Raw genomic sequence first — 47,311 nt, 5'->3', positions numbered from 1 at the left:
GGGCTCCACGGGCGTGATGGCGCCGGTCGGATCCGGCGCGGTCTCAAGCCCGTGTTGGATGCCCTGGACGCCCTGCGCATGGGCCGCGGCCAGCTGCGTCTGCCAGTCCTTCACGCCCGGGAGCGCGGGGACGGAAGGCGCGGGCCGTTCCCCGGGAAGGCCCGTGTCGGCCGTGGCCTCCGTCTGGATGGGAGGAGGCTTCGCGGCCGTGACGCCGGCTCCCGCGGGACGGATGGCGATGCGCACGTCACTCTGGCCCGACAGCGTGGACCTCACCGTGTCGATGCGCGCGGCGTCGTCCATGCCACCGGGAGCCGCTCCAGCAGGAACGGCGGCGGGCTCAGGAGTCTGATCCGGCGTGGCCGCTTCACCGCCCGCGACGGGCGCATCGAGGGTTGTCCCATCGGGCGAGGGGGACGTGCTGCCCCCGAGTCCCGCCGCTTCGGACGTGTGCTCCTCCGTGGGCGGAGAGAGGTCGGAAGCACGGGCCTCGGCGAGGCGCGCGGCGGTGTCTCCGAGCTGATCCGCGGAGCCCGGCGGCAGGACGGCCATGCGCGCCGCTTCACGCTGCCGGGCATCCTCCTCCTGCTGCGCGAGCGTCGCGGGCTGGGACGCACCCGCCGCCTGCGCGAGCCCGGTGTTCACCTGCGGTGACAGCCCGTGGATGCCCAGCTCCGCCGCGACGGAGCCGGGCGCGGAGAGCAGCGAGACCTCGGGCGGGTGCACGGGGCACGGCTCGAAGAGGTACGAGCGGGGACCGCCCACCGTCCGCCACGCCGGGTCACTCCAACGGCGCTCCAGGTCGCGCGCCGCATCGCGAAGCACGGACCCATGGAGGGCAGGAGGCGCACCCCTCAGCGACGCGAGCCGGGACGCCAGCTCGCGAGCCGGATTCGACGAGGACGGGCCCCGGGGCACGACGCCGGGCGCACGGGGAAGGGCCGAAGAGGACGAGGGAGTGCGTCCGGAGCTCTTCCGGAGCATGGCCTTGGCGGAGGCCTTCGAGCCCTGGTCACGGATGCGCACGGTCCCCCCCGCACCATCAGTGAAGGGGACGCTAGGTCATCTCCACATCCAGGACCAGGGAGGCGCGGATGGGATGTCCATGACTGCTCCAGAAGCGATGGAGCAGGTCGAAGTCGTAACTCTCCTGGACGCGAGGTGTGAGCTTGCGGCCATCCAGCTCGTGCGGAAGTCCACGCGAAAGAATCCCATGCAGGACACCCAGCAGCTCGTGTTCCTCCTCCGCGCGGTGTGACCACGCGGAGACGATGATCCCCAACCGCAGGGCACCATGCTGCGTGACGGCGAGCCGGTAGAGCGCGAGCGACACGGCGGGCCGCTTCCCCGCCAGTGCCTCCCGGGTAGGGGAGCCGTGGAGGATGTGGACCTCCTTGAGGAAGTGTTGCCGGAGCTGCGAGTCCAGTGCCTCCTGGAACACCTCCGCCACGCGGCGCAGGCGCGTGCCCGAGTCGGAGGGGGCATCCGCCTCCGGGCGCCGGGAGAGCCGGCCCAGCTCATACAGCTCCAAGGCGACGGCGCGCTCCAGGTGCTCCTGGGACAGGGGAGCACCGGCTTGTTCGGCGAGGAAGATGGCCTTGAGCGCGGCGTTGCGGATGTCGCCGCCCGCCAGCCGGTGGCGCTGCGCCAGGCCCACCAGGTCGAGCGTCCCCGTGCGAGGCACGCCCTCCGGAAGCATCAGCTCCCAGATGCGGCGGCGCTCATCGACCTCGGGGAAGGGGAACTCGATGCGCGCGTGGAAGCGGCGCAGGAACGCTTCGTCGATGGCGGTCTGCAGGTTGGTGGCGAGGATGATCAACCCGTCGTGCCGCTCGATGCGCTGGAGGAGGAAGCCGACCTCCAGGTTGGCGAAGCGGTCATTCGCGTTGCTGACCTCCGTGCGCGCGGAGAACAGCGAGTCCGCCTCGTCGAAGAACAGCACGGCGCCCGCGCGCTCGCCGTGGGACAGCACCTCGTCGATGTTCTTCTCCGTCTCGCCCACGTACTTGCTGACGAGCCGCGACAGGTCGACGACGTACAGCGGCCGGCCCACCGCATGGGCGATGACCTCCGCGGCCAATGTCTTGCCGGTGCCGGAGCGTCCGGAGAACAGGGCCACTGGCCCAGTGTGCAGCCGGAAGCGGCGCGACAGGCCCCGCTCCTCGGCGACGCGGTCGCGCTGCGCCACGTAGAACAGCAGGCGTTCCAGGGCCGCGCGGGTGGTGTCCCGCACCACGAGGTCCGCGAACGTGCGTGACGTCTCCAGCCGGTAGCCATGGCGCAGCGGCACCTGGACGAACCGCGACGCCGCGGCACGAAGCGACTCCACGTCACCGTCCGGAGCCGAGTCGAACGCGCGGCGGATCTCCTGGACGCCGCCCCGGAACCCCGACGCCAGCCGCCCCGCGTCCGCCTCCGACAAGGACAGCCCCCGGGAGCGAGCCTCCTCCATCCAGAGGGCCCGCCGCTGGACGAAGCCCGGCGCGGGGGCCAGGTGGTGCGGCACGGCGACAGGCTGCGCGGAGTCCGCGAGCACCAACGCCCGGCCACCGAACCGCTGGCACAACCCGGACAGCGTCTCCGTGACGGAGAGCGCGAGCCCCGGCTCACCGCCGGACAGGTCCACGGCCAGCATCGCGCCGCGCACGGACGCCAGTCGCCACAGCGCCCGCGCCATGGACACCGGCTCCGGAGCCCCCGCCCACCGGGCGACGAGCAGCGGCACACGGGCCTCGGAGGCAAGCTCCAGCGCCACGCGAAGCCGTTCTCCCTCGCCATGCACGACAGCGAATGCGCGCTCGGAAGAGGGCAGCGCCTCCGTCCCATGCCATTCCAGGGCAATGTCCCCCAGCACGGAGGGACGGGGCAGCTCCAGAAGCGCTTCGCGGACCTCCGGAGCCAGGTCCACGGGCCGGAGCATGGGAGGAAAGGCGCCGGCGCCCGTCTGCACCAGGCCGCCGCCCACGAGCAGCCCGCTGTCGGTCAGCGACGCCAGCAAGCGCCGCGAGCGGGCCGGCGTGCGGCCCAGGACGGTGAAGAGCAACCGCTCCACGTTCCAGCCCTGCGCGGCCTCATCCTGGAGCACGGCGAACAGGCGCCCATAGCGCGGCTCCAGCCACGTCGCGAGCAGGACCAGCAGCGCCTCCTCCTCCACGCAGTCCAGGCCCAGCGAGGCCCGCAGCCGGGCGAAGGGAAGGGGAGGCGAAGCGCCCAGCAGCGGCGTCTCAGGAAGCACCGTGCTGAAGGCCAGCTCCGAAGTGGAGGGGCGCACGGTGCTGCGCACCGCATCCCAGCCCCCCTCCTGCTCTCCCCGGAGCTTCGCCGCGCGGGCCTCCTCCAGGTCACACACCTGGACGAGCAGCGCATCCAGACGCCTCAGCGTCTCCCCCCACAACGGATCCATGGGCGCCTCCAGCCGGCCAGCATACGGAAGGGCGCAAGGCCCAGGCCACGGACGGGCCTGGAGGGCAGGTGCCACTGCGTTGGTATTCCGCCAATGGATTGGAGGAAGTGCTGACCGGGTGGCGGGCCGGTGGTAGAGACCGGCACATGACTCAGAGCGGTACTGAAGGGGTGTCGGCCCTGGACTTCCGGGAGGCGATGTCCCGGTGGGCGAGCGGGGTGGCGGTGGTCTCCGTCCGGGACTCGGACGGGATCGCGGCGACGACGGTCAGCTCCTTCAGTTCGCTCTCCCTCTCACCTCCGCTGATCGTCCTGGCGCTGCAGCAGACCTCCCGCACGCTCCAGCGGGTGGAGGCCGCCCGCCGCTTCAGTGTGAGCGTGCTGTCCACCACCCAACGCGACGTGTCGGTCCGCTGCGCGAAGGGGGAGGCCGAGGGCCGGGTGTTCGACGAAGGCGCCTTCGTGCAGGACAGCCTGGTGGGTCTGGCGTGCACTCTGTTGGATGTGCACCGTTACGGCGATCACCTGTTGCTGGTGGGCCGGGTGGAGCGCATCCAGCGGGGAGTGGACGGCGAACCGTTGCTCTACTGGAACCGGGCGTATCGCGCGCTGACGGCGCATCCGGAACCAGGGCCCGCCCCGAAGTAGCGAACGAGTAGACGAACCTCACTGTACCTAGAAAGGACGCACCCGATGCCCTTCACCCTGCCCGAGCTTCCCTACAAGAAGGACGCGCTGGCTCCGCACATGAGCGCGGAGACGCTGGAGTTCCACCACGACAAGCACCACGCGGCCTACGTCAACAAGCTCAACGAGCTGACCGCGGGCAAGCCCGAGGCCGCCAAGTCGCTGGTGGAAGTCATCCTCAGCAGCGACGGCGCCGTGTTCAACAACGCGGCCCAGGTGTGGAACCACACCTTCTTCTGGAACTGCATGAAGCCGGCCGGCGGTGGCAAGCCGACGGGTGACATCGCGGCCGCCATCGACCGCGACTTCGGCTCCTACGACGAGTTCAAGCGGCAGTTCTCCGACGCCGCCATGACGCAGTTCGGCTCCGGCTGGGCCTGGCTGGTGCTGGACAACGGCAAGCTGTCCGTCATGAAGACGCCCAACGCGGACCTGCCGATGAAGCACGGCAAGAAGGCCCTGCTCACCATCGACGTCTGGGAGCACGCCTACTACATCGACTACCGCAACCTGCGCGCCAAGTTCATCGAGACCTTCCTCGGCAGCCTCGTGAACTGGGACTTCGTGAACGAGAACCTGAAGAACCCCTGAGCTGACGCAGTGAAGTGACGGGAACCGCGCGGCCCGGCTCGGCACGGTCCGGAGCGGCGCGGTTCTCCCGCGGGCAAAGCGCTATCGTGTCAGGCCATGACGCGAGCGCCGCTGGATGCTCAGGCCCTGCTTTCACTTGCAGTGACTCTTGCCCAGAAGGCAGGAGGACCCCACGCCGTCACGGCGGACTCCCTTGAAGCCGCGCTCAAGAGCGCGCCGGGAGTGGCGCTGACGGAGCTTCCCATCAGCCTGACCACCGGACTCCACGACCTGGAGCCTTTGCCACGGCTGGTGCTGTGCCTTCACCTGCTTCAATCCGCAGATGGTCAATCCCTTGAAGGCCCCTGGCTTTTCGTCCTGGGTGACCTCGCGGTGCGCGCGTTCCACGAGCTCGGGCGCCCGGAATTGTTCGCGCTGCGGTTGAGTCTTATCGACCGGCTGCTCGCCGCCGGGCCCTCACCCCAGCATGCCGCGGAGCTGCACTTCCAGCGTGGGAACACCCGTCTGTCGCTCTCTGACGGAGAACCCGCACTGCTGGAGTCCGCGCTCCAGGATCTGGAAGCCGCTTCGGAAGCGGCCCGGGCCTGTGGGCTGACACTTGGCGAGATCCAAGCAGAATGCCTCCGGGCTCAGGCGGAATGGCGGCCACTTCCAGGCCGGACTCCGCCTTCGCTGGACGCGCTGGCGCGAGGACTGACGCGACTCCATTCGCTCCTGGAGCGTGTCCGTTCCGAGCCTGGGATTGAAGCCGGGATCGCGGACCTGCACGAAGCCTTGGGAGACCTGGAGAACCGACGCAGCATTGCCGGCGGGAGTGGAGCCCGTGAAAGGGCCGTCCACCACATGCGCCAGGCCGCGGAGCTGACGGCGGACATTCCCACCCAGGCCTACCGCTGGGCGACACTGGCGCAGTTGCTTCTCTCCACAGGCGCTTCCGAGGAAGGGGCCACCGTGGTGCATCAGGCGGAGGAGTCCCTGCGGCGGATGCCAGCGGGAACAAGCGACCTCCAGGTGGTGCAGGTCCACGCCATCCTTGGGAATGCGTTGCGGCTTCACGGCAAGGCAGCCCAGGCCCTCACGCACCTGGAGTTCGCATTGCGGCTCCTGGCGCCAAGGAAGCCAGGCATCAATCGGAATGTGCTGCGTCTTCAAACAGCGCAAGCCCTCTCCGACGTGGGACGATGGGGAGACGCCCGGCATCAGTTGGAGCTCGTCTTCGAGGATGCCCTCGCGCTGGAGGACGCGTTGTCCGTCCGTGATTCCACCCGGACGCTCGTCAAGCTCGACCGCGACGAGGGAAGATGGGACGCCGCGCGAGAGCGTTTGCGCGCAGCCGAAGCACGATTGCCGGCAGGGCCCTCCCGGACTCTGCTGACATTGATGCGCCTCGATCCTGCCTTCACGCCAGGAGGGCCCTCCGAAGAATTCATCACATTCATTCGCCAGTATCTCGCCGGCCAGCACCCGACGGATGGCCATTCCAACGCACAGCTCGAACGGTCCATTGCCTTCCACATTCCGGCGCTGCCTTCGGACGTTCGCCGTCAGTTGCTGGCGGCGGGTCCTCGCCTCCTACCCGATCCGGGCGTTCGTGCCGTCCTGCTGGAAGCGGAGGGGCAGCGAGAGGCCGCACGGGACCTTCTTCGCGCCGTACTGGCCAGTCAGGAGGCCCCAACGGTGCGTCGGGACGCGGCGGCGCTACTCATCGCGTTCCTGACCGCGGATGCCCATGAGGAACGGTTGCGTGTCTGTCAGGAACTCGAGACGCTGCTCGAAAGCCCGGATGGGAGTTCGCCCTCCGTCCGTGCGAATCTTGCCCGTGCACTGAGAAGGAGCGCGCGGGGGGACTCGGGGCTGCTGGAGCGCGCCTGGCGCCACACTGAACAGGCTGCGGCTGTCCTGAAGAAGGGATCGGCGGAGGACCTCTTCAACACGCGGACGCGCTGCGGAATCCGCATGGACCAACTCACCCTCCACGCGGGGGTGTCTTCTCCTGCGGCGTGGACGTTGGCGGAATGGTTCCTGGACTCGCGAGGGCTGCCAGAAGCGGAGGTCGCTGACAATCGCCGTCATGCTGCATGGCGGATTCTTGCGCCAGGACCGTTGACCCATCCGGACGGCGTCGCGCTCGCTGAACGGTTGCTGGGGACAAGTCCTTTGGGTGACGAGGCGAAGGGGCTGGAGTCGAGGCTTCAGTGGATTCGTGCCTGCCTGGCAACGCCGGAGACACCGCCGCCACGACCCACGACCGTTCCCGCTGCTTATCATGGGCAATTCGACTTGGAGCCCGCGTGGATCGTGACGCTCGCGCAAGGTGACGTGTCACGGTGGGAGCGGGTGCTGGGACCTGAAGACCTGGAGCATGCCATCAAGGTGATTCAAGTCAGGCCAGACAGGGCGGGCGTCGTCCTGGACCGGATCCTCGTGTTGGATGGAGAAAGCAAACACCTGGAGAAACTGGCGGATCTCGTGAGTCTGTTGCCACGCGAGGCGCCACTGGCCGCCCTTCGCGAGAAGGTGGATCGCCTCGCGGCGGATACCCCCTCTGCCGGGCTGCTTCAACTCAGGGTCGCGCTCCACAAAGGAGGAGATCCCGAAGCCTACGCCCAGGCGGTGGCGGCGCTTCAATCCGTCGCCCGAAGCGCTGATGCGCGGGTTGACGCGCAGCTGAACAAAGGCATTGAGTACATGAGCAAGGGCCGCTTCCGCGAAGCGCGCTCAGTTCTCGAGGAGGCACTGGTCGAGGCACGGCGCTCCCAACTGGATCCGTGGCACCTCAGTCAGGTGCTGGTCCTGCTGGGAAATGCCCTCCGCAAAGGCCCGGCCCCGGAAGTCGACCGGGCCCTGTCGCTCTACGCGGAAGCAGAGGCCCTGGGCATCTCTGATCCACAGCAATCCGCCCGGCGGTGGAAGGTCACCGCGGATGCGCTGCTGGAGCGCGGGAAGAACGAAGATGTGCCCCGGGCGCTGGAACTTCTGGAGCGGGCACTCGCGGTACGTGATTCGGGTTATCTGCGGGTCGAAACCTTGCTGTCGGCGGCGAGGGCCGAGCAGCGACGGTCAGACGGGGACGACCTCCTCCGACACCTCAGGGCCCTGGAACGGCTGGATGAAGCCGAGCGTCACGCAGAAGGCGAGTATCTGAAGATGATCGCTCACGAGCAGGTGGGCGTCCTGGCCCGGATCGTAGGCCTCCGCCCGCAAGATGCCTCGTACAAGGAGCGACTGACCCTGCTGGGGCGACAGCACCCGGAGTTCTTGGAAGACACCGAGCGCGCAAAGCATGGCGTCTCAGGGCTTCTTCCAGATGACGAAATCAATCTCGTGAAAGCCCTGATGTTTCATCCCGCAGGGCGTGCTTACTCCGCTGCGGTTCGGATCCTGCAGCCCATGGACTGGAAGCTGATGGAGGAAATGGCCCGGAGGATGGGGACGAACCCGATCGAGATGCGTCAACGCATGGAGCAACAGCACCAAGCCGAAGACCGATCGCCTCGGGCGATTCGCGCCGAGGCGGATCGGCTCAACGGTGTCCGCGATGAAAAGGAACGACCGGGAAGCGCGGTGGGGCGTGCCCGCTTGCTGTCACATCTGGCGGCATTAGGCCTGGCTCAAGTGGATGAGGTGGTCGGCGCCGCGCTTGACGCAGGCCGCCTCCTTCGACACCTTCCCGAGGAGGCGGTCCGGCTCCAGCTTCAGCTCGAGCTTTGCCATGTCTGGGCCCCTGTGAACCACGCCAGTCATCCCGTGCGGGATTTCCAGCGCGCCGCCGAACTGGCCCGCGCGGTGTTGTCCGCCAGCAGACCGGGCGGTGGACTCGCCCGCCACGCCCTGCAGGTGCTTGCGCGCGCGACGCGCTACCGAACGGATGGAGACATCTCCGCCCACCTTCGTGAGGCCGAGCAACTCTACGAGCAAGCAATCGCCGCGTACGAAGCTGTCGGAATGCGAGATGTCGTCTCGAATCTCCGGGTGAACCTCTCCGAGCTCAGGACCGCACGAGGTGCTGGAGACACCGACGAAGCCCTGCGGGAGGGGGTCGCCGCCGCAAGAGCCAAGGTCCAGTACGCCGGAGGTCCGGAGCAACGGGCCCAGGCCCGGCTGGACCTAGCCGTATCGCTGACTCGATTGGGGACGCGGGATTCATCGTCGAAGGGGCGGGTGCTGCTTCTGGAGGCGCGGTCCGAATTTGAGAAGCTGGATCGCGCACGGCTGACATTGCCTTGGGATCGCCACACTGCGGACAACTACCGGACCATCTGTCTGGCGGACCTGGCGCTTCGCGACGGCCGTCATGAAGAAGCCATCGCATCCTGGCGGCAGCGTTACGACTCGCTGGGGGCGGACACCCCCGAGGATGTGCGGGCCTACACCGCGCACAATCTGGCCGACGTCCTGTTGCACTGGGGAACACGACCCATTGAGTGGATGGAAGGCCTCGACTTGTCAGAGCGGGCCCTGGTGTTCCGGACGTTGGACCGCGATGCCATTCATCATTGGGAGACGTGCGAGAACATCGGGAGGGGGGCATACCGGTTGCTCGTGAGTGCGCTGGAAACAGGCCTCGGTGAACCGGCTTTCATGCGTCGGGTCTGGGAACAGGGGCGAAACCGTCTGCGGGGTGCATTCGACGCCGCGAGGAAGCAGGGCAGCCACGAGCGGCTGTTCCAGTCCGCGGTGTTACTGATGGAACTCGCATTGGTGGCGCCGTCCCTAGCCGCCTTCGAGCGGGCCGCCGCGGATGGCTGGAGCGCACTGGACGAATCACGGCCCTATCTGCTGTTCAAGGAGAACACCGGCGCCGAAGAGGCCCGGCTCGCGGCCGAGCTCGCGGCCGCATTGGCGCAACGGTACGCGGCGCGGTCGGGAGGAGAACGGACAGCTGAGCAGGGCTTCGTGCTCTCCGACGAGCAGGCCGAGTCTGTCCTGGGGTGGGTGGTGAAAGCCACGGGGGCTGCCCAGCGGCGGCTCGCGGCACGCACCTCCCGCCCGGAGAAGTTGCCACCGGCTGTCTGGGTGGAATGGCTCACCGCGAGCCGTTCTGGAGACGAACGCACCATCCGGCGGGCACTGGATGCCGTGCGCTCACACGTCCCTGATTTCTTGCGAGGAGCGCCAGGGCTCCAGGGAACGCGGGAGTGGCTGCGCTCGCATCCGGGCTCGGCCGCGGTCGCCTTGGTGCGCAGCTCAAGAACGCTGCTGGCCACCGTGCTGCTGGATGACGAGCAGCCGAGAGTCTTCATCGCGAACCTGGGGCCTGCCGTGCCCCCCCACGACACGGACGCCGTGGCACGAACGCTCTCCGCGCAAGGCGCTGGTCCGGAGTATGTCGAGCTGCTGGAGTGGGCCAGACGGTCCATCATTCACCCGCTGAGCCGGTTGATGCTCCAGAAGCCCTCGCAGCTCCTCTGGGTTCCTTCCGACGTACTGAGGGGGCTTGCGCCCATGGATCTCTGGCCAGGCATCCCCATCACCTGTGCGGTGCGTCTTGACCTGACGACACGTTCCGCGCCGCCCCGACCCCGGCGCACGCTCCTGGCGGTGGCGGACCCGGGCCCAGGTTCGCCTCGGGCGCTGCCGGGGTCCGTGGAACTGGGGGCTTCCCTGGCCGTCCAGGCCCAGGGGCTGGGCCCACTTCGCGTACGGATGAGCCGGGGCGCAACGTGGGGACGTGCCCTGTCCATTCCCTGCCCGGAGCTGGTGGAGGGACCAGCCTCCGCGGAAGACCTCCTGCGTGAGTTGGCGGAAGTGGATGTAGCGATGATGCTGTGTCACGGAGAGGTGGATGGCCCCGAGGACGCCCGGTTGTTGCTGGTGGAACGCACTGGTGCCGTGGCGCCCCTGACCCTGCAGCGGCTGGCGGAGGATCCCCACCTCGTGGCGGGGGCCACGTTCGTCCTCCTCTCCTGTGAGACGGGACGCGTGGGGCCTTGGCGGCACCGGGCATCAGGCCTGGCAGGCGCGCTGCTGGCAGGCGGAGCCCGGAACGTCATCGCGCCACTCTGGCCCGTATTGCTGGAACCCGCCTGGAAGGTGGGCCTTGGCGTGCTCGAAGCCCTGGCGAAGCAGGGGGACCTGTCGGAGGCGCTTCTGGGACTGAGCTCACCCGAGCAAGGTCCCGCCCTGGGAGGGCGGGTGCTCGCGGCGGACCGGCAGGCCACCCAATCCTGGTCGCTCAGGGCGTTCGCGCGCTGGGTGGGCTGAGCAGGGTTTCCGTCACGAGGACGTCCGACCGTGACTCAATGGCCCACATGAGTCCAACGAGATGCGGCGCGTTCGGCAAGGCCGGAGCTGCGACGGCGACGAGAAGCGCGTGGTCTTCACGCCCGTGAAGTTGCCAACCGTCGAAGCGCCAGTGCTCTGCCTGGCGGCGATAGTCCTCGCCCTCCCGCAGGGGTTCTCCCTCAGGGTGCGCCGCATCCACGATGAACAGCCGGAGGGCCCAATCGGGCGGGCACTGTCCCTCGACGTTCACGTCGAACCTCGTCGGGTCCTGCCCCAGGACAACCTGAGGGTGGACCTCCGCGGTGCGGATATCGAAGGCCTCCATCAATGCAGAGACGCCCTGTTCCGCACGAGCCCGCACCGCGTCCAGTTGCTTGAACCAGCGCTCCAGGCCCGCAGGAAGGGAGTTCGCGGGCACCTTCGAGGCCGCTGACGACACCGTGTCCCAGAATCGGCGCGCGGCCGGTCCTGAGGACTCGCGCCGTTGCCGGGCGACTGGGTCGAAGCCGGCGAGGTTGGGCGACGGCTGGGCAAACAGCCGCGAAACTTCGGAGAGGACACGGTCAATCTCCGATTGGAAGCCGAGGACCTCGCACGCGGTCAGCACGTCCTCAAGGGCCAACAATCGATCCTGAGTCTCCTCCGGGAGGTCGTCTTGCAGTGCCGCTTCCAGCCCGGCGAGCAACGGTTCGACTCGAATCCTCCCAGCCAGCTCTTGCTCGACCCTCTGACGGTGGGCCGCCAGAAGTGCCTCCGCGTTCTGGAGCGGTTCGCGGACGTCAGGCTCCGAGGAAAGAAGCGCCCGCGCATGTCCAATGGCCCATACCAAACGCCATGCATCGTCCGGGGTACCTGGAGGTCTCAGGCAAACTGCTTCGAGTTCACGAAGGACTTCCGTCTTCCACGCGCTTGGAGCGGCCATGTCGACACTCCTGATCCATCGTTGCCGGGCCTCGCGGTGGAAGTCCTCGTCGGTGTTGGACGAGTCCGGGAGCGTCGGGTCTGGACGGAAGGCGGTCAAGACGGACACAGGAGGCTTCAGTCCCACGGAGATCAGCACGCCGCGAGGTGTGCAGCACAGTAGGTGGGAAGGGTCTGTCTTCTGCCTGCCAACCTGGGTCCCTTCGTCTCCAAGCTCGTGCAGATAGGTGGGGCCGTAATGCCGCTCATGGTGGCGCACGAGCAGCGCAAGGCACTCCGGTGCGTCTGTCGGGATCCGGCCCCGAGGGTCTGGCGGAACGGGAGGGCATCCACATGCTTCGGCTTCGCTCCGAAGCTGTTGGACGTCGACTCTCGCCAGCGATTCCCAATGCTCCGTGCGGTTGTAGAAGTGTTGCCAGACCTTGGTGGCGCGCTGTCGTCCTTGAAGGGGGCCAACCCTGGCTCCCCAGGCGCGCAGTGAAACGGGCTTCAGCATGGGCAGCTCCCTCCTAGTATCCACTCCCCTCATTGTACCTTTCTCGCCGCCTTCAGTTGCTCGTTCGTCAACGATGCATTCCGGAGCCCTCCGAGGTGGAGGCATTGCCCAGCCCCTCCACGAAGAACAGCCGTGAGAGCGCCTCGTTGTAGCTGTACGCGTAGGAGCGCCTGTCCGCGGAGATCGCCAGCGTCATCACGGAGATGAGGCCCGGCTTGATGCCCCCGCCGGAACGGTCAGGTGTGGTGTTCGCGCGCCGGTCTTCACGCCACCTGCACGGGGAGCGAAACGCTGCGCACGTAGAGCGCCGGTCCGCTCGCGTCCAAGCCCAGCACCCACTGCTCCGTGAACTGGGACTTCGTGAACGAGAACCTGAAGAACCCCTGAGCTGACGCAGTGAAGTGACGGGAACCGCGCGGCCCGGCTCGGCACGGTCCGGAGCGGCGCGGCTCCTTGAAGCGTTTCGCGAAGGCCTCAGTGCCGCTCGCACCAGACATCGCGGCACGCGTAGAACTGGTCGTCACAAGCGGCGATCTGCGCCTCCGTCGTCGCGGACCGCATGCAGGCGGCGCGCTTGTCGATGCAGTACGGACAGGGGCCCGCCGCCTCTGCCTCCTGGGTGTTGCTGAATCCCGCCGCGAATCCCAGACATGCCGCCATCGCCGCCAGCGCCATCTTGAGCTTCATCACGACCTCCGGTTGGGTTTGGACCGCAATGACAGCCTGTCACTGCCAGTGCGGCCTGGCCAATCCCTCCACCAGAAACAGCCGGGAAAGCGCCTCGTTGTAGCTGTATGCGTAGAACTTTCCGTCCGCGGAGATCGCCAGCGTCATCACGGAGATGAGGCCCGGCTTGATGCCTCCCGCTGGAACGGTCAGGTGCGGCGTTCGCGTGCCGGTCTTCACGTCGACCCGGGACACCTGCACGGGCAGCGAGACGCTGCGCACGTAGAGCGCCGTTCCGCTCGCGTCCCAGCCCACCACCCACTGCCCCGTGAACGAACCCGGGACCGCTCCCAACGCCTCTCCCTCGGGTGAGAACAGACGCAAGACTCCCGCCTCATCCACCGCCGCCAGCCGCGCTCCATCCGGAGAGATGGCCGTGTCGAAGCCAAAGCCCTCTTCCGTGATGGGCCGGGGCGCACCCGCGCCGGGTTCGAAGATCCACAAGCGGGCGCGGCGGCCCTCCTCGTTGGCTCGCAGGAGCAACCGCTTCCCATCCGGGAACCAGCGCGCGGTGAGCACCGTGGCGACGGGCGCGAGCGACAGAGGCTTCGGCTCTCCCGCGCCGGTGGGCAGCAGCAGGAACTGCATCGGCTCGCCGTAGCGCACCGTCAGCACCTGCCTGCCGTCCGGAGACAGCGCCATCGGGATGCCGTCTCCCAGCCGGATGGGCGGAGCGCCATCGGTGGTCCGCAGGTAGGCCCCATAGGTGGGGCCCTCCACCTCTCCACCCTCGGCGAAGACAACCGTCCGGCCGTCGCGGGACAGGTCCGTCATGAACGACGAGTCCGACCACGCCAGGTCCCGCTCCGTCCCCGCGCCCCCGAACGCGAGCCCCGTGCGGATGACTGGGTGGTCCACCAGGACGGCACCGTCCTTGGAGATGTCATGCAGCACCATGCGTCCCGCGATCCGGTCCACGAGGCGCGTCGTGCCGCGCAGGTCGACCGCGAACAACTCCGAGTCCGCGCCCGTGCGGGAGGCGGTGAACCACACCTCGCTTCCGTCCGGAGCCCAGGCCAGCCCCCGGATGCTCGCCCAGCCCGAGGAGAGCTCCCGGGGCGGACCGTCCTTCTCCAGGACCCAGACACCGCCACGGTCGTCCTTCGGATGCTCGTGGAACAGGAAGGCGATCCGTGCGCCGTCCGGGGACACGCGCGCGTGGCTGATCCACCCCTGGGATTCGAAGCGCACCGTGCCGGGGGGCTGCTCCAGCCGGAAGTTCCCGCCCACGCGGCGCACCACCGTCAGGGGCCTGTCCCCGCGCCCCCAGTCCGCCTCCAGCACGCCATCCAGCACGGCCCGGGGCGCACCGCCCGCCAGAGGCATCAAGCCCAACGTCCCGCTGCCATGGTCCGCGTCGAAGAACCGGGGCTCCAGCAACACCGCCAGCTCGCCCCGTGACGACGTCGCGAGCACATCCGCGTGTTGTCCCAGCGGCTGGGACAGTGGGCGTTCGGTGCGAGCGCTGTAGAGCTCCGCGCGTCCTCCCTCCCACGCCGCGCCGTAAATCAACGTGTGGCCATCCGCGGAGAAGCGCGCATTGAGCACATGCCCCTGCCGGAACGTGACGGGCCGGTACGTCGGCACCGCTTGCGCCACCGGAGCCGCGTGCATGCGTCCGAACGCCAGGAGCCCACCGGCCACGGACAGCAGCACGGCCGCCACGGCCACCCACAGGGCAGGGCGTGGGAACGCGATGCGCCGCACGGCAAGAGGCGAGGCCCGCGACGCGATGGACTCCAGCGCGAACGCCAGGTCCTGCGCGGACTGGAACCGGTCCTCCGGAGCCTTCGCCAGACAGCGCGCAATCACCGTCCCCAGCTCTCCCGGCAGCACGGAAGGCGCATCACGGAGCGCGGCGCTCATCCGCTCCACCGGGCTGTCACCGTCAAAGGGCGCACGTCCGCTCACGGCCTCATGGAGCACCGCGCCCAGCGAGAACACATCCGCGCGGGCATCCACGCCCTGACCGCGGATCTGCTCCGGAGCCATGTACCCGGCGGTGCCCACCACCGCGCCGCTCTGGGTGAGCGCGGCGTCCTCGATGCGCTCGGTAAGCCGGGCCAGACCGAAGTCGAGGATCCGCGCGCTGCCGTTCGCACACAGGAAGATGTTCGCGGGCTTGAGGTCGCGGTGGATGACGCCCCGCGCGTGCGCGGCCGCGAGCCCCTGCGCCAGCTGGATGCCCAACCGCAGCGCCTGCTCCGGCGGCAGCGGCCCCCGCATCAGCCGCGCCCGCAGGGTGACCCCCTCCAGCCACTCGGTGACGAGGTACGGCACGTCCTCATGCGTCCCCACGTCGAACAGGGTGAGCAGGTGCGGATGGGACAGCGCTCCCGCCGCGCGTGCCTCCTGCCGGAACCGCGCCAGGCGCTCCGGATCCCGCGCGAACCGGGCCGGGAGCACCTTCAGCGCCACGTCCCGGCCCAGCCGCCCATCCCGGGCCCGGTACACGTCCCCCATCGCGCCACTGCCCGCATGGTCGACGATGACGTAAGGCCCCACCTGCTCCCCAGGCGCGAACGCGCGAGGCGGAGGCGCCGCTTCCGCGAGCCGGCCCTCCGCGTGCCACGTCGCCGCGACGGCCGCGAGCAGCGACCCGCAGGACTCGCAGCGGGACAGGTGGGCCTCCGCGAGGCCGCGCTGCTCGGGCAGCAGGCGGTCCTCCACGAAGGCCAGGATCGTTTCCTCGGAGGGACATCCCGACATGATGGGACGTGATTCTACGAGCGTTCGCGCTCAGGGCAGAAGTGGGGGCACCGCCACCCGGTACGCGCGGAAGGGCAGGGTCGGGGTCCCCGGCGTGCCGAAGAGGAACCCCATCTGGGATTCCAGCACCCACGCACCGCCGTCGGTGATCGCGGCGGCGGTCGGCTCCACGAAGCCGTTGGCGAGCACCTCCTTCGCGCCGGAGCCTTCACCCAGCGTCACCAGGGACGCCCGTCCCACCGTGTTCTCCACGACGAACAGCCGGCCCGAACCCATCCATTCAATCCCATCCGGCGTCTCCAGGGCCGGCGTCACCGGGATGTTCACCGGCGCCGCCGCGCTCCCGTCCGGCTGGATGTCGATGGCGTACAGCGCGCCCGAGTCGCTGTTCACGACGTAGAGCCGGCTCGCACCGTCGTAGGCGATGCCATTGAGGGTGATGAAGCCCGGCTCGGAGGGCTCGTACGCGGCGTCCGAGGACCACGTGGCGAGCGCCGTCCCACCCACCGGCAGCCGGACGACGACGTTCTCGAACGAGTCCGTCACGTACACGTTGCCCGAGGCATCCACGGTGACGTCGTTGCAGAAGCTCTCCTGGCCGGGCATCACATGGCTGGCCTTCAGGGCCCCCGTGGAGAGCGCATATGCGTTCAGGTACGAGGGCTGCGCGGGCAGGAGCAGATCGTCGTAGGTGCAGGCCCAGAGCGTGTCGTGAGCCTCATCCACCTCGAGCCCGTAGACGCCGAAGGAGGGGCGGCCCGGGACGAAGACCTCCGCGCCCAGCGCGCCCGGCTTCACGCGCGCGATGGCACCCGTGCCCAGGCTGCCCGCGTAGAGCGTCCCGTCCTTCGAGGCCGCGATGCCCTCCGGATAGAAGTCCTCGCCGGGCCACTGCACCTCGGTGCGGACGGAGCCGGGGTCCTCCGGGTGGGGCTCGCAGGCGGAGACGGCGGCGGCGAGGGTGACGACAGACAGCCAGGGACGGATGCGCATGAGGCTTTCCTCGGTCGGCCCGGAAGGGGCCTTTCGACGCCCTGACACCGGCCGGAAAATCCTTTGCAGCGAAAGTCCGGCCTGCGGCAACGTGCAGGCACATGGATTGGGGGGACGTCATGACGAAAGCCCTGTCGACCTCGTCGAACAGCCGTCCACGGCAACTCTTGACACGCATCCTGGAGGAGCCGGAGTTGGTCAGCATCGTGCAGGGGTTGGAAGCCCCCGTGCTGTCCAGGCTCATCGACCACATCGGCCTGGAGGACTCCGGGGAGATCGTCGCCCTGGCGACGACCGAACAGCTCAAGAAGATCTTCGACGACGACCTCTGGCGCAGCGCGAAGCCCGGCAAGGACCCGGCCTTCGACGCGGAGCGCTTCAGCCTCTGGCTCCAGGTGATGATGGAGGCCGGGGTGGAGTTCGCCGCGCAGAAGCTGGCGGAGCTGGACGAGGACCTGGTCACCCTGGCCGTCTGCAAGCAGGCGCTGGTCATCAACCTCGACGCGCTGGCGGAGCGGATGTCTGGCAACAGCCGCTCGGACGAGGATGACCTGACGGACAAGGCGCTGGAGAGCTGTCTGTATGAGGAGTTCGCCGAATACCAGATCATCGCCAGGGACCCTCAGGGCTGGGATGCGCTCATCGCGGTCCTGGTGGAGCTGGACAAGAACCACCATGACTTCCTGATGCGGGTGCTGGAACGCTGCTGCTACATCTCCACGGAGTACATCGACGACAACGGCGGCCTGTTCAACGTCCTCGACAGCGAGGAGATGCTGGAGTCGGACGTGGCGGCGGACCGCGAGGACCGGCGCGAGGCGGAGGGCTACGTGGCGCCCTCGGCGGCGGCCAGCTTCCTCGACCTGGCGCGCGTCACGCCCACGGAGGAGCTCATCGCCAACCGCGCCACGGACCCCGTCACCCGGTCCTACTTCAAGTCGCTGGAGCGCGCCGCCAAGGAGGCGGCGGAGAAGGGGCCCACGCAGGCCCTGCCGTCCCAGAAGGTGGAGAAGTTCCTCCAGGAGCTGCGCGAGGCGGAGGTGCTGGAGGAGCCGGCCCAGCACCCACTGCTCGCCGCCGGAGCGCCGCGGGCGGCGCACACCGAACCGCTGTTCAAGCTGGCCGTCCTCGCGGTCCGCGACCGCCAGCCCAAGGCGTACATGGACCGGCTGCGCGAGCTGAGCTACCTGGCCAACGTCCTCATCTCCGGATGCAGCTACGCGGGGCGCACGTTCCGTCCGCTGGAGGCCGCGGACGCGGCGGTGGCGGTCTGCAACCTGGGCATGGAGCGGCTCTTGCGCGACGCCGCCGGCAACCGCCCGGGGGACCCCACCGTGGATGACGCCGCGGAACTGCTGGAGCGCCAGGAGCTGGTGAAGCTGTTCCAGGTGGGATGGAGCCTCCTGCACCGCGACGTCCAGATGTTCACTGCGCGCACCCTCCAGGACGTGCTGACCCGCTTGGCCGAGGGCCAGCGCGACACGGGGAAGTCCAAGGAGCTGACGCGGATGGCCGCCACGCTGAAGGCGGACGTCAACGCGGGCAAGCCCACCCGGTCCCGTGGCCGGCTGGACGGTCTGGGCCACGTGCTGGAGCGCCAGGTCATCGTCGCGGTGAAGGCGCTGCTCAGCGAGTACCCCTTCCTGCCGCGCGCCATCGCGGGCGGCGCCAAGGAGACGGACAAGCGCGACGCGCGGTTCATCTTCACGCAGCAGCAGATCCAGGCGGTGCAGGCGTTCGTCCAGGGCCGCCTGTTCAGCGAGGCGGCCCCTCCCGGAGCAGCCGGGTGAGGCTCAAGTCCAGCTGGCTCACCACCAGCGCGGCGATGCTGTCCACCGACGCGGCGCTCACCCCCAGGCGTTCGCACAGCCGCCGTGTCGTGTCTTGCGCCACCTGCTCCCGCGCGCGGCTGAGCCACCGCGAGACGGTGGACAGGTGCACGCGGTAGAGCGCCGCGATGGCCTCCAGTGACAGCGCCTCCAGGTGGTACAGGCGCATGAGGGTGCGGTCGCGGTCGGAAAGCTCCCCCAGCGAGGAGCGCACGGCCTCCGTGAAGGCCTCGCGGTAGCGCGAGCGCAGGTGCTCTAGCTCCGGTCCCAGCTGCTCACCGAACGCGGCCTCGACGGACTCCCGCGCGGCGGCGTCGGCACGCGTCTCGGAGCGCTTCAGGTTGAGCGCGATGCGCAGCGCCGCCACCCGCACCCAGCCGCCCAGCGCGCCTGCGCCGGTGAACTCCCCAATCTTCGGCTCGGAGCCCACGGTCGCCGTGAACAGCTTCTCGCGCAGCAGCTGCCGCACCTCCGCGACGAACGCGGGTGAGCGGTCCACTCCGGACACGAACGCGCCCACGTCGCGGAGGTACTGGTCGTCGAAGAGCTGGAGCGCGGTGCGGTCGCGCCGCAGGCACCCGAAGGCCAGGTACAGCTCCAGGAGGGCAGGGGAGGCCCCGCCCAGCACCTCCAGGAGCGTGGAGGGGGACGTCAGCCGCTCCGCGATGAAGGCGCAGAAGCCCGGGGCGTCCAGCGTCATGCCGGACCAATGGGCGCGGGCCCGCTCCACCGCCGAGGCGAGCAGGGCCTCCAGCCGCACGGGCTCCGGAAGCGCAGCCGGCGCACAGGCGGAGGCCGCGAGGAAGGCGGAGGCCAGCGGTGTGGGGTCGGAGGACACGGTTTGGAACCTACCATCCGCCTGACCTTGGAGGCCGCGCGCACGTTGCTGATGACCCCCGCTGTTCCACGGGCTTAGATGCCGGCGCGGTTCACTTCCAGAGGACTTCCGCCATGCGCGTCATCAACTTCAATCCCGGCCCCGCCGGCCTTCCCACGGCGCCGCTGGAGCGGGCCCGGGACGAGCTGCTCGACTTCCAGGGGACGGGGATGTCGATCATCGAGCACAGCCACCGGGGCAAGGCGTATGAGGCCGTCCACAACGAGGCCATCTCGCTCCTCAAGGAGCTGCTGTCCGTCCCGGACACGCACGAGATCCTCTTCATCCAGGGCGGCGCCTCGCAGCAGTTCGCGCAGGTGCCCATGAACTTCCTCACGAAGGACACGTCCGCGGACTACCTGGTGACGGGCGGCTGGAGCGAGAAGGCCGTGGAGGAGGCGCGCTACTACGGCACGCCGCGCATCGCCGCGAACACGGTGAACGCGGACAAGCGCTTCACGCGGATCCCCACCCAGGCCGAGCTCCAGCTGGACCCCAAGGCCGCCTACGTCCACATGACGAGCAACAACACGCTCTTCGGGACGCAGTGGCACACGTTCCCGGACGTGGGCCAGGTGCCGCTGGTCGCGGACATGAGCTCCGACATCCTGTGGAAGCCCATCGACGTGAGCCGCTTCGCGCTCATCTACGCGGGCGCCCAGAAGAACATCGGCCCGTCGGGCATCGTCCTGGTGCTGGTGCACAAGGACTTCCTGGCGAAGGGCCGCAAGGACATCCCGAAGGTCTTCCGCTACGCGACCTACGCGGAGAACAACTCGCTCTACAACACGCCGCCCACCTTCAGCATCTACCTCTGCCGCAACGTGCTCGCGTGGATCAAGGACGTGGGAGGGGTGAAGCAGATTGAAGCGTGGAACCGCGAGAAGGGCGAGCTGCTCTACGCCGCCATCGACCGCAACGCGGGCTTCTACCGGGCCCCGGTGGAGAAGGCGTCGCGCTCGTACATGAACGTTGTCTTCCGCCTGCGGGACGAAAAGCTGGAAGAGGCCTTCGTGGCGGAAGGGGCCAAGGCCGGCATGGTGGGCATGAAGGGCCACCGCATCACGGGCGGCATCCGCGTGTCCCTGTACAACGCGGTGACCGTGGAGCACGTGAAGACGCTGGTGTCCTTCATGGACGACTTCGCGAAACGCAACGGGTAGTCACCCCAAGGCTCGCCCCGGGCGCCGCTGAAAGGCTTTGCGCCCGGACCTCGGTTCGAGAAACACTTCACGCCCAGTGAGGGGGACTTCTTGAACCGCAATTTTTGGCTGCTGACGCTGTGCCAGTGCTTCTTCATGCTGAACAACATCACCTTCTCGTTCGTGAACGGGTTGGTGGGCCTGGCGTTGGCGCCCGTCCCCTGGATGGCGACGCTTCCGGTGACGGGGTACGTGGTGGGCAGCGCGCTGGCCACCACGCTCGTCGCGCGCAGCCAGCGCGCCTGGGGGCGCAAGCGCTCGTTCCAGCTGGGGCTCCTGGTGGGCATGGTCGCCTCCGGCCTGTGCGCCTACGCCGCGGCGACGGGCCGCTTCTGGCTGCTCATGCTGTCCACGATGCTGGCCGGCTACTACAACGCCAACGCCGCGCTGTACCGCTTCGTGGCCATGGAGCTCGTCGGCCCCGCCTATAAAGAGCGGTCCATCTCCTGGGTCCTGGCGGGCGGCATCCTGGGCGCGGTGACCGGCCCCAACCTGGCCCGCTACACCAAGGACATGCTGGGCACGCCGTTCACCGGCGCCTACGCGATGCTCGTGGGCTTCGCCCTGCTGGCGCTGGCCATCATGAGCTTCATCTCCTTCCCGGCGCTGCCCCGGCATGATCCCGCCCGCCCGGGCCGCACCATGCGGGAGATCGCCCGCCAGCCGGTGTTCGTCGTGGGCGTGGCCGCGTCCGCGCTGGGCTACGGCGTGATGAACCTGCTCATGTCCGCCACGCCCATCGCCATGACGCAGATGCACCACTCGTTCGACCACGCCGCCCTGGTCATCGAGTGGCACGTGCTGGCCATGTTCACGCCCAGCTTCTTCACCGGCCAGCTGATCAAACGCTTCGGCGTGCTGAAGATCATGTGGGTGGGCCTGGTGGCGAACCTGGCCTGCATCGCCATCGCGCTGTCCGGTGTCGCCTTGATGCAGTTCCTGGGGGCCCTGGTGCTCCTGGGCGTCGGCTGGAACTTCCTCTTCATCGGAGGCACCACGCTCTTCACCGAGTCCTACCGGCCCGAGGAGAAGACCACCGTCCAGTCCTCCATGGACTTCTGCATCTACAGCACCATGGCCGTCACCTCGTTCGCGTCCGGCGCGCTGCTCTCCGCGCGCGGCTGGGAGTTCCTCAACTGGGGCTCGCTCGTGCCCCTGGGCGCGCTGGCCGTCGCACTCGGTTGGTTGGCTTTGCAGCGGCGCGCGGCGTCACTCGCCACGTAACACAGCGCCTGCGTCACCCATTCATGACAAGCCGCGCCGTAGGTGAGCCCTTGACTCACCGTGAAGCGATCGACTAGTTAACACCCCCGGAAAGCGCTGGGAGCGCTGGAAGAGGGGGAAAACTGGAACCTGCATGTGACATTGCCGTCCGGCTTACGCCCCATGTGAACCATGTCATCGGGCGGATTCCGGAGTGGAAGGGTGCCTTCCATTTCTACGAGGGCGGGCGCCCCGTGGTTCGCCGGGCAGCGGACCTCCAATCCGACCTCCGGAAGGCTGTCACCCTGCTGCGGCGTGAGGGTTTACAGCCCGGCGACCGCATCGGAATCGTCGGCGGCAACTGCTACACGTGGATCCTCCTCGACCTGGCCTGTATGGCTTGTGGCCTGGTCTCCGTGGGGTTTGATCCCATCCATCACCGCTGGAGGGAACTCCAGGCGGAGCTGGGGCTCAAGCGGACGTATGAGATTGCGGACGCGGCCACCCCCTGGCAGGTCCTGGGAGAGCCGCCCGCGGACGCGGACCTCACCGAGCCGCTCCTCCCGTACACCTTCGGTCCCGACGACATCATCGGGATGAAGTTCACTTCAGGCTCGACGGGTGAAACCAAGGCCATCGAGCTGAAGCGCAAGAGCGTGGACGACACGCTCACCAACGTGCAGGGCATGTTCCACCACGGCCCGGGTGACAGGTTCCTGCTCTTCCTGCCGCTGTATCTGAACCAGCAGCGGTTCTGGATCTACTCGTCGCTCCTGTTCGACCATGACGCCGTGGTGGTGCCGTACCGGCTGGCGGTGATGGCGCTGCGCCGGGAACGCCCCACGGTCGTCATGGGCGTGCCGGAGTTCTTCACCAGCCTCATCAAGGGGCACGACCCGGCCGTCCCGGAGCAGCGGGAGCGCTTCCGCGAGCTGCTGGGCGGCAACATCCGCTACCTGTGGACGGGCTCCGCTCCCATCAGCCTGGCCGTGCTGCAGGCCTACGCCGCCATGGGCATGCCGCTCTTCCAGGGCTACGGGATGAACGAGACCTGCATCATCTCCAAGAACCACCCGGGGAATGATCGGCTCGGGAGCGTGGGGAAGGTCGTCCCCAGCAAGAGCGTGCGCTTCGACGACGAGGGGCAGATCCTCGTGAAGAGCGCCCACGAGGTGAACGTCCGCTACGCCAACGTCCCGGAGGACGTGAGCGCCCTGACGTTCCGCCCGGACGGGTACGTGGCGACAGGGGACCTGGGCCACCTGGACGCGGACGGCTACCTGTACGTGACGGGCCGCGTGAAGGACATCGTCGTGCTGTCCAGCGGCCGCAAGGTCAGCCCCATCCCGCTGGAGAACCGGCTCCAGGAAGCCGCGTGCGTCGACAAGGCGGTCGTCTTCGGCAGCGGCCAGAGCCACCTCGTGGCGCTCATCTCCGCGGCCGAAGGCACCACGCCCGGAGACGTCGAAGCGGTCGTCGCCAGCGTGAACGCGCGGCTCCCGGAGGACGAGCGGATCCGCAAGTTCCTCCTCGCGCCGGAACCGCTCACCCGTGAGAACGGCCTCCTGACGTCGCAGTTCAAGGTCCGCAGGAACGCTGTCTGGGCCCGGTACGAGCGCGAGCTGCTGGCGCTCTACGGCCACTGAGCGCGCGCCTCACCGTCATCCCCCCCTTCAGACGAACGGTCTCAACCCATGGACATCGTGGTTCAGGAAGTCACCCGTCAGCTCAACCAGGTCGCCGCGGGCGCGACCTTCGGCCAGGACACGGACCTGCGCAACGTGCTGGGCCTGTCGTCGCTGGCCCTGGTCTCCGTGCTCACGCAGCTGTGCGAGGCCTTCAACGTCGACATGCTGACCCTCACCGACGCGGACCTCGCGAAGCTCGACACCGTGGGGGACCTGGTCGGGCTCTTCACCCGGGTGAAGGGGAACCAGGCCTGATGAGCGGCTTCTTCTCCGACCGGAGCGTCGTCCTGGAGGACGAGGGCGTTCTCTTGCGGCCCATCGTCGCGGCGGACGTCGACGCGCTCGCGCGGGTCGCGTTCGATCCCGCCATCTGGAAGTTCTTCGTCACGTCCATCCAGACGCGCGAAGACCTCCAGCGTTTCGTGGAAGAAGCCGTGGAGTCCACCCGGGCCGGCACCGCGCTGGCCTTCACGGTGGTGGACAAGGCGTCGGGCACCGTCGCGGGCAGCACGCGCTTCGGCAACCTGTCCGCGCGCGACCAGCGCGTGGAGGTGGGCTGGACCTGGCTGGGACGCGGCTTCCAGGGCACCGGCGCCAACACCCGCTGCAAGCGCCTGCTGATGGCGTACGCCTTCGAGCAGCAGGGCGTGCAGCGCACCGAGTTCAAGACGGACGTCCTCAACCAGCCGGCGCGCCGCGCGCTGCTGAAGGTCGGCTGCACGGAGGAGGGCGTCCTGCGCTCGCACACGCTCATGCCCGGCGGGCGGCGGCGGGACACCCTCTACTACTCGGTCCTCGCGGCCGAGTGGCCGGACGTGAAGCGGCGCCTGGACGCGCTCGTCACCCGGGGAGGCGGCGGGCCATGTTGACGCCCCTTCGCGAAGTGACCGTGTCGGGGGATGCCCTGACGCGGGGCGCGCAGCACGGCGAGGCGCTGCGCAAGGAGATCCAGGACTTCGTGCGGGACGACTTCGCCCGCGTGAACCGGATCCGCCACGCGCCGCTGCCGGAGTCCCGGCTATGGCGCATCGTGGACGAACACCGCAGCGTGCTGGAGGCGGTCGTGCCGGAGCTGGCGCGGGAGCTCCAGGGGCTCGCGAGGGGCGCGGACATCCGCTACGAGGAAGCGCTGCTGCTCCAGCTGCGCCGCGAGCTGATTGGCGCTCCGGCCGGACCCGCGGGCGGGGACTGCAGCACGCTCGCGCTCCGCGACGCGCGGGGCCGCCGGCTGGCGCAGACGGTGGACCAGGACGGCCTCATCGCGGACCTGGGCATCGTCCTGCGCATCCTCCCGGAGCGCGACGACGCGCCGGAGGTGTTGCTGTTCACCTTCGCGGGGCTCCTGGGCTACCTGGGCCTCAACAGCTTCGGGCTCGGCGTCGCCATCAACCTGCTGACCTCCGACGGGGCCGGGCCCGGCGTGCCGCCCTACCTGCTCGTCCGCGAGGCCCTGACACAGCCGGACGCCGCGTCCGCCGTGAAGCGCCTGGAGGCGCTGCCCCGCGCCAGTGCCCGCGCGCTCACGCTCTTCGACGCGCACGGCGTCACCTGCTGCGAGTTCACCCCCAGCCGCCTGAGGACGTGGACGGCCAGCACCTTCCTGCGCACGAACCACTTCCTCCACGAGGAGCTGGTCGCCGACGACCGGCTCAACATCTTCAGCCGCAACGGCTCACGCCGGCGCCTGGAGTTGCTCAAGGCGGGACTGCCGGCCGCGGTGGATGACGCGTCCACCTTCACGTTGTTCTCGGACCACTCGCTGTTTCCCACCGGGCTGTGCGCGCACGCGGAAGGGGACCTCCGGCGTCCGGACACGGTCGCCGCGGTGGTGATGCGCCCGGACGAAGGCGCCCTGTCCGTCGTCAAGGGCAACCCCTGCCGCGCGGCCCCGCTGACGTTCCGGCTGTCGAGCGCCACCCCAGTCCTGAACGAGGCCGCCTCATGTTGACCCGCTCGCGCGTGGTGAAGGCACCGCCCCATCTGTTCGTCCAGGTGATGCCCACGCCCAACGGCCGGCTCCACCTGGGACACATGTCCGGCCCGTACCTCAAGGCCGACATCCTGGCGCGGCACCTGCGCCTGCAGGGCGTGGAGGCCCACGTCATCTCCGGCGCGGACTCCTACGAGTCCCACGTCGAGCTCAAGGCCGCCCAGACGAACAGCACGGAGCACGCGGTCGCCACGCGGTTCCACGGGTTGATCGTCCAGGAGCTGGAGGCGCTGCGCATCGACAGCGTCTTCACGGATCCGCTGCGGCCGGAGCTGCATGACGAATACGTGGCGTTCAACCGCCGCACCCTCGACGCGCTCGCCCGGCAGGGTGGGGTGGAGACGGTGCGCGAGAAGGTCCGGTACTCGCCGTCGCTCCAGCGCTATGGCGCCGGCTGCTGGATCGCCGGCACCTGTCCACAGTGTGGCGCGGGCTCCGGCAGCTACTTCTGCGAGGCCTGCGGCGGCCACTACAAGCCCGAGGACCTGCGCGACGCTCGCTGCACCTTCGACGCCCAGGACATCCGGGAGGTGGAGGTCGAAAGCCTCTTCCTGCGGCTGCGCCGGCGGAAGGACCTGGACGCGCGCATTGAGCGGATGGGCATCCCGCCCGGCTTCCACCAGATCCTGACGCGCTACCTGGACGCGCAGGGCGAGCGCGTCCGCCTGACCAACCCGGGCCGCTGGGGCATGCCGTACGGGCCGGGGGACGGCGTCATCTTCACGTACACGACCGGGCTGCTGTCCTTCTCGCTGTTCTGCGCGGAGCTCTTCCGGCGGAAGCACGGCCTCGCGAAGCACCCCTTCGCGCCGGACTCCGGCTGCGTGACCGTCGCCACCTTCGGCATCGACAACACGGTCGCGTACCTCGCGGGCGTGCTGGGCGCGGCGGTGGAGTGGGACGACGTCAAGCCGTTCGACTACTTCCTCACCAACCACTTCTACAACCTGGAGGGGCGGAAGTTCTCCACCAGCCGGGACCACCTGGTGTGCGCGAGCGACCTCGTCACCGGCTCCGGCGTGTCCCCGGATGCGATCCGCTACTTCCTGGGCCACGTGAACCCGGAGGCGGGCCCGAAGGACTTCATCGTCTCGGAGTTCGTGGACGTGAACAACCGCGTCCTGGCCGGAGGCCTGGAGGCCCTGCTGTCGCGCGCCTTCGCCCGCGTGCGCACCGGGACCGTGGACGCGCCGTCGGACCACCTGATGCGGGAGCTGGACGGCGTGCTGGAGGCGCAAGCGGCCCACCTGCGCCTCCCCACGACGAACCTGGCCCGCGCGGCCGCGTGCATCGACACCTGGCGGGACGCAGGAGAGCGCCTGGACGCCTCCGGCGCCACGTCCGCGTACTGGTGGCTGAAGGGCTTGAGCCTGCTCGCCGCCCCGTTCATGCCGGACGTGAGCCAGCGCATCTGGACGTTGCTGGGGCACGGCGGCGAGCCCCGGCTGGAGGCCTTCACGGACCGGCCGGTGCTGGCGGCGGCGCCGGTGTGGACGCCCGCGTTCCAGCCGGTCACCTCGGAGGCAGTTGAGCGAAGTGTCCACCGCGAGGCCGCACGCTCGCCGGTTGGAAAGGGGGCACGCGAATGAAGTCACCAGCACGGTACGACGCGATTGGCGTCGGCATTGGACCCTTCAACCTGAGCGCGGCCGCGCTCTGCGAACCGATTTCCACCCTCTCCACGCTGTTCGTGGACCGCAAGGCGGAGTTCTCCTGGCACCCGGGGCTGCTGCTCTCCGGCGCGACCATCCAGACCTCGCACCTGAAGGACCTGGTCACGCTCGCGGACCCCCGCAACCCGTACGGCTTCCTGTCGTATCTGCACGCCCACGGCCGGATGTACCGCTTCATCACCTCCGACTTCCGGGGCGTCGAGCGCGCGGAGTTCGACGACTACTTCCGCTGGGTCAGCAAGCAGCTGCGCAACCTGCGCTTCGGCATGGACGTGCAGACCGTGGACTTCGACGGCGAGCACTTCATCGTCAACGGCAACGCGGACCTCACCTCGCGCCACCTCATCCTGGGCACGGGCCTGAGCCGCTGCGTCCCGGAGTGCGCCGAGCCGCTCATCGGCAACCGCGTCTTCCACAGCGACACGCTGCTCAACCAGGGGCTGGACTGGAAGGACAAGCGCATCGCCATCATCGGCGGCGGGCAGTCCGCCGCGGAGATCTTCCGTCACCTGCTCTCGGACGAGCAGCGCTTCCCGTCGCACCTGTACTGGGTGTCGTCACGCAGCAACTTCCTGCCGCTGGACGACTCGCCCTTCACCAACGAGCTCTTCACGCCGGGCTACAGCGCCCACTTCTTCGAGCTGCCCCTGGAGCAGCGCCTCTTCACCGTCGACAGCCAGAAGCTGGCCAGCGACGGCATCTCCATGAACCTGCTCCAGGACATCTACCGGCGGCTCTACTCGCTGGAGTTCCTGCGGGCGCGCAAGCCGGAGATCGCCCTGCGCGCCAACAAGCGGATGGTCGGCCTCACGAAGTCCGGCGCGGATGAATACACCGTCGCGCTGAAGGACTCGCTGCAGGGCCGCACGAGCGAGGTGACGGTGGACGCCGTCATCCTCTGCACCGGCTACCAGTACCGCATCCCCGCGTTCCTGAAGCCGCTGCTCCCGCGCATCCCGCTGGACAAGGGCGGCTATCTCTACAACCCGGACTTCTCCATCAAGTGGGACGGACCGGCGACGCACAAGATCTACGTGCAGAACGCGGCCATCAACTCGCGCGGCATCGCGGATCCCAACCTGAGCCTGATGGCCTGGCGCAGCGCGAACATCGTCAACGACCTCGCCGGCCGGCCTGTCTACAAGGTCCACGACTCCAAGGAGCTGCAGCTATGGGTATGAACCGCGAGCATCCTTCCGCGAGCCTGCCCTTCGAGTCCGCGAACTTCGACGACACGGGCCTGAAGGTGGAGAAGGTGGACATGAAGTCCCTGCGCGCCGTCGCGCCCGGCTTCAAGATGTCCCGCTTCACCATCAAGCCCGGTGGCCACTCCGCGCTCGACTGTCACGAGGACCAGGAGCTGTGGTTCATCGCGGCCGGGGAGGGTGAGCTCACCCGCAACGGCAGCGAGGTGACGTCCGTCCGCCCGGGCGACGTCATCGAGCTGGGCTCCAACATCAGCCACACGCTGCGCAACACCGGTGACGGTGACCTGCGCGTGTTCTCCGTCTGGTGGATGTGATGGACGCGGCCCGGGACCCATACGATCTCGTGGTGGTGGGTGCCGGCATCGTCGGCACGCTGGTGGCGCTGCTGGCGAAGCGGCACCACCCGGGCTGGCGCATTGCATTGGTGGACCGCTCCCTCATGGGGCACGGGGCCACGCTGTACTCGGCGTACCTGGACGTGCCGCTGGGCTCGACGCCCGTCCGCCGCATGCTCACGGAGCGCAGCCGGGTCCTGTATCAGCAGCTGCGAGCGGAGCTGCCGGACCTGCCGCTGCGCGACCTGCCCGCCGTGTTCCTCACGGCCGCCGCGCGGGAGCAGGAGCGGCTGGACGGCCTGGTGCGGGATGCGGCGTCCGCCCCCCGCCGGGTCGATGCCGCGCGGGCGCTGGAGCTGGCCCCGCCGGGCTTCCGTGCTCCCGAAGGGGCCGTGGTGCTGGGGGACGTCCAGGCCGCGCGCTGCACGGCGCCCACGCTGGTGACGACGCTCGCGCGGGCCTTCCTTTCGCAGCCGGGCAGCGTGTGCCTGGAGGGCGTGGAGATCATCCGGGTGACTCCCGAAGGCGACGGCTCGCAGCGGCTGACGGCCCACGACGGACGCGAGCTGAAGGCGCGCAGGACGGCGCTGTGCCTGGGGCCTTGGCTGGGCAGCACGCGCACCGCGCTGGCGGGGGTGTCGCAGCACTGGCGGGTGAAGAAGATCGCCGCGCTGCATGTCCCCATCGCGCCGCATCCCGACGCGCCCGTCCTCTACCTGCTGGACGACGAGGCCTTCCTGCTGCCGCAGCCCGAGCACGGGCGCTACCTCTTCAGCTTCCGCTCCGAGCACTGGGACTGCGAGCCCGAAGTGTCGACGTTGCGCATCGACCCGCCGGACCAGGCCCGTGCGCGAGGCATCCTGGAGCGCTACCTCGACGTGAGCGGCCTGGAGCTGGGCGGCCGCGTGTTCTGCGACGCGTACAGCGCCGACACGAACCCCTCCGTGGAGCCGCTGGCCGCGGTGCCCGGGGCCTTCGCGGTGGGCGGTGGGGCCGGGTCGGGCTTCCGGCTGGCGCCCGCGCTCGCGGAGCGGGCCGTCCACGCACTCGAAGCCGGGACGGGAGGGTAGGCGCCCCGTGGACACCGCACTCACTCCGCCGCCGTTCGCGCTGCAGGTGGGCGCCAGCGTCACGGACGCGGAGCTGGCGACGCTGCTGGACGAGGTCTTCGTGGAGGCGGGCCACACGAGCCCGCACGTCGCGGCGCGCCTCTTCGCGCCGGACCGCGTGCGAGCCCGGGGCACGCTCATCGCCGCACGTGAGCCGGGGACCGGTGTGCTGCTCGGCATGGTCATCCTGGTCGCGCCCGGCGCCGCCTCCCGGCAGATTGCTGGGGACGACGAGGCGGAGTTCCACCTGCTCGCGGTTCATCCGGAGGCGCGGGGCCGGGGCATCGCACGCGCGCTGGTGGACGCGGGCCTCCAGCTCGCTCGCACGCGGGGCTGGTCCCGGCTGGTGCTGTCCACCCAGCCCCAGATGACGGGAGCGCAGTCGCTCTACGCCGGCGCCGGCTTCGTCCGCGCACCGGACCGGGACTGGTCGAGCCCGACGTCCCGCTATCTCGCCTTCACCCTCCAACTCGAGGCGGCCTGACGCGCCTCTCTTGTCGAACCTGGAGCTGCCGCACATGCGAACGACCTTACGGAGTCCCTTCACCGAACAGCGGATGAGCGTCCCGGCCGGGGTGGCGTGCGCGTGTTGTTGCCAGCAGGTGTGAGAGCCATGAACAAGGACGCATTCATCAGGACGCTGAGCGAAGCCCTCCAGCAAGAGCCCTCGAAGCTCGACCTGTCGAAGAGCTTCATCGACAACGGCGGTTACTCCCTCGCCGCGGTACGCTGGATTGATTTGATCTACCCCGCCACGGGGGTGGTCATGAACTTCTTCGACGTGATGGGCACGGAGCCGCTGCAGGCCCTGCTCGACGCGCCGGCGGAAGGAGCCTCCGTCAGCGCGGAGGCATCCTCCGACGTGGATGAGGGCGTCATATGACGTCCGCCGCCCCAACGCCGGCCCGTGCCACGGGCCCTGAGACGGAGCCTACGGGCCTCGTGACCGACGCCGCCCCGGAGTTGCTGACCGCGGCGACGTACGACCTCGTCGAGGAGCTGAGCGAGGCCGGTGTCGAGCTGAGCGTGAAGGAGGGACGCCTGGCCTTCAAGGCGCCACCGGGGCGGCTCACCGACGCGCTGAAGGAGCGCATCCGCGAGCAGAAGGAGGCCCTGCTCGCGCTGCTGGGGCCTGACGACACCGTGCGCGCCCGTGCCCGCACGCTGCCGCTGTCGGAGCTGCAGCAGTCCTACTGGCTGGGCGAGGCCGGTACGCAGGGCATCGCCGGGGCAGGGTATTGGTACAACGGCTTCTCCGTGGAGACGCTGGACCTGGAGCGCCTCCAGGCCGCCCTCAGCGCGTTGTTCGCGCGTCACGACTCGCTGCGGATGACGGTGGGCTCGGACGGCCGAGGCCGGCTCCTGGATCACGTGGGCCCCTTTCCGCTGGAGGTCCAGGACCTGCGCGCCCTTCCGGAGGCGGAGGTGGCGCGAGAGGTTGAGCGCGCGCGCACCCTGGTGAGCCAGCCCCAGCGCGGCGCGGAGGTCTGGCCGCTCTACCGGATGTGCGTGCAGCGGACGGCGGAGCGCTTCCACGTCCACGTCGCGGGCCGGCTGCTGGTGGGCGACGCGACGTCCTGGTTCCTCTACGTGGAGGAGCTGCGCAAGCTGCTGGAGGACCCGGCCCGCACGGACCTGCCCGCGCCGGGCCGTCTGGCGAGCCACGTCCTGCGCCGGTTCCGGCAGCTGGTCTCGGCCGAGTATCAGCGCGCCCGGCAGTACTGGGCGGCGCGCGCCATTCCCCCGTCGCCCGTGCTGCCGGTGCGCAGCCTCACCGAGCCCGGAGGCCGCATCCGCAGGTTGATCGCGGACCTGCCGGAGGCAGAGGCCGCCGTGCTCACCACGCGGGCCCGCGAGTTCGGGCTCACGCTGGACAACGCGCTGATGGGCGCGTTCGCGCTGGTGCTGGCGGAGTGGTCGCAGTCCCCGGACTTCAGCATCAACGTCCTGCACGGCGGAGGACGGCACTTCGGCCTGCCGCTCGGTCACTTCGGCGGCATCGTGCGCCTGGCGCTGAACGTCCGGCGCGACGTGTCCTTCGCGGACCTGGCGAACGCCATCCGTCACCAGCTCACCCAGGACATGGGCCACGCGTCCGTGGACGGAGTCACCGTGCAGCGCATCGCGGCGCGCCAGTCCGGCCACCCGGTCCGCGCGAACGTGGTCGCCTACTCGAGCGGCCTGGCCCTGGGCCGGTCCGACACGGAGATCGGCCTGGCGCAGCTGGGCTGGAGGCCGGAGGGCGCCAGCATCCAGAGCCCGGGCGTCCTCATCGATCAACAGGTCTTCCGCACGAAGGACGGCCTGCGCTTCCACTGGGACATCGACGCGGACACGCTGTGCCCGGGAGTAGGGGAGGCGATGTTCGACGCCTTCCTCGCGGGCGTCCGCCGTCTGTCGGGGCCGCACGACTGGAAGACGCCCCTGCGAATGGAGCTGCCCCAGGCGCAGCAGGACTCCCAGGCCCGGGCCAACGCCACCCAGGCGGAGCGCACCGTCCACCAGCTCCACGCGATGCTGGAGCGGCAGGTGCGTGAGCACGGTGGCGCGGCGGTGGTGACGCGCGAGCGGACGCTGTCCTTCCAGGAGCTGGGCCAGCGCGCGAGCGGCGTGGCGAACGCCCTGCGAGCCCGGGGAGCCAGGCCGGACGTCCCCGTGGCCGTCATCGCGAACAAGGGTTGGGAGCAGGTGGTCGCGGTGCTCGGCGCGGCCATGGCCGGGGCGCCCTACGTGCCCCTGGATCCGTCGTGGCCGTCCGCGCGCATGTCAGCGGTCCTCTCCGCCGCGGACGCGGGCCTGGCGCTGTGTGACGCCGCTGGCGCCGCAGCCCTGGAGCGTGAGGGCGGCCGCGTGAGCCTGCGCATCGACGAGGTGCCGCCGGCCCCCGTGGGCGCGAGCACGGATGCCCGGCTGGCTTACATCCTCTTCACATCGGGCTCCACGGGAGAGCCCAAGGGCGTCGCCATCTCGCATGACGCGGTGGCCGTCACGCTGGAGGACATCCAGCGCCGCTTCGACGTGGGCCCGGGCGACTGCGTGCTGGGCGTCTCCCATCTGCACTTCGACCTGTCGGTCTTCGACATCTTCGGCGTGCTGGGCGCGGGAGGCCGGCTGGTGCTGCCCCCGACCGGAAGCCACCCTGACCCCGCGGAGCTGTTCCCCCTGGTGCGCGAGCACGGCGTGACGCTGTGGAACACGGTGCCGGCGATCATGGAGATGCTCGTCGAGTACATGGAGGCCCGAGGCCTCCAGGCGTCATCGCTGCGGCTCGCGCTCCTGTCAGGCGACTGGATCCCGGTCACGCTGCCCGGACGGATCCGCGCGGTGTTCCCGAACGCGCGCGTGGTCAGCCTGGGCGGCGCGACGGAAGCGTCCATCTGGTCCAACGCCTTCGAGGTGCGGGACGTCCCCGCCACCTGGTCCAGCATCCCCTACGGCTACCCGCTGGCGAACCAGCAGCTGCACGTGCTCCACCCGGGCGTGGGCTCACCCTGTCCGGACTGGGTGGAGGGCGAACTGGCCATCGGCGGCCAGGGGCTCGCGGACGGCTACTGGCGCTCCCCGGAGAAGACGGCGGCCGCCTTCGTCCGGCATCCGGAGACTGGTGAACGGCTCTACCTCACCGGGGACCGGGCCCGCCGCTGGCCCGACGGCAACATCGAGTTCCTGGGCCGCGACGACGGCCAGGTGAAGATCAGCGGCTACCGCGTCGAGCTGGGAGACGTCACCGCCGCGCTGACGAAGTGCGAGTCCGTGGACAAGGCCGTCGTCGTAGCGGTGGGGCCGCGCGAGCACCGCTGGCTGGCCGCGTTCGTCACGCCCAAGGGGACGGAGCGGCCGGAGCTGCGCGACGCGCTGTCCGCGCTGCTGCCGTCGTACATGGTGCCGCGCCGGATCCACTGGCTGCCCGAGCTGCCGCTCACCGCCAACGGCAAGGTGGACCAGGCGAAGCTGCGCGAGCTCGCGCTGCTCGACCAGCCCGTCACGCTGGCGCCGCGCACGTCCGCCGAGCAGCTGATGGCGGAGCTGTGGTCGCAGATCCTCGGCCGTCCCATCCGCGACACGCAGGTGAGCTTCTTCGAGGTGGGCGGAGAGTCGGTGCTGGCGGTCCGGCTCGCGAACGCCATCGAGCACCGCACCGGCGTGCGCCCGGAGCTGGCGGAGCTGCTGCGCACCGCAACCATCGAGGGCATGGCGAAGGTGATGGGCGGCCAGCGCGGCGGGGCACACAGCGCACTCGTGCGCATGCAGCGCGGAGCGGAGGGCGCGCCCACCGTGGTGTGCATCCACCCCGTGGGCGGCACCGTGTACTGCTACCGCGAACTCGTCGACCTCCTGGGCAAGCGCTTCACGGTCGTCGGGCTCCAGTCACTGGGCATCGAGCGCACGGACCTGTCGCTGCGAGACCTGGCGGCCCACTACGTCGAACAGCTGGACGGCGCGGGCATCCAGCCCGACGTGCTCTTCGGCTGGTCCCTGGGAGGCGCGGTCGTGCTGGAGGTCCAGCGCCGCCTCGAAGCGAGGGGCACGGGCCGGGTCGCCGCCGTGCTCGTCGACCCGTGGGTCCGCAAGCCCATCCCCTCCGCGCCGGAGACCAGGTCCCTGGAGGCGGCGTTCATCCGCGACGTCCTGCGAGGCGCGGGCACGCTCAGCCTGGAGCAACTGGCCGAACGGCTGCGGACGCGCTCGTTGCCGGAGGTCGTCCAGTCGCTGGGAGGCGAAGGCCTGACGCAGCGTGCACGCGGCTCCGAACTCGCGGCCCTGTTCGAGCAGTTCCGCCAGAACACCTCGGCGCTGCTCGGCTGGGACCCGCCCGAAGGTCCGGTCGACGCGGACGTGTGGTTCGCGGACGCGCAGCGGCCCGAGGACTTCCCGCACCTCCAGCCGTTGGACCGCTGCCGTCCGGTGCCCCGCGTCCACCGCGTGCAGGCGGACCACTACGGCATCATGGAAGGCGACGCGTTGAAGCGCATCGCCGCGGCCTTGCGGAGCCGGTTCGAAGTCACCCAGGAGGCCGCGTCATGAGGATCGGTGCATTCACGTGGCGGCTCGGCGAGCGGCGGGAGATCGACTCGCTGCCGGAGCTTTCGGCGGACGCGCGCCGCCTCCAGCGCATGAAGAAGCACGGGCTGGCCTGCTTCATGGAAGCGACCCGGCCCCGCGAAGCGCTGATGGTGGAAGCGCTCCAGGCCTCGGTCCGCGAGTCGGGGCTGGATCCGCAATCCATCGACACCGTCATCTACGCGACCGGCACCTTCGACGACCGCGAGGACGCCGCGCTGATGCCCCGCGTGCTGAGGGGCTGCGGCCTCCTGAACGCGCGCCCCATCGGCGTCTTCCTGGGCTTCTGCGCGAACTTCACCTACGCCTTCGAGTCCATCGAAGGGCTGCGCGCGCTGGGCCGCTCCCGCAACGCGCTGCTGCTCTTCAGCGATGCGTACCCTGCCGGGCGCACGCGGCTCATCCGCCAGGACTCCGCCGTCGGCAGTGATGGCGTGGCGTGCTGTGTGGTGTCGGACGCGCTGGAGCGCGGCTACGACGTGGGGCCCGTGCGTCACCACTACGACGCCCAGGCGACCGAGCACCTGGAGACGGGCGACATCGTCTCGTACGTCCGCGCGTACTCGAACGGCGTGCGCACGTCCGCGGAGGCCGCGCTGTCCGCGGCCGACCTGAGCGCGGCCGACTGCCGGTGGCTGGTGACGGCGAACTTCAACCGCTCGGTGCTGCGCAACATCTCGGAGCTCTGCGGCATCGTGGGGGACCGCATCTACGACAGGAACATCGGCGAGCTGGGGCACTGCAGCTCGGCGGACCAGTTGATCGCCCTGGGGCAGCTCCTGGAGTCGGACCTCCCGGCCGGAACGCCAGTGCTGGTGACAGGCCCCGCGGACACCGTCTGGGGCGCGGCCGCGATGCGCCTGGTCCGGCCCGCGAAGGAGGCCCGGTGACCATGCTGCTCTCCGACTTCCTCCTCCATCACGGCAGGACGGCGCCCGAGCGCGACGCCATCGTGCATGACGGCGTGACCTGGAATCACGCCCGCCTGGCCACCGAGGTCGCCCGCTACCGGACCGTGCTCGCGGAGCTGGGCCTGGGGCGCGGCGACCGCGTCGTGGCGCGCATGGAGGCCGAACCCGACGCCATCGCGCTGCTCATCGCCACCATGGCGCTGGGCGCCGCGTACGTGCCCGTGGCGCCGGAGCTGCCCCCCACGCGCTTCGAGGCCATCCTCGCCCGGCTGGAGCCCGCGGCCGTCGTCGTCTCCAGCGACCTGCGCACCGCACCGGGCGTCCCCGAGGGCACGCAGGTGGGTCCGCTGGTGGTGGCCCGCACGGCGCACCCCGTGACGGGCGACAGGTCCACTCCCGTCCCGGAGGACGCGGCCTACATCATCATGACGTCCGGCTCCACGGGGCAGCCCAAGGGCATCGTGATGAGCCACGGCGCCGCGGTGAACACGCTGCGTGGCTTCAGCGAGCTGGGCGTCCCGTCCACCGCGCGCATCGGCACCATCTCCCCGCTGCACTTCGACTTCGCGATGTTCGACGTGGGGATGTCGCTCGGCAACGGGGCCACGCTGGTCCAGGTGCCGCGCATGCTGGCCTACCAGCCCCGCAGCCTCGTCGAGTACCTGCACGAGCACCGGGTGACCCAGATGCACTCCGTGCCGTCCGTGTGGCGCCCGCTCCTCACGGAAGGGGACGCGTCGCTGCTCGGGGGCCTGAGCCACCTGGACACCATCCTCTACGCCGCGGAGAGCTTCCCGGCGAAGGACGTCCACACGCTCCAGGGCTGGCGGCCGGACCTGCGCATCGTCCAGTGCTTCGGCCACTCGGAGTCCATCGGCTGCTGCTTCAAGACGTTCGCCAGTCCGGCGGCGACGTTCCGGGGCCGGCTCTCCCTGGGCGTCGCGCTGCGCGGCACGGAGCTGTTCGCGCTGGACGAGTCCGGCCGTGAAATCGGAGTGGGGGAGGAGGGCGAGCTGTACGTGCGCGGCCCGCACCTCTTCAACGGCTACTGGCGAGACGAAGCGCAGACCCGGCAGCGGCTGGTGCCAGACCCGCGCGGCGGAGAGGGCGTCGTCTTCCGCTCCGGCGACGTGGTGACGCGCGACGAACAGGGCGAGTTCTATTTCATCGGCCGGCTGGACCATCAGGTGAAGGTCGGCGGCAACCGCGTCGAGCTCCCCGAGATTGAACACGTCGTGGAGGGCGACCCCGAGGTCGCGGCGGCGGTGGCCGTCGTCCCGGCGGACGAGGCGCGGGCCACCCTCACGTGCTTCGTCGTCTCGCGCGGCACCACGCCGTGGAACGAGCTGACGGTCCGCCTGCGCTCACGCATGTCCGCCGCGCTGCCCCGCTACATGGTCCCGCGCCAGCTGCGGCGGCTCGATGCCTTCCCGGTCCTGTCCAACGGCAAGGTCGACCGGCTTCGGCTCGCGCAGATGGCCGCCGAACCCGAGGCCCCGGCGCGCCGCAACCCATCCCTGGAGGTCCCATGACACGAGAAGAATTCCAGTCGAACATCATCCAGTACCTCGCGACCCAGGCGTCCCTCCCCGAGGGCTGGACCTGCGGCCCGAAGGACAACCTCTTCGACCTGGGCGTGCTGGAGTCGTTCGACCTGCCGCGCCTGGTCGCGCACATCGAGCGGATGCTGGACAGCCGCGCGGACCTGAAGTCCCGCCGCAGCGAGGTCTTCTTCACGCTCGACTCCATGTACGACGCCTTCGTCGGCTCCAAGGAGGGCGCGTGCGCTCCCTAGAGTTCATGTCCACGGACTACCTGGAGAATCCGTGGCCGCTCTACGCGCATTTCCGGCGCGAGCAACCCATCTGGTGGTCGGACGAGATCCGCATGCACTGCGTGTTCCGTTACGAGCACGTGCAGGCCATCCTCAAGGATCCGCGCTTCACCGTGGAGTTCCCCTTCCGCATCACGGAAGAGCTCTTCGGCCGCACGCTCATCGACATGGAGGGGCCGGAGCACCTTCGCCTGCGCCGCAAGGTCGCCCCGCTGGTGGGCAACGCCAACCTCGCCATCTTCGCGCGCGAGGTCTCCGAGCCCCGCATCACCGCGCTGGTCCGCGCCGCCGCGGAGCAGCCGCCCATGGAGTTCATGCGCGCCGTCGCGGAGCGCGTGCCCACGCTGATGATCTCCGAGTTCCTCGGCTTCCCCCTGGAGGACGAGCGCTGGCTCTTCGAGCGCATGATGGTCCTGATGGACCACCTGGACGGGAAGCGGGGCAACCGTCAGGAGGTCTCCGACGTTCACCACGAGGTGAGCGCGTGGCTGGACGGCATCATCGCGCGCCTGTTGGAGGAGGGCCCGGGCACGCGAGGCTTCAAGCGCCTCATCGACGGCATCCGCGACGAGACCCCGGAGACCATCAAGATCCTCTACTGGACCTTCCTCGCCGGAGGCATCGAGACCTCCATGTGCCTCCTGGGGAACGCGGCCACGGTGCTCGCGCGCAACCCGTCCTGGTTCGAGCAGCTGGCCACGGTGCCTGGCATGGCGCGCGCCATCCTGGATGAAGTCCTCCGGTTCGAGCCCGTGCAGGCATCCACCGTGCGGTTCGCGGCGGAGACCCTGGAGCTGGGCGGCGTCACCATCAAGCGCGGCCAGGCGGTGAACCTGCTGCTGGCGAGCGCCGCGAGGGACGAGGCCACGTTCGCGTCACCGGACGTGTTCGACCCCACGCGGACGCTGTCCAACTCCCTGTCGTTCGCGGTGGGACCGCACGCGTGCGTCGGGAAGACCTTCACGATGATGAACGCGGAGATCACCCTGCGCACGCTCTGGAACACGTGGCAGGGCGTCCAGCTGGCGGAGGACGCCCCCGCGGTCATCCGGGGCGCGTCGTTCCGCAAGCCCCACGCACTCTTTCTCAAAGCGAAGCACTGACCCATCGCTCAAGGAATCCCCCATGATTTTCGTCAACGGCATCCGTTACGTCCTCGGTGAGTCCCGGCCCATCAGCAGCGTCCCCGAGCTGGGAGGCGACGAGGCCGCCATCAAGTTCCTCGCGGACCGGGGCTTCAAGAACTACCGCCACTCCACGGTGGAGGCGTGGGAGCTGGGCGTGGAGGCCGCGCGCCAGGCCATGCAGGCCGCGGAGGTCAACGTCGCGGACATCGACCAGGTCATCTACGCGTCGGTGAGCTCCCGCAGTCCCGCGCACGGCGACCTGTCCATCGGCCTGTTCGCCCACCGCATGGAGATGCTGACCACGCCCATCACCGGCGTGTGCTTCGGCGAATGTACGAACGCCATGCTCGGCATCGAGCACGCGGCCATGCTGCTGGAGACGGGGAGGGCGCGCACCGTCCTGCTGGTGTCCACGGACGTCGCATGTAGCAAGGAACAGCGCGTCACCACAGGGCAGACCATCTGTTCCGATGGCGCCGCCGCGTGTGTCATCACCCGCGAGCCGCGCGGCTCGGCGGTGCCGTCGTTCGAGCTGCTCGGCTTCGCGAAGGCCTTCCACCACCTGTCGCGCGCCGGCATGTCCAACCCCGCGAAGAGCTTCCGCGACATCTGCGGCGCCGCCATGAAGTGCAAGAAGACGGTGCTGTCGAAGGTCGACAAGCCGCTGGCGAAGTGGATCCCCAACACGGCGAACTCGGAGGTGGCCGGCGCGCTCGCCAGCGTGCTGGGCATCCCCGCGAGCATGTTCTACCTGGACAACCTCCCCGAGTACGCGCACGTCTTCTCCACGGACCAGCTCATCAACCTGGTGGACTGGGCGACGCGCTCGAAGGCGCCCTCCGGCTCCGTCGTGGCGGGGCTCGCCACGGGAACCTCGGGCAGCTCCGTCGCCGCCTGGCGCGTGGTCTGACGCCCGCTGACTGCCGGTGAGCCCGTCCATGCAACGTCCGAACGCCCCGTCCGTCCGGCCCCTGGCCGAGACCTTCGCGCACATTGCCACGGCCCGAGGAGAGCACCCCGCGGTCGTGGGGCCGCGCGAAGCGCTGTCATATGCCGCGCTCCAGCGGAGCGTGGCGTCACTGTCCGGAGGGCTGGTGAGCCGGGGCCTGGAGGGGGCGGTCATCGCCATGCTCCTGCCTGGCGACCTGGCCTACGTGGCCACCATGCTGGCCATCACGGACCGGCGAGGCGTCTTCGCACCCATGGACGCGGCCTGGCCGGAAGCCCGGCTGCGCTCCGCGCTGGAGCTGACGCGGCCCGCGGCCCTGGTCGTCACGCCGGAGCAGGTGGAGCGCGTCAGCGCGTTCGTGGAGTGCGAGCTGCTGGTGGTGGAGGGCCGGGCGGCGGACGGCCTCCGCTTCCGCACGGTGAAGTCCTCGGCGGCGCGGCCCACGCCGCACAACGACCTCACGAAGCCCTGGACGGAGGACTCGCTCTACCTCGTCTACACGTCGGGCTCCACGGGCACGCCGAACGCCGTCGAGGGCTCGCACCTGTCGCTCGCGGTCTTCATCGAGTGGCAGGCGCGCACCTTCGAGGTCGGCCCGGAGTGCCGCGTCTCGCAGCTCGCGCCCACCACCTTCGACGTGAGCCTGCGGGACTTCTTCCTGCCGCTGTGCACGGGCGGCACGCTCTACATCCCGGCCGCGGGCACCCGCTACCATCCCATCCTCTTCCCGCGCTGGGTGGCCGAGCACCGCATCAACCTGATGCACTCGGTGCCCTCGGTGTTCAAGCTGGCGTCGGAGGTCAGCTGGACGAACGCGAAGCTGAAGGGCTCGTTCGACTCGCTCCGCAAGCTGTTCCTGTCCGGTGAACGCCTCTACGTGGAGGACGCCCGCCACCTCCAGGCGAACCTGTCCCCGGACGCGCAGCTCATCAACTTCTACGGGCCCAGCGAGTGCACGCTCATCAAGACGTGCTTCGTCGTGCCCCGCGACCTCCGTGGCCTGGAGGGCGACGTCGTGCCGCTGGGCCGGCCCATCGAAGGCTGTGAGGTCCGGCTCGAAGGCGGCGGTGACGAGCGCTCCGGAGAGCTGGTCCTGGAGTCGGAGTTCCTGGCCAAGGGGTACTACCGGAACCCGGAGCTGACGGAGGCGAAGTTCTCCAGCCGGGCCCGGCCGGACGCGCCCCGGCTGCGCGCGTACCGCACGGGAGACCTGGGCACCCGGGACGACCAGGGCCTGCTCCACTTCGTTGGCCGCAAGGACCATCAGATCAAGGTCAACGGCAACCGCGTGGAGCTGGGCGAGGTCGAGCACTGCCTCCGGCGGATGCCCGGCGTCAGCAACGCGGTGGTGGTCGCCAGCGACGCGCGCCAGGGCGCGGACCCCACGCTGTCCTGCGTCTACGCGGGAGAGGGCGACCTCACCGAGGACCAGGTCCGCGCGCACCTGCTGCAACACCTTCCCAAGTACATGGTCCCCACGAATGTCCGGCGGCTGGGCGAACTGCCGCTGCTGACAAACGGCAAGGTCGACCGGAAGCAGATCGCCTCACTCTTCTAGTTCTCACGGAGCACGCCTTGTCCACCGACACCGCGCAACGTCTTGCGACGCTTTGTAAAGAGATTCTGAGGATTGACCACATCCGGCCGGACGCATCCCTGGTGTTGCAGGGCGCGTCCTCCATGCGCCTCATGCAGCTGGTCGCGCGCCTCTACGAGGACTTCGACGTCATCGTCGACCTGAGCGAGGTCATGGGCGAGGTGACGCTGGATTGGATCGCCGCCACGGTGGAGGAGCGCCGCGCGGCGGACGGCGGAGGTGTGCCGGCACTGGCGGCGGAAGCGCCCAAGCGTCAGGAGGGAGAAGCCGTGCCGCTCAGCGAGCTCCAGCTCGCCTTCTGGGAGATGCGCCGCTACGCGCCGGCGATGAGCGCCTACAACGAGGGCGTCAGCCACCTGGTGAAGGGCGACCTGGACCTGGCCGTCTGCCAGAAGGTCCTGGTGGAGCTCGTCGCGCTCCAGCCGGCGCTGCGCAACGCGTACTTCGAGGTGGACGGCGTCGCGATGCAGCGCGAAGTGCCCATGGCGGAGATCGAACCGTCGCTCAAGCTGGAGGTGACGGACCTGTCAGGGCACGCGGATCCGATGGCCGAGGTCGCCGCGCAGCACCGGGCCATGTACGCGACCCGCTTCGACCTGTCCGCGCCGCCGTGCTTCCGCGTCGCGGTGTGGAAGGTGGGCGAGCGGCGCTGGGTGGTGTCGTGGGTCGTCTACCACATCGTCACGGACTGGTGGGCGGTGGACGTCCTGCGCCGCAGCGCCGCGAAGCTGTACCGCGCGCTGATGGCGGCCGGAGTTCCGCAGTCGCGTCCGGTCGCGGTGCCGCAGGATCCGCACGCCGGCACGCGCTTCACAGCGGAGGACGAGGCCTGGTGGCTGGAGAAGTTCCAGACGCCGCCCCGCGCGCTGACGCTGTCCCCGCGTCCCCGGCCGCTGATCAAGAGCTACGCCGGTGAGATGTACCTCCAGGAGCTGAAGGGCGTCTCCGTCAGCCGGCTGGAGGGCCTGCGCGAGCGGCTGAACGTCACGATGTCCAGCCTCACCTACGCGGCGTTCTCCCTGCTGCTCACGGCGCTGAGCGGCGAGGACGACGTGACGGTGGGCGTGCCGTTCCTCAACCGCCAGCACGCGGACGTCCAGGACACGGTGGGCCTCTTCGTCAACAGCCTGCCGGTGCGCATGAAGGCGGAGCACGGCGTGGCCGCGGCCGACTACATCCGCGCGTGTCACGGCGAGCTGCTGGAGGCCTTCCGTCACGGCCGCTACCCGTCGTTCCGGCTGATGCGCCAGCTCAAGCTGCCGACGCGCTTCAACCGCGCGCCGCTCTACGACCACCTCTTCAGCTACTACGAGAACACCGTCGTTGACGTCGTGAGCGAAGAGATGAAGCTCGCGGTGACGGAGATTGAATTGCCGCGCGGCACCAGCAAGTACGACCTGAGCCTGTTCGTGACGCGGACCGGGGACCGGCTCGACTGCAAGGCCGAGTACACGACCGCGCTCTTCTCGCAGGAGGAGGTCGCGGCCATCGTCTCCCACTACCAGGTCATCCTGGAGCGCCTGCTGGGCGACGCCACCGTGACGGTGGGCGGCGTCCTCGACACGGTCCGCGCGCGCGTCCAGCCCTCCCTCTCCCAGCAGCAGGCCTGAGCCATGCACAAAGCCTTTGGAAACCTCGACGCGGCCTGGAAGGAAGCCTCCTTCGCGTACAAGAGCGTCCCGTTCTTCCGCAGCCGGCCGGCCCTGACGCCCGCTGCATCGCCGGCGGCGGGCTTCCTCGACATCCCGATGACGAGCAAGCCGGACTACCGCAAGAACTTCCCGGCGGGAGTCCTGGCGGATGGGCGTTCCGTCAACGACCCCTACGTGCAGCGCTACCAGAGCTCCGGCACGAGCGGAGACCGGCTGGTGAGCGTCATCCACGCCTTCAAGCTCGCGGACCGGATGGCGAACTGCCTCTCCGTGAACAAGAGCCTGAACTTCCTCCTGGATGAGCCGAAGATCCGGATGTGCCGCTACGCGGCGCCCAACTGTTCGGACGTCGAGTGCAGCAACCCGAACACGTCCATGGAGGACCGCATCCTTCAGGACGGGACGCTGGTGCTGCCCGTCTACCACGACCTGCTCACCACGCCGGAGCCCATGCTCAAGCGCGCGTTCGAGGAGCTCCACTCCTACGAGCCGAACGTCTGGTACGTGGACCCGATGCACCTGTCGGTGCTGATCAAGAAGGCGCGCGCGTCCGGCTGGAAGTTCGACATGAACCGCAAGGTGTCGGTGCTGCTGACCTACACCTTCGCGACGCAGGCGCTGCTGAGGCAGCTGGCCACGCTGTGCGAGGGACACTTCCCGGTGGCCTCCGTCATGGCGATGTCCGAGTTCGGCTTCGTGGGCCTCGCCTGCGAGGAGGGCAACCTCCACCTCAACGACAAGGACTACTACCTGGAGTTCATCCAGATGGAGGCGCCGGACGACCGCGACGACCTCTGGGAGCTGGTCATCACGAGCGTGGGCGACAAGCTGTGCCCGCACATCCGCTACCGCACCAACGACATCTACCGGCTGTTGGGGAAGTGCAAGTGCGGCAGCACCATGCCCGCCGTGGCCTTCCAGGGCCGCATGAAGGACCTGGTGCGGCTGCCGAGCGGCCGCTACGTCACGCCCGGCGAGCTGGACGCGCTGGTGGGCGCGCCGAAGTGGATCGACATCTTCCAGCTCACCTTCCAGAAGGGCGGCCACTTCGTCTTCCGCTACAGCGGGGAGACGGAGCCCGCCTCGGATGAGCTGGCCACGCTGCGCTCGAAGCTGGAGGACCTGCTGGAGTCGAAGGCGCTCCGGATGGAGGCGGTCCAGTACTTCCCGTTCGAGCGCGGGGGCAAGTTCCAGTTGGTCAGGACGGGCTGAGGGCCGGGTGTCCGGCGAACTTCCACACCAGGGTGAACTGCGATGACGGCATACGGCTCCAATGACTTGATTACGTCCGGCGCGGTGCGCGAGGACTTCCCCATCCTCACGAGGCAGGTGGACGGCGAGCGGTTCGTCTACCTGGACAGCGCGGCGACGGCGCTGAAGCCGCGCTCGGTGATTGACGCGGTGACGCGCTACTACACGGAGTGCACGGCGAACATCCACCGGGGGCGCCACCGCCTGTCGGAGGAGGCGTCCGACCTCTACGAGGAGGCGCGAGGCAAGGTGGCGCTGATGGTGGGCTGCGCCAGCAACGAGGTCATCTTCACGCGCAACACCACGGAGGGCCTGAACCTGGCGGCCGCCTGCATGGGGCTGAAGAAGGACGACCTGGTCGTCGGGTTCCTGGACGCGCACCACTCGCAGCTGCTGCCGTGGATGCGAGGAGGCAACTACCAGGTGGTCCGCCAGGGCCCGAACTGGAAGCCGGACCTGGACCACTACGCGGAGCTGTTGCGGCGAAAGCCCAAGGCCGTGGTGGTGACGCACTGCTCGAACGTCACCGGGGGCTACCTGCCGCTGGAGACGATTTCCAAGATGGCCCACGAGGCCGGATCGCTGGTGGTGGTGGACGCGGCCCAGTCCGCGGCGCACCTCCGCCTGCGGTTCACCGAGTCCAACATCGACTTCCTCGCGCTGTCCGCGCACAAGATGCTGGGCCCGTCCGGCATCGGCTGCCTGGTGGGGAAGGCGTCATTGCTGAGGGACGCGGAGGCATTTCTCGTGGGAGGCGGCGTGGTGGACTACACGACGCTGGAGTCCTTCCAGTACCGGAAGATCCCCCACAAGTTCGAAGCAGGGACACCGGCCATCGAAGCGGCGTTCGGCTTCGCGGCGGCCATCGACTACCTGGACATGGTCGGCCTGGAGCGCATCCAGGCGCATGACCACGAGCTGTCAAAGGCGTTCCTGGACGGGCTGAAGCGCCGGCCGAAGCTCCGGCTCCTGGGGCCAGACGTCGCGGAGGCGCGGGCGCCCATCTTCAGCCTCTATGTGGACGGCCTGGAGGACCTTTCCGACGTGAGCCGGGCGTTGAGCGACGCGCACGGCGTCATGTGCCGCAACGGGCACCTGTGCGCGCAGCCGTTGGTGGACCACTACACGAGCGGCGAAGTGCTCCGGATGTCGGCCTACCTCTACAACACGGTGGAAGAGGTCGAGTACGCGCTGAGCGCCCTGGACGAAGTGGTCCGGGTCTACCAGCGGTAGCAAGGGGAGGGGACCCGCGATGAACAACATCTACGAAGAGATCAGCCCCAAGCTGCGAGACTTCATCGCGAACCAGAAGATGTTCTTCGTCGCGACGGCCCCGCTGTCCGGAGACGGGCACGTCAACCTGTCGCCAAAGGGGCTCGACACGCTGCGGGTGCTGGGCCCGCACCGCGTCGCGTACCTGGACCTGTCGGGGAGCGGGGTGGAGACCGTCGCGCACCTGCGGGAGAACGGCCGCATCTGCATCATGTTCTGCGCCTTCGACGGGCCGCCGAAGATCATCCGGCTGCACGGGAAGGGGCGCGTGTTGACGCCGGAGCAACAACCGGAGTTCGGAGAGCTCCTGTCGCAATTTCCCGACCTGCCAGGAGGCCGGGCCATCATCGTGGTGGACGTGAACCGCATCGCCGGCTCCTGCGGCTTCTCCGTCCCGCGCTACGAGTTCGTGGAGCAGCGAGACCAACTCGTGAAGTGGGTGAACAAGAAGGGACCGGATTGGTTGGCTGACTACCGCAAGAAGAACAACGCGGTGAGCATCGACGAGCTGCCCGCCATCGATCCCGACCCGAAGCCCGGCGACTGAAGCGAGCCGGCGGGCTTTACAGGGTCATCGGAACTGGCTCGGACATCCACGTTGTCTATTTTCTGCTTGTATTAAACGTCTCATACCTGTAGTGAGTATGCCTATAGGGCGGACCGGGGCTGTGCGTTGGTGGCCGGTCGCTCGTCGAAGCTTCTTCGACAGCCTGATCCGAGGGGGACCATGGCGACATCGACTGCGGCGACGCGTGCGCTCCATGGCGCATGGCGAGCCATGCGTATGGGCAGTGCGTGTGACGGGTTGCTCGTGGCGCTGGTGCTCTCTGGCTGCGCCGGGGCACCGCCTCCGAAGGGCGGGGCAGGGGACGCACCGGGCATGGTGCGCATCGAGGCCGGCACGTTCCAGATGGGCAGCGACTCCGGCCCGGAGGACGCAAGGCCCGCGCACCCGGAGCAGGTACAGGCCTTCCTGCTGGACGTGACGGAGGTGACGGTCGCGGCCTACGCCAGCTGTGTACGGGACGGCCGGTGCGGAGAGCCGGCGGCGAACGCGGCAACGGGCTTCCAGCAGTTCTGTAATTGGAAGCACCCCCAGGGGCGTGAAACACATCCCATCAACTGCGTCACCTGGTTGGAGGCGGACGCCTATTGCCGCGCCGTGGGTAAGCGTCTGCCCACGGAAGCCGAATGGGAGTACGCGGCCCGTCGTCCTGACGGCCGGACGTACCCATGGGGAGATGCGGCGCCGGACGCGACGCGAGCGAACGCGTGCGGTGAAGGCTGCGTCCAGAACGGCAAGGCAAAGGGCTTCGACGGATGGAAGGCGGCCCCCTTCCCCGACGATGCGTATCCGGAGACGGCGCCCGTGGGCAGCTTCCCGGAGGGACGTTCATCGGACGGCGTGATGGACCTGGCGGGGAACGTCTGGGAGTGGACCGCGAGCGGCTACGCCGCGACGTACGACGGCGTGAGGGACGACGGTCTCCGGGTGAACCGCGGAGGCGGTGGCCGGGACGACGTGTCGACGTTCCGAGCCGTCACCCGCAGCAAGAACCGCCCTGAGATGCGCACCGGCGGCATCGGCTTCCGCTGCGCCCGGTAGTCCATCGCGTCTGGCCTTGTCGTCGTCCCCGCATCACTTCGAACGAAGGAGCCTCACCATGCCAATTCACCCCACCACATCCCCATACTTCGGGCGGCGGTTCACGCTCGGAGCCCTGATGGCCCTGCTCGCGGGCTGTACCCCGAGCCCGGAAGCCTCCCCCGAGAAAAAGGACACCCCTCCGGCC

General features: G+C 69.3%; 36 protein-coding genes. 28 read left to right on the top strand and 8 right to left on the bottom strand.

The features are described 5' to 3' along the window. Together D7X55_RS02705 and D7X55_RS02700 are read right to left on the bottom strand one after the other, a co-directional pair. Positions 1 to 1,026 (bottom strand): hypothetical protein (locus tag D7X55_RS02705; protein WP_158626306.1); only part of this gene is annotated, 1,026 nt, incomplete at its 3' end. Positions 1,027 to 1,057: 31 nt separating this feature from the next. Continuing rightward, positions 1,058 to 3,403 carry an AAA family ATPase gene (locus D7X55_RS02700; RefSeq protein ID WP_121722135.1) on the bottom strand — a complete coding sequence of 782 codons (2,346 nt, stop codon included), beginning with the start codon at positions 3,401 to 3,403 and terminating at the stop codon, positions 1,058 to 1,060. A 146-nt stretch (positions 3,404 to 3,549) separates the two neighbouring features. On the opposite strand from D7X55_RS02700, the gene D7X55_RS02695 reads away from it, so the two are divergent. The 3 genes from D7X55_RS02695 to D7X55_RS02685 all read left to right on the top strand — a co-directional run bounded on the left by D7X55_RS02695 (position 3,550) and on the right by D7X55_RS02685 (position 10,884). Further along, entirely contained in the window at positions 3,550 to 4,050 is a 501-nt protein-coding gene (locus D7X55_RS02695; protein ID WP_120547719.1) for a flavin reductase family protein, read from the top strand. Between the two features lie 45 nt (positions 4,051 to 4,095). Next, complete coding sequence (locus D7X55_RS02690; RefSeq protein ID WP_120547718.1) at positions 4,096 to 4,680, top strand: superoxide dismutase; 585 nt, start codon at positions 4,096 to 4,098, stop codon at positions 4,678 to 4,680. A 96-nt stretch (positions 4,681 to 4,776) separates the two neighbouring features. Next, the gene (locus D7X55_RS02685; protein WP_121722134.1) at positions 4,777 to 10,884 is read left to right on the top strand and encodes a CHAT domain-containing protein; all 6,108 of its coding nucleotides are present in this window, start codon (positions 4,777 to 4,779) and stop codon (positions 10,882 to 10,884) included. On the opposite strand, the gene D7X55_RS02680 is transcribed toward D7X55_RS02685, so the two are convergent. The 5 genes from D7X55_RS02680 to D7X55_RS02665 form a co-directional block, all read right to left on the bottom strand. After that, positions 10,856 to 11,590, bottom strand: a complete 735-nt coding sequence (locus D7X55_RS02680) for a hypothetical protein (protein ID WP_147470010.1) — start codon at positions 11,588 to 11,590, stop codon at positions 10,856 to 10,858. The genes D7X55_RS02685 and D7X55_RS02680 overlap by 29 nt on opposite strands. 799 nt (positions 11,591 to 12,389) lie before the next feature. Further along, positions 12,390 to 12,521 carry a hypothetical protein gene (locus D7X55_RS45285; protein WP_255424943.1) on the bottom strand — a complete coding sequence of 44 codons (132 nt, stop codon included), beginning with the start codon at positions 12,519 to 12,521 and terminating at the stop codon, positions 12,390 to 12,392. 275 nt (positions 12,522 to 12,796) lie between these two features. Continuing rightward, the gene (locus D7X55_RS02675) at positions 12,797 to 13,009 is read right to left on the bottom strand and encodes a hypothetical protein (RefSeq protein ID WP_121722132.1); all 213 of its coding nucleotides are present in this window, start codon (positions 13,007 to 13,009) and stop codon (positions 12,797 to 12,799) included. A 39-nt stretch (positions 13,010 to 13,048) separates the two neighbouring features. Then, a complete protein-coding gene (locus D7X55_RS02670) occupies positions 13,049 to 15,757 on the bottom strand; it encodes a serine/threonine-protein kinase (RefSeq protein ID WP_121722131.1) in 2,709 nt (902 codons plus the stop codon). 30 nt (positions 15,758 to 15,787) lie between these two features. Next, positions 15,788 to 16,750 (bottom strand): SMP-30/gluconolactonase/LRE family protein, encoded by a 963-nt coding sequence (locus tag D7X55_RS02665; RefSeq protein ID WP_120547716.1) that lies wholly within the window; start codon positions 16,748 to 16,750, stop codon positions 15,788 to 15,790. Between the two features lie 119 nt (positions 16,751 to 16,869). On the opposite strand from D7X55_RS02665, the gene D7X55_RS02660 reads away from it, so the two are divergent. Beyond that, positions 16,870 to 18,540, top strand: coding sequence for a DUF6178 family protein (locus D7X55_RS02660; RefSeq protein ID WP_147470009.1), 1,671 nt, complete (start codon positions 16,870 to 16,872; stop codon positions 18,538 to 18,540). On the opposite strand, the gene D7X55_RS02655 is transcribed toward D7X55_RS02660, so the two are convergent. Further along, the gene (locus D7X55_RS02655; protein ID WP_121722129.1) at positions 18,506 to 19,417 is read right to left on the bottom strand and encodes a sigma-70 family RNA polymerase sigma factor; all 912 of its coding nucleotides are present in this window, start codon (positions 19,415 to 19,417) and stop codon (positions 18,506 to 18,508) included. The two genes, D7X55_RS02660 and D7X55_RS02655, sit on opposite strands and share 35 nt — an antisense overlap. Before the next feature lie 113 nt (positions 19,418 to 19,530). Here D7X55_RS02655 and serC point away from each other — a divergent pair, with 113 nt between their 5' ends. From serC to D7X55_RS02540, 24 genes are all read left to right on the top strand, one after another. After that, on the top strand, positions 19,531 to 20,619 hold the full coding sequence (serC, locus tag D7X55_RS02650; RefSeq protein WP_120547713.1) for a 3-phosphoserine/phosphohydroxythreonine transaminase: 1,089 nt from the start codon (positions 19,531 to 19,533) through the stop codon (positions 20,617 to 20,619). Between the two features lie 90 nt (positions 20,620 to 20,709). Next, positions 20,710 to 21,882 (top strand): MFS transporter, encoded by a 1,173-nt coding sequence (locus tag D7X55_RS02645; protein WP_121722128.1) that lies wholly within the window; start codon positions 20,710 to 20,712, stop codon positions 21,880 to 21,882. Between the two features lie 233 nt (positions 21,883 to 22,115). Then, positions 22,116 to 23,507: an AMP-binding protein gene (locus D7X55_RS02640; protein WP_158626305.1), complete on the top strand. Its 1,392-nt coding sequence runs from the start codon at positions 22,116 to 22,118 to the stop codon at positions 23,505 to 23,507. Positions 23,508 to 23,555: 48 nt separating this feature from the next. Then, positions 23,556 to 23,804, top strand: coding sequence for an acyl carrier protein (locus D7X55_RS02635; protein WP_121722126.1), 249 nt, complete (start codon positions 23,556 to 23,558; stop codon positions 23,802 to 23,804). Continuing rightward, complete coding sequence (locus D7X55_RS02630; RefSeq protein ID WP_120547709.1) at positions 23,804 to 24,418, top strand: GNAT family N-acetyltransferase; 615 nt, start codon at positions 23,804 to 23,806, stop codon at positions 24,416 to 24,418. The genes D7X55_RS02635 and D7X55_RS02630 overlap by 1 nt, the downstream gene beginning before the upstream one ends. Beyond that, entirely contained in the window at positions 24,412 to 25,497 is a 1,086-nt protein-coding gene (locus D7X55_RS02625) for a C45 family peptidase (RefSeq protein WP_121722125.1), read from the top strand. The genes D7X55_RS02630 and D7X55_RS02625 overlap by 7 nt, the downstream gene beginning before the upstream one ends. After that, positions 25,491 to 27,128, top strand: a complete 1,638-nt coding sequence (locus D7X55_RS02620) for a class I tRNA ligase family protein (RefSeq protein WP_121722124.1) — start codon at positions 25,491 to 25,493, stop codon at positions 27,126 to 27,128. The genes D7X55_RS02625 and D7X55_RS02620 overlap by 7 nt, the downstream gene beginning before the upstream one ends. Further along, the gene (locus D7X55_RS02615) at positions 27,125 to 28,393 is read left to right on the top strand and encodes a lysine N(6)-hydroxylase/L-ornithine N(5)-oxygenase family protein (RefSeq protein WP_121722123.1); all 1,269 of its coding nucleotides are present in this window, start codon (positions 27,125 to 27,127) and stop codon (positions 28,391 to 28,393) included. Before D7X55_RS02620 ends, D7X55_RS02615 begins: the two co-directional genes overlap by 4 nt. After that, positions 28,390 to 28,734, top strand: coding sequence for a cupin domain-containing protein (locus D7X55_RS02610; RefSeq protein WP_158626304.1), 345 nt, complete (start codon positions 28,390 to 28,392; stop codon positions 28,732 to 28,734). The genes D7X55_RS02615 and D7X55_RS02610 overlap by 4 nt, the downstream gene beginning before the upstream one ends. Then, positions 28,734 to 29,825, top strand: a complete 1,092-nt coding sequence (locus D7X55_RS02605) for an FAD-binding oxidoreductase (protein WP_121722121.1) — start codon at positions 28,734 to 28,736, stop codon at positions 29,823 to 29,825. Before D7X55_RS02610 ends, D7X55_RS02605 begins: the two co-directional genes overlap by 1 nt. Positions 29,826 to 29,832: 7 nt before the next feature. Then, complete coding sequence (locus D7X55_RS02600; RefSeq protein ID WP_158616196.1) at positions 29,833 to 30,348, top strand: N-acetyltransferase; 516 nt, start codon at positions 29,833 to 29,835, stop codon at positions 30,346 to 30,348. Positions 30,349 to 30,477: 129 nt separating this feature from the next. Further along, complete coding sequence (locus D7X55_RS02595) at positions 30,478 to 30,747, top strand: hypothetical protein (protein WP_120547702.1); 270 nt, start codon at positions 30,478 to 30,480, stop codon at positions 30,745 to 30,747. Positions 30,748 to 30,806: 59 nt separating this feature from the next. Continuing rightward, the gene (locus D7X55_RS02590) at positions 30,807 to 34,889 is read left to right on the top strand and encodes a non-ribosomal peptide synthetase (protein WP_158626303.1); all 4,083 of its coding nucleotides are present in this window, start codon (positions 30,807 to 30,809) and stop codon (positions 34,887 to 34,889) included. Further along, on the top strand, positions 34,886 to 35,815 hold the full coding sequence (locus D7X55_RS02585) for a 3-oxoacyl-[acyl-carrier-protein] synthase III C-terminal domain-containing protein (protein WP_120547700.1): 930 nt from the start codon (positions 34,886 to 34,888) through the stop codon (positions 35,813 to 35,815). The genes D7X55_RS02590 and D7X55_RS02585 overlap by 4 nt, the downstream gene beginning before the upstream one ends. 2 nt (positions 35,816 to 35,817) lie before the next feature. After that, positions 35,818 to 37,368: an AMP-binding protein gene (locus tag D7X55_RS02580; protein WP_121722119.1), complete on the top strand. Its 1,551-nt coding sequence runs from the start codon at positions 35,818 to 35,820 to the stop codon at positions 37,366 to 37,368. Next, positions 37,365 to 37,631 (top strand): hypothetical protein, encoded by a 267-nt coding sequence (locus tag D7X55_RS43210; protein ID WP_121770840.1) that lies wholly within the window; start codon positions 37,365 to 37,367, stop codon positions 37,629 to 37,631. Before D7X55_RS02580 ends, D7X55_RS43210 begins: the two co-directional genes overlap by 4 nt. After that, on the top strand, positions 37,619 to 38,773 hold the full coding sequence (locus D7X55_RS02575) for a cytochrome P450 (RefSeq protein WP_147468387.1): 1,155 nt from the start codon (positions 37,619 to 37,621) through the stop codon (positions 38,771 to 38,773). The genes D7X55_RS43210 and D7X55_RS02575 overlap by 13 nt, the downstream gene beginning before the upstream one ends. A gap of 22 nt (positions 38,774 to 38,795) precedes the next feature. Further along, positions 38,796 to 39,707, top strand: coding sequence for a hypothetical protein (locus D7X55_RS02570; RefSeq protein ID WP_120547697.1), 912 nt, complete (start codon positions 38,796 to 38,798; stop codon positions 39,705 to 39,707). 28 nt (positions 39,708 to 39,735) lie between these two features. Continuing rightward, positions 39,736 to 41,304 (top strand): amino acid adenylation domain-containing protein, encoded by a 1,569-nt coding sequence (locus D7X55_RS02565; RefSeq protein ID WP_121722117.1) that lies wholly within the window; start codon positions 39,736 to 39,738, stop codon positions 41,302 to 41,304. A gap of 17 nt (positions 41,305 to 41,321) precedes the next feature. Then, complete coding sequence (locus D7X55_RS02560) at positions 41,322 to 42,953, top strand: condensation domain-containing protein (protein WP_121722116.1); 1,632 nt, start codon at positions 41,322 to 41,324, stop codon at positions 42,951 to 42,953. Between the two features lie 3 nt (positions 42,954 to 42,956). Further along, positions 42,957 to 44,207, top strand: coding sequence for a phenylacetate--CoA ligase family protein (locus D7X55_RS02555; protein ID WP_121722115.1), 1,251 nt, complete (start codon positions 42,957 to 42,959; stop codon positions 44,205 to 44,207). Positions 44,208 to 44,249: 42 nt separating this feature from the next. Beyond that, entirely contained in the window at positions 44,250 to 45,479 is a 1,230-nt protein-coding gene (locus D7X55_RS02550; protein WP_121722114.1) for an aminotransferase class V-fold PLP-dependent enzyme, read from the top strand. 19 nt (positions 45,480 to 45,498) lie between these two features. Then, positions 45,499 to 46,065 (top strand): pyridoxamine 5'-phosphate oxidase family protein, encoded by a 567-nt coding sequence (locus D7X55_RS02545; RefSeq protein WP_121722113.1) that lies wholly within the window; start codon positions 45,499 to 45,501, stop codon positions 46,063 to 46,065. A gap of 231 nt (positions 46,066 to 46,296) precedes the next feature. Then, entirely contained in the window at positions 46,297 to 47,124 is an 828-nt protein-coding gene (locus D7X55_RS02540; protein ID WP_158626302.1) for an SUMF1/EgtB/PvdO family nonheme iron enzyme, read from the top strand. Positions 47,125 to 47,311 lie beyond the last annotated feature (187 nt).

It is taken from the genome of Corallococcus sp. AB049A, assembly GCF_003668885.1.
Lineage (GTDB): Bacteria > Myxococcota > Myxococcia > Myxococcales > Myxococcaceae > Corallococcus > Corallococcus interemptor.
This window is presented reverse-complemented; position numbering and strand designations above follow the sequence as displayed.

Coding starts and splice junctions, on each gene's coding strand:
- D7X55_RS02700 (WP_121722135.1), bottom strand. CDS start 3,403: ATGGATCCGTTGTGGGGGGAGACGCTGAGGCGTCTGGATGCGCTGCTC.
- D7X55_RS02695 (WP_120547719.1), top strand. CDS start 3,550: ATGACTCAGAGCGGTACTGAAGGGGTGTCGGCCCTGGACTTCCGGGAG.
- D7X55_RS02690 (WP_120547718.1), top strand. CDS start 4,096: ATGCCCTTCACCCTGCCCGAGCTTCCCTACAAGAAGGACGCGCTGGCT.
- D7X55_RS02685 (WP_121722134.1), top strand. CDS start 4,777: ATGACGCGAGCGCCGCTGGATGCTCAGGCCCTGCTTTCACTTGCAGTG.
- D7X55_RS02675 (WP_121722132.1), bottom strand. CDS start 13,009: ATGAAGCTCAAGATGGCGCTGGCGGCGATGGCGGCATGTCTGGGATTC.
- D7X55_RS02670 (WP_121722131.1), bottom strand. CDS start 15,757: ATGTCGGGATGTCCCTCCGAGGAAACGATCCTGGCCTTCGTGGAGGAC.
- D7X55_RS02665 (WP_120547716.1), bottom strand. CDS start 16,750: ATGCGCATCCGTCCCTGGCTGTCTGTCGTCACCCTCGCCGCCGCCGTC.
- D7X55_RS02660 (WP_147470009.1), top strand. CDS start 16,870: ATGACGAAAGCCCTGTCGACCTCGTCGAACAGCCGTCCACGGCAACTC.
- serC (WP_120547713.1), top strand. CDS start 19,531: ATGCGCGTCATCAACTTCAATCCCGGCCCCGCCGGCCTTCCCACGGCG.
- D7X55_RS02635 (WP_121722126.1), top strand. CDS start 23,556: ATGGACATCGTGGTTCAGGAAGTCACCCGTCAGCTCAACCAGGTCGCC.
- D7X55_RS02630 (WP_120547709.1), top strand. CDS start 23,804: ATGAGCGGCTTCTTCTCCGACCGGAGCGTCGTCCTGGAGGACGAGGGC.
- D7X55_RS02625 (WP_121722125.1), top strand. CDS start 24,412: ATGTTGACGCCCCTTCGCGAAGTGACCGTGTCGGGGGATGCCCTGACG.
- D7X55_RS02620 (WP_121722124.1), top strand. CDS start 25,491: ATGTTGACCCGCTCGCGCGTGGTGAAGGCACCGCCCCATCTGTTCGTC.
- D7X55_RS02615 (WP_121722123.1), top strand. CDS start 27,125: ATGAAGTCACCAGCACGGTACGACGCGATTGGCGTCGGCATTGGACCC.
- D7X55_RS02610 (WP_158626304.1), top strand. CDS start 28,390: ATGAACCGCGAGCATCCTTCCGCGAGCCTGCCCTTCGAGTCCGCGAAC.
- D7X55_RS02605 (WP_121722121.1), top strand. CDS start 28,734: ATGGACGCGGCCCGGGACCCATACGATCTCGTGGTGGTGGGTGCCGGC.
- D7X55_RS02595 (WP_120547702.1), top strand. CDS start 30,478: ATGAACAAGGACGCATTCATCAGGACGCTGAGCGAAGCCCTCCAGCAA.
- D7X55_RS02585 (WP_120547700.1), top strand. CDS start 34,886: ATGAGGATCGGTGCATTCACGTGGCGGCTCGGCGAGCGGCGGGAGATC.
- D7X55_RS02580 (WP_121722119.1), top strand. CDS start 35,818: ATGCTGCTCTCCGACTTCCTCCTCCATCACGGCAGGACGGCGCCCGAG.
- D7X55_RS43210 (WP_121770840.1), top strand. CDS start 37,365: ATGACACGAGAAGAATTCCAGTCGAACATCATCCAGTACCTCGCGACC.
- D7X55_RS02570 (WP_120547697.1), top strand. CDS start 38,796: ATGATTTTCGTCAACGGCATCCGTTACGTCCTCGGTGAGTCCCGGCCC.
- D7X55_RS02565 (WP_121722117.1), top strand. CDS start 39,736: ATGCAACGTCCGAACGCCCCGTCCGTCCGGCCCCTGGCCGAGACCTTC.
- D7X55_RS02555 (WP_121722115.1), top strand. CDS start 42,957: ATGCACAAAGCCTTTGGAAACCTCGACGCGGCCTGGAAGGAAGCCTCC.
- D7X55_RS02550 (WP_121722114.1), top strand. CDS start 44,250: ATGACGGCATACGGCTCCAATGACTTGATTACGTCCGGCGCGGTGCGC.
- D7X55_RS02545 (WP_121722113.1), top strand. CDS start 45,499: ATGAACAACATCTACGAAGAGATCAGCCCCAAGCTGCGAGACTTCATC.
- D7X55_RS02540 (WP_158626302.1), top strand. CDS start 46,297: ATGCGTATGGGCAGTGCGTGTGACGGGTTGCTCGTGGCGCTGGTGCTC.